Source organism: Acinetobacter sp. YH01006 (assembly GCF_013420445.1).
Classification (GTDB): domain Bacteria; phylum Pseudomonadota; class Gammaproteobacteria; order Pseudomonadales; family Moraxellaceae; genus Acinetobacter; species Acinetobacter pseudolwoffii.
Genome location: NZ_VOYB01000008.1, coordinates 1 through 57671, shown reverse-complemented (window position 1 = coordinate 57671; position 57671 = coordinate 1). Strand labels below are relative to the sequence as shown.

55 protein-coding genes and 3 pseudogenes (1 of these 58 running past the window's edge) are annotated in these 57671 nt (G+C 44.6%); 18 read left to right on the top strand and 40 right to left on the bottom strand.

What is annotated here, in order from left to right:
• The 4 genes in view from FTT73_RS08715 to FTT73_RS08700 are tightly spaced (at most 36 nt apart) and all read left to right on the top strand, a layout consistent with a single transcriptional unit that may run on beyond the window.
• Window positions 1-364, top strand: partial view of an energy transducer TonB gene (locus tag FTT73_RS08715; protein WP_180050581.1) — the 3' portion only. Its footprint begins 338 nt before the window's first position; the window shows 364 of its 702 coding nt (coding positions 339-702); the start codon falls outside the window, past its left edge; its stop codon occupies window positions 362-364.
• A gap of 36 nt (window positions 365-400) precedes the next feature.
• Complete coding sequence (locus tag FTT73_RS08710) at window positions 401-1300, top strand: MotA/TolQ/ExbB proton channel family protein (RefSeq protein ID WP_159516618.1); 900 nt, start codon at window positions 401-403, stop codon at window positions 1298-1300.
• Window positions 1301-1316: 16 nt separating this feature from the next.
• Window positions 1317-1742 carry a biopolymer transporter ExbD gene (locus FTT73_RS08705; RefSeq protein ID WP_159138568.1) on the top strand — a complete coding sequence of 142 codons (426 nt, stop codon included), beginning with the start codon at window positions 1317-1319 and terminating at the stop codon, window positions 1740-1742.
• 21 nt (window positions 1743-1763) lie between these two features.
• Window positions 1764-2180 (top strand): biopolymer transporter ExbD, encoded by a 417-nt coding sequence (locus tag FTT73_RS08700; RefSeq protein ID WP_159516617.1) that lies wholly within the window; start codon window positions 1764-1766, stop codon window positions 2178-2180.
• Between the two features lie 57 nt (window positions 2181-2237).
• Here FTT73_RS08700 and bfr read toward each other — a convergent pair whose 3' ends face one another.
• The gene (gene bfr, locus FTT73_RS08695; RefSeq protein ID WP_005095949.1) at window positions 2238-2702 is read right to left on the bottom strand and encodes a bacterioferritin; all 465 of its coding nucleotides are present in this window, start codon (window positions 2700-2702) and stop codon (window positions 2238-2240) included.
• 341 nt (window positions 2703-3043) lie between these two features.
• On the opposite strand from bfr, the gene FTT73_RS08690 reads away from it, so the two are divergent.
• Window positions 3044-4111, top strand: coding sequence for an aldehyde reductase (locus FTT73_RS08690; RefSeq protein ID WP_180191291.1), 1068 nt, complete (start codon window positions 3044-3046; stop codon window positions 4109-4111).
• Between the two features lie 121 nt (window positions 4112-4232).
• Here FTT73_RS08690 and rlmF read toward each other — a convergent pair whose 3' ends face one another.
• From rlmF to FTT73_RS08660, 6 genes are all read right to left on the bottom strand, one after another.
• A complete protein-coding gene (gene rlmF / locus FTT73_RS08685) occupies window positions 4233-5207 on the bottom strand; it encodes a 23S rRNA (adenine(1618)-N(6))-methyltransferase RlmF (protein WP_180078491.1) in 975 nt (324 codons plus the stop codon).
• Between the two features lie 225 nt (window positions 5208-5432).
• Window positions 5433-7472 (bottom strand): NAD-dependent DNA ligase LigA, encoded by a 2040-nt coding sequence (gene ligA / locus FTT73_RS08680; protein ID WP_180191290.1) that lies wholly within the window; start codon window positions 7470-7472, stop codon window positions 5433-5435.
• Between the two features lie 108 nt (window positions 7473-7580).
• On the bottom strand, window positions 7581-8573 hold the full coding sequence (locus tag FTT73_RS08675; protein WP_180050599.1) for a cell division protein ZipA C-terminal FtsZ-binding domain-containing protein: 993 nt from the start codon (window positions 8571-8573) through the stop codon (window positions 7581-7583).
• Window position 8574: 1 nt separating this feature from the next.
• Window positions 8575-12027 (bottom strand): chromosome segregation protein SMC, encoded by a 3453-nt coding sequence (gene smc / locus FTT73_RS08670; protein ID WP_180191306.1) that lies wholly within the window; start codon window positions 12025-12027, stop codon window positions 8575-8577.
• 11 nt (window positions 12028-12038) lie between these two features.
• The gene (locus FTT73_RS08665) at window positions 12039-12734 is read right to left on the bottom strand and encodes a GntR family transcriptional regulator (RefSeq protein ID WP_005095938.1); all 696 of its coding nucleotides are present in this window, start codon (window positions 12732-12734) and stop codon (window positions 12039-12041) included.
• 199 nt (window positions 12735-12933) lie between these two features.
• Entirely contained in the window at window positions 12934-13737 is an 804-nt protein-coding gene (locus FTT73_RS08660; protein WP_100355525.1) for a sulfite exporter TauE/SafE family protein, read from the bottom strand.
• Window positions 13738-13764: 27 nt separating this feature from the next.
• Between FTT73_RS08660 and FTT73_RS08655 the strand changes: the two genes are divergently transcribed.
• Both FTT73_RS08655 and FTT73_RS08650 read left to right on the top strand, forming a co-directional pair.
• Window positions 13765-14520: a biotin--[acetyl-CoA-carboxylase] ligase gene (locus tag FTT73_RS08655; RefSeq protein WP_100355526.1), complete on the top strand. Its 756-nt coding sequence runs from the start codon at window positions 13765-13767 to the stop codon at window positions 14518-14520.
• Between the two features lie 13 nt (window positions 14521-14533).
• Window positions 14534-15277, top strand: a complete 744-nt coding sequence (locus FTT73_RS08650; protein ID WP_180040317.1) for a type III pantothenate kinase — start codon at window positions 14534-14536, stop codon at window positions 15275-15277.
• Here the strand turns inward: FTT73_RS08650 and FTT73_RS08645 are convergent.
• From FTT73_RS08645 to ffh, 3 genes are all read right to left on the bottom strand, one after another.
• Window positions 15228-15833: an alpha/beta hydrolase gene (locus FTT73_RS08645; RefSeq protein WP_180050605.1), complete on the bottom strand. Its 606-nt coding sequence runs from the start codon at window positions 15831-15833 to the stop codon at window positions 15228-15230. The genes FTT73_RS08650 and FTT73_RS08645 overlap by 50 nt on opposite strands.
• A 137-nt stretch (window positions 15834-15970) precedes the next feature.
• Window positions 15971-16543, bottom strand: a complete 573-nt coding sequence (locus FTT73_RS08640; protein ID WP_005095930.1) for an alpha/beta hydrolase — start codon at window positions 16541-16543, stop codon at window positions 15971-15973.
• 150 nt (window positions 16544-16693) lie between these two features.
• Complete coding sequence (gene ffh / locus FTT73_RS08635; protein WP_004279196.1) at window positions 16694-18100, bottom strand: signal recognition particle protein; 1407 nt, start codon at window positions 18098-18100, stop codon at window positions 16694-16696.
• Between the two features lie 138 nt (window positions 18101-18238).
• Between ffh and FTT73_RS08630 the strand changes: the two genes are divergently transcribed.
• Window positions 18239-19048 (top strand): inner membrane protein YpjD, encoded by an 810-nt coding sequence (locus FTT73_RS08630; RefSeq protein WP_180191289.1) that lies wholly within the window; start codon window positions 18239-18241, stop codon window positions 19046-19048.
• A gap of 60 nt (window positions 19049-19108) precedes the next feature.
• On the opposite strand, the pseudogene FTT73_RS16495 reads toward FTT73_RS08630, so the two are convergent.
• Window positions 19109-19375: pseudogene (locus FTT73_RS16495) on the bottom strand (class I SAM-dependent methyltransferase); the annotation flags it as partial.
• Here FTT73_RS16495 and FTT73_RS08620 point away from each other — a divergent pair.
• Both FTT73_RS08620 and FTT73_RS08615 read left to right on the top strand, forming a co-directional pair.
• Window positions 19364-19755: pseudogene (locus FTT73_RS08620) on the top strand (inner membrane protein YpjD); the annotation flags it as partial. The pseudogenes FTT73_RS16495 and FTT73_RS08620 sit on opposite strands and share 12 nt — an antisense overlap.
• Before the next feature lie 102 nt (window positions 19756-19857).
• Window positions 19858-20334, top strand: coding sequence for a hypothetical protein (locus tag FTT73_RS08615; RefSeq protein ID WP_180076419.1), 477 nt, complete (start codon window positions 19858-19860; stop codon window positions 20332-20334).
• 55 nt (window positions 20335-20389) lie between these two features.
• Here FTT73_RS08615 and FTT73_RS08610 read toward each other — a convergent pair whose 3' ends face one another.
• From FTT73_RS08610 to paaA, 12 genes are all read right to left on the bottom strand, one after another.
• Window positions 20390-20989, bottom strand: coding sequence for a DapH/DapD/GlmU-related protein (locus FTT73_RS08610; protein WP_180076402.1), 600 nt, complete (start codon window positions 20987-20989; stop codon window positions 20390-20392).
• 31 nt (window positions 20990-21020) lie between these two features.
• Complete coding sequence (locus FTT73_RS08605) at window positions 21021-21959, bottom strand: PaaX family transcriptional regulator C-terminal domain-containing protein (protein WP_180191288.1); 939 nt, start codon at window positions 21957-21959, stop codon at window positions 21021-21023.
• A 63-nt stretch (window positions 21960-22022) separates the two neighbouring features.
• Window positions 22023-23315: a phenylacetate--CoA ligase PaaK gene (gene paaK / locus FTT73_RS08600; protein ID WP_004279191.1), complete on the bottom strand. Its 1293-nt coding sequence runs from the start codon at window positions 23313-23315 to the stop codon at window positions 22023-22025.
• A gap of 60 nt (window positions 23316-23375) precedes the next feature.
• A complete protein-coding gene (gene pcaF / locus FTT73_RS08595; RefSeq protein ID WP_180191287.1) occupies window positions 23376-24587 on the bottom strand; it encodes a 3-oxoadipyl-CoA thiolase in 1212 nt (403 codons plus the stop codon).
• Window positions 24588-24598: 11 nt separating this feature from the next.
• A complete protein-coding gene (locus FTT73_RS08590) occupies window positions 24599-26152 on the bottom strand; it encodes a 3-hydroxyacyl-CoA dehydrogenase (RefSeq protein ID WP_180191286.1) in 1554 nt (517 codons plus the stop codon).
• A gap of 3 nt (window positions 26153-26155) precedes the next feature.
• The gene (paaG, locus tag FTT73_RS08585; protein ID WP_005247159.1) at window positions 26156-26947 is read right to left on the bottom strand and encodes a 2-(1,2-epoxy-1,2-dihydrophenyl)acetyl-CoA isomerase PaaG; all 792 of its coding nucleotides are present in this window, start codon (window positions 26945-26947) and stop codon (window positions 26156-26158) included.
• Window positions 26947-27717 (bottom strand): enoyl-CoA hydratase-related protein, encoded by a 771-nt coding sequence (locus tag FTT73_RS08580; RefSeq protein WP_180078472.1) that lies wholly within the window; start codon window positions 27715-27717, stop codon window positions 26947-26949. The genes paaG and FTT73_RS08580 overlap by 1 nt, the downstream gene beginning before the upstream one ends.
• Before the next feature lie 40 nt (window positions 27718-27757).
• Window positions 27758-28816: a 2Fe-2S iron-sulfur cluster-binding protein gene (locus FTT73_RS08575; RefSeq protein ID WP_180078470.1), complete on the bottom strand. Its 1059-nt coding sequence runs from the start codon at window positions 28814-28816 to the stop codon at window positions 27758-27760.
• 64 nt (window positions 28817-28880) lie between these two features.
• On the bottom strand, window positions 28881-29381 hold the full coding sequence (gene paaD / locus FTT73_RS08570) for a 1,2-phenylacetyl-CoA epoxidase subunit PaaD (RefSeq protein WP_180078468.1): 501 nt from the start codon (window positions 29379-29381) through the stop codon (window positions 28881-28883).
• A gap of 28 nt (window positions 29382-29409) precedes the next feature.
• A complete protein-coding gene (gene paaC / locus FTT73_RS08565) occupies window positions 29410-30165 on the bottom strand; it encodes a 1,2-phenylacetyl-CoA epoxidase subunit PaaC (RefSeq protein ID WP_180076395.1) in 756 nt (251 codons plus the stop codon).
• Window positions 30166-30182: 17 nt separating this feature from the next.
• The gene (gene paaB / locus FTT73_RS08560; RefSeq protein WP_004279183.1) at window positions 30183-30473 is read right to left on the bottom strand and encodes a 1,2-phenylacetyl-CoA epoxidase subunit PaaB; all 291 of its coding nucleotides are present in this window, start codon (window positions 30471-30473) and stop codon (window positions 30183-30185) included.
• A gap of 31 nt (window positions 30474-30504) precedes the next feature.
• Entirely contained in the window at window positions 30505-31449 is a 945-nt protein-coding gene (gene paaA / locus FTT73_RS08555) for a 1,2-phenylacetyl-CoA epoxidase subunit PaaA (protein WP_100328957.1), read from the bottom strand.
• Window positions 31450-31711: 262 nt separating this feature from the next.
• Between paaA and paaZ the strand changes: the two genes are divergently transcribed.
• The 3 genes from paaZ to FTT73_RS08540 all read left to right on the top strand — a co-directional run bounded on the left by paaZ (window position 31712) and on the right by FTT73_RS08540 (window position 36579).
• Complete coding sequence (gene paaZ / locus FTT73_RS08550; protein WP_180191285.1) at window positions 31712-33823, top strand: phenylacetic acid degradation bifunctional protein PaaZ; 2112 nt, start codon at window positions 31712-31714, stop codon at window positions 33821-33823.
• A gap of 194 nt (window positions 33824-34017) precedes the next feature.
• Window positions 34018-35457: an MFS transporter gene (locus FTT73_RS08545; RefSeq protein ID WP_005095892.1), complete on the top strand. Its 1440-nt coding sequence runs from the start codon at window positions 34018-34020 to the stop codon at window positions 35455-35457.
• A 186-nt stretch (window positions 35458-35643) separates the two neighbouring features.
• A complete protein-coding gene (locus FTT73_RS08540) occupies window positions 35644-36579 on the top strand; it encodes a tRNA-dihydrouridine synthase (protein ID WP_180078464.1) in 936 nt (311 codons plus the stop codon).
• 52 nt (window positions 36580-36631) lie between these two features.
• Here the strand turns inward: FTT73_RS08540 and FTT73_RS08535 are convergent.
• The 4 genes and pseudogenes from FTT73_RS08535 to rpe all read right to left on the bottom strand — a co-directional run bounded on the left by FTT73_RS08535 (window position 36632) and on the right by rpe (window position 39517).
• Window positions 36632-37293, bottom strand: a pseudogene (locus FTT73_RS08535) (nuclease-related domain-containing protein).
• A 33-nt stretch (window positions 37294-37326) separates the two neighbouring features.
• Complete coding sequence (locus FTT73_RS08530; protein WP_100328961.1) at window positions 37327-37809, bottom strand: methylated-DNA--[protein]-cysteine S-methyltransferase; 483 nt, start codon at window positions 37807-37809, stop codon at window positions 37327-37329.
• A 74-nt stretch (window positions 37810-37883) separates the two neighbouring features.
• Complete coding sequence (gene sugE / locus FTT73_RS08525; RefSeq protein WP_005095886.1) at window positions 37884-38201, bottom strand: quaternary ammonium compound efflux SMR transporter SugE; 318 nt, start codon at window positions 38199-38201, stop codon at window positions 37884-37886.
• Between the two features lie 629 nt (window positions 38202-38830).
• Entirely contained in the window at window positions 38831-39517 is a 687-nt protein-coding gene (gene rpe / locus FTT73_RS08520) for a ribulose-phosphate 3-epimerase (protein WP_005172476.1), read from the bottom strand.
• 171 nt (window positions 39518-39688) lie between these two features.
• Between rpe and FTT73_RS08515 the strand changes: the two genes are divergently transcribed.
• Window positions 39689-39967, top strand: coding sequence for a DUF2218 domain-containing protein (locus FTT73_RS08515; RefSeq protein WP_005095882.1), 279 nt, complete (start codon window positions 39689-39691; stop codon window positions 39965-39967).
• A gap of 398 nt (window positions 39968-40365) precedes the next feature.
• Here FTT73_RS08515 and fghA read toward each other — a convergent pair whose 3' ends face one another.
• The 7 genes from fghA to FTT73_RS08480 form a co-directional block, all read right to left on the bottom strand.
• Window positions 40366-41202 (bottom strand): S-formylglutathione hydrolase, encoded by an 837-nt coding sequence (gene fghA / locus FTT73_RS08510; RefSeq protein WP_180078460.1) that lies wholly within the window; start codon window positions 41200-41202, stop codon window positions 40366-40368.
• A gap of 44 nt (window positions 41203-41246) precedes the next feature.
• Complete coding sequence (locus FTT73_RS08505) at window positions 41247-42629, bottom strand: C13 family peptidase (RefSeq protein WP_074384093.1); 1383 nt, start codon at window positions 42627-42629, stop codon at window positions 41247-41249.
• A 121-nt stretch (window positions 42630-42750) separates the two neighbouring features.
• Entirely contained in the window at window positions 42751-43572 is an 822-nt protein-coding gene (locus tag FTT73_RS08500) for a class I SAM-dependent methyltransferase (RefSeq protein WP_218944664.1), read from the bottom strand.
• Complete coding sequence (locus FTT73_RS08495; protein ID WP_005095875.1) at window positions 43566-44390, bottom strand: undecaprenyl-diphosphate phosphatase; 825 nt, start codon at window positions 44388-44390, stop codon at window positions 43566-43568. Before FTT73_RS08495 ends, FTT73_RS08500 begins: the two co-directional genes overlap by 7 nt.
• Window positions 44391-44406: 16 nt before the next feature.
• On the bottom strand, window positions 44407-45072 hold the full coding sequence (gene tsaB / locus FTT73_RS08490; protein ID WP_180191284.1) for a tRNA (adenosine(37)-N6)-threonylcarbamoyltransferase complex dimerization subunit type 1 TsaB: 666 nt from the start codon (window positions 45070-45072) through the stop codon (window positions 44407-44409).
• A gap of 136 nt (window positions 45073-45208) precedes the next feature.
• Window positions 45209-45736, bottom strand: coding sequence for a gamma carbonic anhydrase family protein (locus FTT73_RS08485; protein ID WP_373683702.1), 528 nt, complete (start codon window positions 45734-45736; stop codon window positions 45209-45211).
• 24 nt (window positions 45737-45760) lie between these two features.
• Window positions 45761-46369, bottom strand: a complete 609-nt coding sequence (locus tag FTT73_RS08480; RefSeq protein WP_005095870.1) for a CoA pyrophosphatase — start codon at window positions 46367-46369, stop codon at window positions 45761-45763.
• A gap of 123 nt (window positions 46370-46492) precedes the next feature.
• Between FTT73_RS08480 and FTT73_RS08475 the strand changes: the two genes are divergently transcribed.
• Window positions 46493-47041 (top strand): NUDIX hydrolase, encoded by a 549-nt coding sequence (locus tag FTT73_RS08475; RefSeq protein WP_180078516.1) that lies wholly within the window; start codon window positions 46493-46495, stop codon window positions 47039-47041.
• A 66-nt stretch (window positions 47042-47107) separates the two neighbouring features.
• Here the strand turns inward: FTT73_RS08475 and FTT73_RS08470 are convergent, their stop codons facing one another.
• The 6 genes from FTT73_RS08470 to FTT73_RS08445 all read right to left on the bottom strand — a co-directional run bounded on the left by FTT73_RS08470 (window position 47108) and on the right by FTT73_RS08445 (window position 55241).
• The gene (locus FTT73_RS08470; RefSeq protein ID WP_180078453.1) at window positions 47108-49039 is read right to left on the bottom strand and encodes a hypothetical protein; all 1932 of its coding nucleotides are present in this window, start codon (window positions 49037-49039) and stop codon (window positions 47108-47110) included.
• 21 nt (window positions 49040-49060) lie between these two features.
• Window positions 49061-50248 (bottom strand): putative pilus assembly protein FilE, encoded by a 1188-nt coding sequence (gene filE, locus FTT73_RS08465; RefSeq protein ID WP_180191283.1) that lies wholly within the window; start codon window positions 50246-50248, stop codon window positions 49061-49063.
• 7 nt (window positions 50249-50255) lie between these two features.
• Window positions 50256-51920 (bottom strand): OmpP1/FadL family transporter, encoded by a 1665-nt coding sequence (locus FTT73_RS08460; protein ID WP_005095864.1) that lies wholly within the window; start codon window positions 51918-51920, stop codon window positions 50256-50258.
• 12 nt (window positions 51921-51932) lie between these two features.
• Window positions 51933-53138: a hypothetical protein gene (locus FTT73_RS08455; RefSeq protein WP_074384085.1), complete on the bottom strand. Its 1206-nt coding sequence runs from the start codon at window positions 53136-53138 to the stop codon at window positions 51933-51935.
• A 34-nt stretch (window positions 53139-53172) separates the two neighbouring features.
• Window positions 53173-54006 (bottom strand): C39 family peptidase, encoded by an 834-nt coding sequence (locus FTT73_RS08450; RefSeq protein WP_005172502.1) that lies wholly within the window; start codon window positions 54004-54006, stop codon window positions 53173-53175.
• 188 nt (window positions 54007-54194) lie between these two features.
• Window positions 54195-55241, bottom strand: coding sequence for a DUF6160 family protein (locus FTT73_RS08445; RefSeq protein ID WP_005172505.1), 1047 nt, complete (start codon window positions 55239-55241; stop codon window positions 54195-54197).
• A 260-nt stretch (window positions 55242-55501) separates the two neighbouring features.
• Here FTT73_RS08445 and FTT73_RS08440 point away from each other — a divergent pair, with 260 nt between their 5' ends.
• From FTT73_RS08440 to FTT73_RS08430, 3 genes are all read left to right on the top strand, one after another.
• Window positions 55502-56833 (top strand): anthranilate synthase component I family protein, encoded by a 1332-nt coding sequence (locus FTT73_RS08440; RefSeq protein WP_005095856.1) that lies wholly within the window; start codon window positions 55502-55504, stop codon window positions 56831-56833.
• A 149-nt stretch (window positions 56834-56982) separates the two neighbouring features.
• The gene (locus FTT73_RS08435) at window positions 56983-57288 is read left to right on the top strand and encodes an IS3 family transposase (protein ID WP_026444437.1); all 306 of its coding nucleotides are present in this window, start codon (window positions 56983-56985) and stop codon (window positions 57286-57288) included.
• Window positions 57285-57671: IS3 family transposase (locus FTT73_RS08430; protein WP_373686439.1), on the top strand; the 387-nt coding region annotated here is incomplete at its 3' end. The genes FTT73_RS08435 and FTT73_RS08430, both read left to right, overlap by 4 nt.

Here is a 57671-nt window from a genome sequence, read left to right as displayed (position 1 = left end):
TGCCGCCAGTCCTTCGCCAAGTCCCGTGGCAGCACCGGCTCCAGTCGTCGCAGCTGCTCCAGCACCAACTCCTCCACCCGCTGGTGTAACTCGCGGTGTGGCACAAGGTGAAGTAGGTTGTAAACGTCCTGACTATCCACGCGATGCACTCATGAATGAAGAACAAGGTGAAGTCCTGATCTCTGTCTATGTAAATACCGACGGTAAGGTCAAAGATGCCAAAGTAAAAAGTTCGAGCGGTAGTCGCTCACTGGATCGTGCAGCATCTAAGGCATTCAGTTTATGTACCTTTAAGCCGGCCATGAAAAATGGTGAGCCGCAAGAATCTTGGTATGACATTCCCTATGAATTTGTCCTTGACTAACAGATACAACAGATAAAGAAAAAAATCAGGAGATCTATGATGAAAAAATCACTAAAACCTTTAAAAAATATGACTGCTGCTGGTGTGATTGCCATAAGCGCCTTATTACCTTTGCAAGCTGTTTTTGCAGAACAGTCCGCTACTCCAAATACGAGTGCAACCACTGAAACAACGGCTACAACACCCGCAACACCTGCAACACCTACTCCGCCACCACTTCCGGCTGAACCCGTAGCCGAAGAGCCTGCGTATAATCCTTATGGTTTAGAAGCCATGTGGAAAGAAGGTGATATCGTTTCTAAAATCACCCTCTTTATTTTGGTTGTCATGTCGATCGGTACCTGGTACATCATGATCAGCAAATGCCTGCAACAAGGCAAAATACGCAAACAGGCCAAACAAGCTGAAAATACCTTCTGGGAATCTTCTTCTCTGGATAATGCGACCGAAAACCTGGACGAAGCCAGCGTCTACCGTTTTATTGCGGAAAAAGGCATCAATTCAACCAAAAATCATGGTGGTAATTTACTTGAGCGTATCGATTTCAATACCTGGGTCACCATTTCGATTTCGCGTGCAATCGACAAAATTCAGAACCATCTGAGTGGCGGTCTGGCCTTCCTTGCGACAGTCGGTTCGACTGCACCCTTTGTTGGCCTGTTTGGTACAGTTTGGGGGATCTACCATGCACTGACTGCCATTGGTGTTTCAGGTCAGGCATCAATCGATAAAGTTGCTGGCCCGGTAGGTGAAGCCCTGATCATGACTGCAATCGGTCTGGCAGTCGCAGTACCGGCAGTACTCGGTTACAACTGGTTGACTCGCCGTAATAAAGCGGTCATGGAAGAAGTGCGTACTTTTGGTTCTGATTTGCACGCAGTATTACTCAGCGGTGAAATCACGACCAATAATTCTGTTAATCGTGACGTAAAGTAAGAGTGAGGCATCAGCCATGGGAATGATGGTCAATTCAAACGACAGCGATGATGAGGTAATTGGAACCATTAATACCACACCTCTGGTTGATATTATGCTGGTTCTGCTCATTATCTTCCTGATTACTGTGCCGGTTGCAATTCATACCGTCCCTGTCGATCTACCTGAAGAAAGAAATGTGCCCTATGAAACCAAGCCAGACAATGTTCAGCTGGCCGTCAATAAAACTGGAGATATTTTCTGGAACGAAATTTATATTGCAGATAAATCCGTTTTACTGAGCCGCTTACAGGCTGAAGCGCAAAAGACACCTCAGCCTGAAGTACATATCCGCGGCGATCAGTTAACCCCTTATGAGGCGATTGATCAGGTGATTAGTACCACCCAACAAGCCGGTATTGGCAAAATTGCTTTTGTCACGACACCTCCCGCTACACCTTAAAAGTGAAGAAGGATTAAGTTTATGGGTATGAATGTGGGTTCGAATCAAGATGATGATGTGATGTTGGATGTCAACATGACGCCACTGATTGATGTCATGCTGGTCTTGCTGATTATGTTTATTATCACGATTCCATTACCAAATAATTCTATTAATATCGATCTGCCCAACGGAACGCCACCTGTGACCGATGAAAAACCGCCTGAGCTGGTGGAATTACGTCTGGATGCACAAGGCAAAATGTTCTGGAATGAACAGCCCGTAGAAAGCCCTCAGGCTCTAGAAATTCTGTTTCAAACAGTGGCCAGAAAAGCAGATCAGGATCAGATTAAAATCAAAGCGGATCGTGCCACCGAGTATAAACATATTGCGATGGTCATGGCTTCTGCACAGCGTCTGGATGTCAAAAAAATTGGAATTATGAGTAATAACAACTAACTATTTACAACATATAAAAAAAACCCAGCATATGCTGGGTTTTTTCTCAATCCGATTTTACATCTGTGATTGAATATAATTTTGCAAGCCAATCAGTTCAATTAAACGCAACTGTTTTTCTAACCAGTAGGTATGGTCTTCTTCAGTATCTGACATTTGCTGGCGCAGCATATCACGGGTGATATAGTCACCTTTTTCTTCGCACAGCTTGATGCCTTGTGCCAGTTTTTCCCGCACATGATATTCAAGTTTCAGATCGGCTTTCAGGCAGCTCACGACATCTTCACCAATCTCAACGTCATCGCGTTGCATGTTCGGTGTACCTTCAAGGAACAATACACGGCGGATAATCGCATCCGCATGCTGGGCTTCTTCCTGCATTTCGTGGTCGATACGTTCAAAGATTTTGGTTAAACCCCAATCTTCATACATCCGAGAGTGAATCAAGTATTGGTCACGAGCAGCCAGTTCGCCACCGATCAACATATTTAAATAATCTACGACTTCTGGATTACCGCGCATTTGAATTACTCCCTACCTTTATGCTGCTATTATGGAGAAAAGCATTCAGATTTGCAAAGCTTAACTATGTTAAATATTTGATTTTTATATAATTAAAATGAGAAGTACTTGCATTTACACTTCGTTCTGAATCAAATCCCATTTATAAAACAATACTTTGCATTTTTACGGCGCTCGGCTCTACAGCTAAATACACCAAAGAATGTTCAGGTTAAAATTTGTAAATATTCATGAAGATCAGTCAGATTAATAGTTTTTGTATAAACATCACCGTATTGGCGTACTTAATGCATAAATTTCGCTTATGATGCAGACAAATTTAAAACAACAATGGTTTAACTATGACACATCTATACACTACAGCGCCTGTTCTGGTTACCGGTGCATCGGGTTATATTGCCAGCTGGGTTATCCAGAAATTACTCACGCAAGGCTATACCGTACATGCCACGGTACGTGACCTGAATAAAAGTAAAAGCTTTGCCCATTTAGAAAAAATTGCCGACAGCACTCCGGGAACTCTCAAGTTATTTCAAGCCAATTTATTAAGCCCGGGTTCTTTTGATCAGGCCATGCAAGGTTGTGAAATTGTCTTTCATATGGCCTCACCTTTTGTGGTCACCAACTATAAAGATGCAGTCAAAGATATTATTGAACCTGCGGTGTTAGGCACTGAAAATGTATTGAATAGTGTCAATCAGACCGCATCCGTAAAACGTGTGATCGTCACATCGAGTATCGCATCTACCTATGGCGATGCCATTGATATTCTACAAACTGAACATAACAGTTTTGATGAATCATGCTGGAATACCACCAGTTCGGCCACGCATCAGCCTTATCCTTATTCCAAAGTCATGGCAGAGCGTAAAGCCTGGGAAATGGCTGAAGCACAAGATCGCTGGGATCTGGTCTGTATCAATCCAGCGCTAGTCTTTGGTCAATCCCTAACACCAACTACTCAGTCGGGCAGTGTCGAAGTCTTGCAGCAATTTGCCAACGGCATGATGCTGCTTGGCGTTCCACCGATGTGGAATGGCGTGGTCGATGTTCAGGATGTCGCTGAAGCGCATATCCGTGCTGCATTTAATCCGCAAGCGCATGGCCGTTATATCATTTGTAGTGAAAGCTTAAGTCTGCTGGAAATGGGCCAAATTCTACGGGCACATTTCGGCAATAAGTTTCCGTTCCCACGCAATCAACTGCCCAAAGCAGCCTTTAAACTGTTCGGGCCTGTAGCAGGTTTTAGCCGCAAATTTGTAGAACTGAATATGGGTTATCCAATTTTCTTTAATGCACAAAAAAGTAAGGATGAACTCGGTCTGGAATATCGTCCGGTGAAAGAGAGTCTGGTCGAGCACTTCCAGCAATTACTAGATGATGGTGTGGTGAAAAAATATATTCCTTAATCGTACTTGCTCAAACCTGATCTGACAGTTACCGATTTTTTTATTGTGTCTGTCAGATTAAATTTGAGCTACTACACCGACTTATACGCCCACAAGCTCACTATTCCTGCCTAAAAACAAGCTAAGCAGAAGTCCAACGCGCATTTTTCCACGCTTGCTGTTGCTTTGCATCTAGAAAAGTCCAAGCCACAAAACGACTCTCTTTTTGCCCCTGCGTCATTTTAATGGTTTTTACCTCCACTGCACCGCACTTACGCAAGGTATTTAACAGCATAGGCAATGTGGTTTTCTTAGAAACCAGTGTACTAAACCAAAGACATTGCTCAGCAAACTGTGTGCTCTCTTGTACCATCTGGCAAACAAAGCGTTCTTCTCCACCGTCACACCACAGCTCGTTCTTTTGTCCGCCAAAGTTTAACACCACTTTAGACCGATCAACCGGTTTACCAAGTTTGCGTATTTTTTGCGTTGCTGTGGCATTTGCTTCATCTTGCGAAGCATGAAATGGTGGGTTACACAGGGTCAAATCAAAACGATCTGAAGGTTTAATCACACCTTTGAAAATATTGCTCGGTGTCTTTTGCAATCGAATCTGAATCCCCTTCCTGAGATTTGGATTTGCCTCCACAATAAATTGAGCACTTTTTACCGATGCAGGATGAATGTCTGAGCCAACAAATTTCCAACCATAACTACGATGACCAATAATCGGATAAATACAGTTCGCGCCCACCCCAATATCTAATACGTGAACGGCGTGTCCTGTTGGAATCTGACCTTTATTGCTATCACTCAACAAGTCCGCTAAATAGTGAATATAGTCGGCTCTACCCGGAATAGGTGGGCAAAGATAATCTTGAGGAATATCCCAATATTGAATACCATAAAAATGCTTGAGCAATGCTTTATTGAGCATTTTCACAGCTTGAGGATCAGAAAAGTTGACTGAAAGATCGTTATATTGATTCGGGCTGACAAAAGGGGCAAGTTCCGGACAACTCTGGATTAACTGAGGAAAATCGTAACGACTACAATGCAGATTTCGTGCATGTAATTCCGATTTTTGTTGCGGAAAAGATTTCTTTGCTTGAGCCATGTGTATGCCAATCATCAACGGGAGAACAGAATCAATAAGGCAGGATCTATACCTGCAAATGAATCGATATTGTACGTGAATTCAACTCACATTGCCGAACCTGTCCTTGTATTTGTCTATCCTCCCCCTCTCATTCACCTATAGTTTTGAACTAGCAATAAAAAAGACACCTGAAGATTCATCATCCTCGGTGTCTTTTTTATTTGAGTCATTGTTTAGAACTGATTAGTCTTCGATTTGCCCATGCTCTTTCATCAAAGCAATAAATTGCGCTTCATTGATCACAGGTACACCGAGTTTTTCTGCTTTATCGAGCTTAGAACCCGCTTTTTCACCCGCAACCACACATTTGGTTTTACTGGACACACTGCCACTGACTCGTGCACCTAAGGCTTGCAATAACTGGGTTGCATCATCTCGTCCCATACTGCTTAAAGTCCCGGTGACCACCCAGCTTTCGCAGTTTAACGGCTGACGGGTCGGTGCAATCGGTGCATCCCAGTGAATACCGGCAGCCAGTAAACGATCCAGAACTTCCAGGTTATGTGGTGCCTGGAAGAAATCCAGAATCCATTCCGCAGTGATATCACCTACATCTGGAGTTTTCTTTAATGCTTCCAGATCTGCCTCACGTAATGCATCCAAGGTCTGGAAATTATTGGCCAGCATGCGCGCTGTAGTTTCACCCACGCCACGAATACCGAGTGCATAAATAAAAGCGGCCAGTGTGGTTTTCTTACTGTTCTCAATAGAATCTATTAAATTCTGAACAGATTTTTCACCCATTTTTTCAATCTGTAGTAGCTGCTCACGATGTTCATGCAGGTGATAAATATCCGAGACATCTTTCAGCAGATTTAGATGCAGCAAAGATTCTGCCCAGCGATCCCCCAGACCCTCAATATCCATGGCTTTACGTGAAACAAAGTGACGAATCGCCTCAATACGCTGCGCTGCACAATACAGCCCACCCGAACAACGCGCCAAGGCTTCGCCTTCCGGCATCACCACCGGTGAATCACAGACTGGGCATTGCTCAGGTAAATGCACTTCAACGGCATCCATCGGGCGGAATTCCGGCCAGACTTTTTCCACTTTAGGAATTACATCGCCACTTCGGTAAACACTGACGGTATCGCCAATCCGTACATCGAGACGGTGAATTTCACCAATATTATGCAAGGTCACATTAGAAACAGTCACGCCGCCGACCGCGACCGGATTCAAACGCGCCACTGGCGTTAATGTACCAGTACGTCCCACCTGCCAGTTAATATTTTCAACCGTGGTCAAGGCTGCAACTGCGGGGAATTTATAAGCGGTGGCCCAACGCGGCTCCCGGCTCAGAAAACCGAGTTGCTGCTGCTGTTTCAGGTCATTGACTTTAATCACCATGCCATCAATTTCTACACTGAGGCTGGCACGTTCCTGAATAATCTGTTCATAGACTTTTTGCACGTCCTGGATACTGTCACAGATAAAGTGACGCTCGCCAACCGCAAAACCGAACTGATGTAACCATTCCAGACTGGCAGACATTGTGCCTTGCCCATGATGCGGTACGCATTGTGCAATTCCATAAGCATAAAAAGCCAGTGGCCGTAATGCGGCAATATTCGGATCCAGCTGACGCAAACTGCCTGCCGCCGCATTACGTGGATTGGCAAAGGTCTTTTCACCTTTGGCTGCATTGGCGGCATTCAGTTTTTCAAAGCCGGATTTCGGCATCAACACTTCGCCGCGTACTTCTAACAAATCGGGAATGATGCCATTCACTGATGATAAAAGTTTCGGCAGATTGCGAATGGTTCGGACATTCTGGGTAATGTCTTCACCGGTTTCCCCATCACCGCGGGTCACACCACGGGTCAAGACACCATGCTCATACCACAGGGAAATGGCCAGTCCGTCAAATTTCAGTTCAACATCATATTCAATTTCTTGATTCGGTAAACGTTCTTCAATACGGCGGGCAAAAGCAAACAGGTCGTCCTGATGAAAGACATTGCCTAATGACAGCATCGGAACAGCATGCGTAACGGTGACAAATTTTGAAAGTGCTTGCCCACCGACTTTATCGGTCGGGCTATCGGACTGGATCAGATCGGGATATTGTTGTTCTAGGGCTTTGAGCTGATGAAAGAACTGATCATATTCACTGTCTTCAATGCTCGGTTGATCCATCACATAATAAGCATGGTTATGCTTGGCAAGCAGTTGAATCAGTTGACGCATTTGCGCAATGACAGTGGCATCTTGGGTCATAATTTCACCATAAAAAAGGGCGGAAAATCCGCCCTGTAGAATATTCAGCTTTTGGCTATTATAAAAATTGCAGTCTCCAGATTCAACTTGGAGATTGAACAAAAGCGCTTAAACTTCTGTCGGTTGACCGGCACGATAATCAATCGCTTGATGGCGCCAGAATTCGCGTAATTGTGGGGTAAATTCCTGCTGGTTCTGATCATAGACCAGACCATCGACTTCACGGGCAATCAGACGTGAAATACTGTCCATGGTATCAAAGGCATTTTGTACATCGCTATGCGGTAAAGCCAGGAAGAAAGCCAGACCTTTGACTTCCTGAGTCGACAATGTTTCCAGATCAAAGCCTTCCATACCCGTATCGGTCATTTGCAGTACCGAAAATAGCAGTTTTGAATCATCTTCACTATAACGGTGGAAACAGGCCAGTTCGCCATAACGCAGACCATATTTGAGTAAGACTTTCAGGGTTTTATCACCTGAAAGTACACGGCCTTGCGGATAGATATGCAGAGAAATAATGGTTTCAGCACTGGATAACGCACTTTCTTCATCCACTATTTTTTGCTCATGCAGATGGGCATCCAGAATACTGCTTTCATCATTAAATTCAGAAATTTCTGCTTTTTCGATGTTGCTGTTCAGACTAAATTCGGTAGCTGTATCTTTATTTTCAGGCTGGTTATTTTCCGGTTCTACTTCGGCCGGCTTTTGCTCCAGTGATGTTTCGGCTGGTTCTGTAGTTGCAGAGCTTGCCACCACTTCAGCTTCGGTCATTGGACTCGGCTCGACCGCTGCAGCTGTCTCAAGCACTGCTGGCTCAGCCAAGGTCGGTTCAGGCTTGCGAAATGCCGAAGGTTTTTCAGGAGCCTTTTCTTCTACGCTCAGGCTCGGCTCTATACGTTGTGCCGGATCTGCGTTCTGCTTTGCCAGTTGCGATCGTACATGCCGAGGAATGACAGGGGTCTGGCTATCCGGATCGATATGCAGGTTAGCATCCAGTGAAGGGACTGCCTCTACAGGTTTTTTGAGCAGCATTCTAATGCCCAACAGCATGATGATAATTGCAATAACAATCCCGATAATGGTGGTGATTTCCATATTATACCTCCGCAGCTAAGCCGTATTCTTTTGCCTGTTCCAAATTTACTGTCACTAATTTTGAGGTTCCCGGTTCAGGCATGGTTACACCTAAAAGATCAGTCGCCATCATCATTGCAAGTTTGTTATGGGTAATATAAATAAATTGCACGTGTTCAGAAAGCTCTTTGACTAAATTACAAAAACGTCCCACATTGGCATCATCTAGTGGTGCATCGACTTCATCCAGTACACAAAAAGGTGCCGGATTTAAGCGAAAAATCGCGAATACCAGTGCCAATGCAGTTAAAGCCTTCTCCCCACCGGAGAGTAATGCCAAGGAGCTATTACGTTTACCCGGTGGTCGGGCCATCAGTTTTACACCCGATTGCCATCCATCTTCAAGACTTAAACTCGCCTCGCCCCCTTCAAATACTTTCGGGAACAGGTTTTGCAGTTCGGCATTGACTTGATCAAAAGTGTGCATAAACAGTTTGCGGGTTTCCTGATCAATACTTTTCATCGCAGCTTGTAGCTGTTCCACAGTATTTTCCAGATCCTGCATCTGGTGGCTCAGTTCCTCATAGCGTTTCGAGACTTCTTCATATTCTTCAGAAGCCGCCAGATTCACTGCACCGAGCTTATCGAACTGCGCCTGAGCTTTTTCCAGTTTCGCCTGATGGGTTTTGACATCAATAGTTAAACCGCTGATGACTTCATGATTCAGTTCTTTTAATTGTTCTGAATAATGCTGCAAATCAGATTTGGCTGCCTGCCAGGCCAGACGTTTGGCTTCCAGTGCTGTACGCAGTTTTTCATCCTGCTGCTGGAAACTGTGACGCTGTTCAGTTAATTGCTGCTGTTTGCTCTGCACCTGATTTAATTCGATCTGCCAGTCGGCCCAGGTTTTTTGCAGCTTTTCAGTGATCTGCGCCTGTTCATTAAACTGGCTCTGTAAAGCAGGCAATTCTAGCTGTACCGGATCGACAAATTTCTTGGCTTGCTCGATTTGTAGATTAATTTGTTGATACTGTTCTATTAAAAATACCTGATCTTTTTCCAGCAATTCAATCTGCTGCTGACTCTGTACGCTTTGACGGCGCAGCAGTTCCAGTTCCTGCTGCGCTTGCTGGCTAAGCTGCTGCGAGTCATCTAACTGAGTGCTCAATGCTTCCAGCTGGAATTGCAGGGTTTTATAATTTGGTAGCGCTTGTTCCAGCTTAATATTCAGAGCATGCAGATCAATTTCCAGATCGTCTTTCTGCATGGCATCTTCTTCTAGCTGCTCATCGAGTTGTTGCAGCTGATGCTGTAATTGCTGCTTATGTAATGCGAAAGCCTGAGCACTACTTTGAACTTTGGCAATATTGACATCGAGTTGTTGCAGTTGCTTTTGTGTGTGCTTGTACTGCTCACTGATCGTTTGAATCTGGGTTTTTAACTCCTTCATCCGAAGATTCAGTTCAGGCAGTTGCTCTTCAGCCTGACTAAGTTGGGTATTCAGTGCTGATAACTGAAGCTCGATTTCCTCCAGACGGATACGATGACTCAATGCGCCCTGAGCGGCTTGGCTCGATTCATCATAATCCAGCGCAATCACCCAATCAGGCCCAACCTGATAGCCATCCAGACTGAGTAGGGTCTGACCTTGCAAAAGCCCAGTTTGAAGTTTCAAGGCTTGCGCTAATGAATCTACAACTGCAACCTGCTGCCACAGTGAATACTGTGGAGATTCAATCCAGTCGGCCAGACACACCGTATTGGCAATCTGAATTTCATCTTGCACAGTATATGGCTTTAACTGACGCGCCCGATCTTCAAGAAAGTTTTCACCCTCTGCCAGAATCTGGGCAGACAGCCATTTTGCCAGAAACTTTTCGATCAGCTTTGCATGGTCTTTGCCTGCATCGTTGAGCTTAAGTACATGCATTAGCTGTAGTGCATCGGCCTTGGCATGTGGATTGGCTTTGGTCAGCAATTGACTGAGGTTGTTCTGTTCTGAATGCAGCACCTGAATTTCAGATTTTAACTGCATCAAGCACTGCTGCTGTTCTGCCTGCTCGGTCTGAACTTGAGCCAATTGATCTTGCAATACAGTGCGTTGCGCTTCACATGTGAATAGCTGCTGTTCGATCTCAGTCTTGTCTTGTTGATATTGCTCTAGCTCATCTTGTTGCGCTTGATGCTGAATCTGTATGCTCTGTTGCTGTACGGTCTGTTTTTGCTGTTCAATCCGCTCAATATTCTTGGCCAGTTGCTCGCTTTGAGCCAACATTTGTAATTTACGCTGCTGCTGCTGTTCGACCTGAGTTTTGATTTGGGCAAATTGTGCCGCGACTGTTGTATGTTGTGATTTGAGATCAGCCAGATTTTGGCTCTGCGCCTGATTCTCTCCATCTTGCTGCTGCAATTGTGTTTGCTGATCTTCAGCTTGCTGCTGCAAGGTATCGAGTTGCAGTTCAATCAATTGCAAACGCTCTTTGGTCTGGGCTTTTTGCTGTTCCAGCTTGACCAGACTGGTGGAATTTTGCTCGAGCAAAGACTGTTTTTGCTGCAAGGTCATTTCCAGTTCGGCCAGTTTTTTCTCGGCCTGTTGCCATTCACTTTGCAAAGGTGTCGATTGCTGAATCAGACGCTGAAACAGTTCACTGGTACTTCCTAAATCATGTTCAACCGTAGTCAGCTCGGAACGTACCAGCTTAAAATTATCTCCGAGAGTATTCATCTCCACGGTATATTCTTCTTGCAAGCGCTGGCTTTGTTCACATTGGAAAGACAGGATTTCGATCTTGATGCTACGAATCTGTGCTTCCAGTTGCTTATATTGAATCGCGCTTTCAGCCTGACGTTTCAGGGTTTTTAACTGAGATTTAAGTTCAGAGGCAATATCTTCCAGACGCGACAGGTTTTGCGTGGTGTGATCCAGATGCAGCATGGTTTCACGGCGCCGTGCCTGATAACGCGAAACCCCGGCAGCTTCTTCAATATAGACCCGCATTTCATCCGGCTTGGCATCGACCAGACGGTTGATCATGCCCTGTTCAATAATCGCGTAAGAACGTGGCCCCAGACCGGTGCCCAGAAAAATATCGGTAATGTCACGACGCCGGCATTTGCTGCCATTCAGGAAATATTCAGACTTGCCATCGCGGTTGACCTGACGGCGGACTGCCAGTTCATTATAGGCATTATAAGCACCGCCCAGTTTGCCATAGGTATTGTCAAAGCGCAGTTCTACACTGGCCATGCCCACCGGTTTACGCTTGGCAGTTCCGGTAAAAATCACGTCCTGCATGCTGCCACCACGCAGCTGGCGCGCACTGGACTCGCCCATGACCCAGCGTATGGCATCAATGACGTTAGATTTACCACACCCGTTCGGTCCCACGACTGCAGTACGGTTATCTTTAAAATGTAAAGTGGTACTGTCGGCAAAAGATTTAAAGCCTGAAAGTTTTAAACTGCTTAAACGCATAATGTCCTGATTTAACGTCGTGAGCGTCTGGCCCACGCGAGTTCAATTTGTTTCATCCGTGTCAGAGATTCCAACACAAGGTTACGTAAGTGTCGACAAAAATCTTCCATAAATAAAGCGGCCTGATGGGTTTTTCGTATCAGAATTGCTTCAGTGACCAGTTTAAATAAGTCGAAAGATTCCTGTAACTCGCGTCTGGAAATATTCAGGGTCAGGAAATAGCTACGCCGCAAGCAAGGTAACAGTTCCTGATAGTAGCGCATCAGATAGGGATTTCCGACCATCTCATGTTGCTGGGCCATGCCCTGAAAGATCAGATCATAAAACTTTTCTGTATGTCCTTGGCGAGTTTCTGCTTCTAATTGTTCTAATAATAGCTGAATGCGCTCGGCTTCATGACTCCGCCAGGTTTCAGCCATACGATGCACCATCTGCCCCAGCAATAAAGAGGTAATATCAAATAAGGCCCGCACCTGCAAGGCTGACATTTCCGAGACAATGGCACCGCGACGCGGATAAATTTCAATCAGCTGGGTGCGTTCCAGCAACAGCAGGGCTTCACGAACTGACCCTCGACTGACATCCAGCTCCGAGGCAATCCTGAGTTCCTGTATACGTTCGCCTTCGACCAATTCGCCGCGAATAATCTGTTCGCTAATGTGTTTGGCAATCTGCTCAGACAAACTGTGTGCTTGTTCTAATGGCATACCGTTCCTGTCTTTATTTTTATGGATACTGGTTCAGCCCATGATTTGGGCTATATTGCTATTAGATAGAATTTTTTCGATGAATACTGTGACATTGTCAGACAATCTTGTGTCTCTACAGCCAACTCAAGTTCATAAAAAAGGAGAATAGTGAACCATTCTCCTTAGGTGATACATCAGTTCAACCTAAAAAATTAAATCAGGCTATAAAACCTTGATAAATAAAATACAGGCCGACGGTGGTCAGTAAAGCCGCAAAACATTTTTTCAGTACCGCAGGTGAAAGTAAATGTGCCACTTTTGCACCGAGTTTGGCGGTAAAAAAACTCATCATACTGATGCCAATAAAGGCATAAATATGGATATAGCCAATCGTATTTGGTACTGTGACCTGGGCCTGTTGACCAAACCAGATAAAGCCTAGTGCGCCTGCCACGGCAATCGGCAATCCACAAGCCGCAGAGGTCGCCACGGCTTTTTGCATCACGATGCCACAGCGATTCAAAAACGGGACTGTCAGACTACCGCCACCAATCCCAAAGATCGCCGATGCCACACCAATCCCACCGCCCGCAGCGAGTTGTACCGGGGTTGAAGGCAATTTTTTATTCGGATCGACCTGAACATTGGCGCCTTTAAACATTCTAAACGCCACCCAGACTGCAAAGAACCCGATCAACAGCTGCAAGCCTTGACCAGATAAATAGTCAGCAATCCCTGCGCCCAGGAAGGAACCAATAATCAAGCCGGGTGCCAGATTACGAAATACCGACCACAACACGGCACCTCTTTGATGATGCGCCATGACAGAACTGATCGAGGTGACAATAATGGTAGCCAGAGAAGTCCCCACCGCCATGTGCATAATCACGCTGGGATCGTACTGGAGCTGGGTAAAAACAATGTACAGAATCGGCACAATAATCAAACCACCACCAACCCCAAACAGGCCAGCTGTAAATCCTGCAATTGCACCAATCAATAAATATATGATTAACTCCATAACGATATTTACCACGTTTAGATTCAAATGGATGTAGAAACTCGTGAACTGCAACAACGATTAAGCGATGCAGGCCAGCTTCCGGAAGTATTGCTCATCAAACCGATTACCACATCGACCAATGACGATGTGCGGGAATTGGCAACCAAGGGGGTACAGCAGGTTCTGGTCTGTAGCCATGTGCAGACCCAAGGCCGTGGACAGCGCCAGCGTCAGTGGATTTCACCTGAAGGGAATATCTATTTAAGCACATTGCTGCATACACAAAAACCCATCGATGGCCGTTTGGCTCTGGAAATTGCGTTAAATATCCTGCAAATGCCCAGTCTACAAGGGCTGGACTTGCAAGTAAAATGGCCGAATGACCTGTATAGCGTCAAAGGCAAATGGGGCGGCATTCTGGTAGAACCAATTTCACCTACGCAAGTGGTGGTCGGGGTCGGGATCAACCTCAGCCCAATGTCTGCTGAGGTTCCCGAGCAGCAAGTGACCTCATTGAATGAGTTGGGCCTGCATCCGGGTTCACGCATTCAGCTGATTGCAGAACTGTATCTGGCGATTCAGCAAGCCGGACAATGGTTTAGTTATGGCAGCCAGAATCTGTCTGGTCGTTTCAATCGACATGCCGCTTTTATCCAAGAGAGGGTTGAATTTACCGATCTGCAAGGGCAATATTCAGGAAAATTTCTGGGTATTCAGGATGATGGCGCTGTTAAAATCGCAACTGAAACAGGTGTCCACATCTTTTACCAAGGTCAATTACGGCTCAAAAATAATCCTTGAACAGGCATAATCCATGAAGAAACTATGGCTAGATATTGGCAATACCCGACTCAAATACTGGATTACCGAACAAGATCAGATCATTGAACATGCAGCGGAATTACATTTACAATCCCCTGCCGATTTGTTACTTGGCCTGATCCAGCACTTTAAAACGCTGGATCTGGATCAGGTCGGATTGTCTTCGGTTCAGGACAAAACCAATAATGAGCGCATTCTTAGTATATTAGATGGTCTGCATATTCCAGTGATTTTTGCTCAGGTGCAGGCCCAATATGCTGGCCTGATTTGTGGCTATGATGAACCCGCACAACTGGGGATTGACCGCTGGCTACAGGTACTTGCTGTCGCGACCCAGCCTCATGAGAATTATTGTGTGATTAGTTGTGGTACAGCGCTGACCATTGACCTGATTCAAGGACAACAACATTTAGGCGGTTTTATTCTGCCAAATTTATATTTGCAACGTGATGCACTAATTCAGAATACCAAAGGCATTAAAATTCCGGATGCCGCATTTTCTGAGCTCAATCCCGGACGCAATACCATCGATGCAGTACATCATGGCATTCTGCTCGGTCTGCTCAGCACCATTGAAAAAGTGCTGCATGATTTTCCGGCACAGCTGGTACTAACCGGTGGAGATGCTCCAGTGTTTGCCCAGCATCTTGAGCCGTATCAGCCGAGGATTGAACCTGATCTTCTGCTTAAAGGTTTGCAGCATTTTGCGGCTCATTTGCCAGACACAGTTTCATGATTTCGAGCAATTGAGGAAATTCGGTAAATCCATCACATTTGTTAAAATGTCCGGCTTTTTTAATCTCAAAAATTTGAGCATTTAAGCTGTGGGCCAAGCGCAAGGAAACCGGTGCAGGTACAAAAGGATCATTACTGGAGATCAGCATGACCGCGCGTTTATAGCTATACGGCAGGTTGTTCAGATCCAGTCGTGTCGCCTGCAGCATTTTATTCAGTTCCGACCAGGCCACCAGCGGTGTATCGAAAGCTGAAACCAGAATGACCCCGCCGATCTTGCGGTGCTGCTGGAGATAATGTTGCTGTAAAAAACTTAAAACACTGAGTCCACTCAGGCCATGGGCAACTAAAAACGTATGCTCATCCAGATGTGGAATATGCAGTTTCAGATTCTGCTGCCATTCTTCTAGATCAGGCTGAAAAGGATTGGCCAGCATAATCCGTTTTGAATCAACACCGACATTTTTGAGTTGGCGACTCAGCCACGGATACCAATGGTCATTTGAGGTGGCCTGATAATCAGGCACGATATAGACTTTGTTGATTATATTTTTCATCGTGTTTTACTTATTATAATTGAGCACAAAGTGCTTTGGCAAAAAATACTATTAAACAGTCTGAAGATGAAATTCAAGTAACTTTTTGCATCCCATCTCAGACTCAATTTGCAAATTGAACGAATCCAACAACCTGCTTAAGATTCAGCTTTAATCAGATAAGGCTCAATCACTTTCCAGAGTTCTGGCAGGTCGGTACAGCCTTCTGAATCGATAAAATGTCCCTGATGCTTGGCACTCACCACAATCGCATCCAGACTGTCTGCCTGTTCCAGGCTAAATTCAGGCTCCACCCGATCATCGCCTTCAGAATAAATCACCACACGTTCTGCCACCTGCTGTTTAAGCAGATCAAAATCGATCTCAGCGGCATCAATAAATGGGTTTACTTCATCTAAACGACCCAAGCGGCCATTAAATCCTGCGATCAATACCAATTGCTGAATCTTTTGCTGTTTTAATTCTCTGGATAAGTAATGCAATACAGCCACAGTTCCCAGGCTATGCCCGATAAAAATACTGTCTTCATCAATCCCCTCAATCTGCTCACGCATTTGCTGGTCCCACACCTCCAGCTTGGGTGTGGTCGATGGGTCAAGTCGCAGTACTTTTAAGCTGACATTTTCCTGTTGGGCTTTTTCCTGAATCCATGGAAACCAGTTTTCTTCAGGGCTTGCAGTATAACCATGAACGATGATCACTTGAGCCATTTTAAATTTCTCTTTGTTTTGTGCTGATATTCCTGAGTCTGCCTGATTGGATTTTTATTTTGGGTAAGTAAATGTTGTTTTGTTTAAACCGGTTTTCTGATTGATACATAATAAAAAAGGCGCATTTCGCGCCTTTTTTAAATCAGAATCTTATTTCTTGTCATTGCCGCCGAACAGTGGGCCCATGCCGCCACCGCCGCCAAACTGTTTCTGCAAACCACCGAGTGATTTCATCATTTTTGCCATACCTGACGGATTGGCAAACTTCTTCATCATCTTGGCCATTTGCGCATGTTGTTTAATCAACTTGTTGACTTCCGCCACTTCCATACCACAACCTGCTGCGATACGTTTTTTACGGCTTGGGTTCATCAAGTCTGGATTACGGCGCTCTTTGATGGTCATCGACTGGATAATCGCTTCCATTTTCTTGACCTGCTTTTCAGGATTGGCCTGGGCCAACGCATCTTGCAGACCGGCATTGCTCATGCCAGGAAGTTTGTCCAGGAAGCCCATCATGCCGCCCATCTTGTTCATCTGCTCAAACTGCATCAGCATATCTTCAAAGTTGAAGCTGCCGCCTTTTTGCAGTTTTTTCGCCATTTTTTCGGCTTTTTCTTTGTCGACCTTACGCTCAAGTTCTTCGACCAAAGAAAGTACATCACCCATACCGAGAATACGCTGTGCGACACGCTCAGGATGGAATGGCTCCAAGGCATCGAGTTTCTCACCCATACCGAGGAACTTGATTGGCTTGCCGGTAATCGCACGTACTGACAGTGCCGCACCACCGCGCGCATCACCATCAGTTTTGGTCAGGATCACACCAGTTAAAGGCAAGGCATCGTTGAACGCTTTGGCGGTGTTTGCCGCATCCTGACCGGTCATGGCATCGACCACGAACAGGGTTTCAGTCGGGTTAATCGCTGCATGCAGCTCTTTGATTTCACCCATCATGTCATCATCGATATGCAAACGGCCTGCCGTATCGACAATCAGCACATCGGCAAACTGGATTTTTGCCTGTTCAATCGCACGGTTTACAATCGTAATTGGTTTCTCGTCTGCGCTGGATTCCAGGAAAATCGCACCGACTTCACCCGCGACAGTCTGTAACTGTTTGATCGCAGCCGGACGATATACGTCGGCAGAGACCATCGCGACTTTTTTCTTTTGACGTTCTTGTAAGAAGCGTGCAAGTTTCGCTGCAGTTGTTGTTTTACCTGCACCCTGCAGGCCTGCCAGCAGGACAACCACAGGTGGTTTTGCAGCGAGGTCGAGGCTTTCATTGGCCTCGCCCATCATTTTGGTCAATTCGTCATGAACGATTTTGACAAAAGCCTGCCCAGGAGATAACTGAGTCATCACTTCCTGGCCTAATGCTTCTTCCTTAACTTTCGCGATGAATTCACGAGTTACAGGTAACGCAACATCGGCCTCAAGAAGCGCCATACGCACTTCACGTAACGTATCTTTAATATTGTCTTCGGTTAGCTGCCCTGAGCCAGTAACATTTCTTAAACTCTGCGTGAGTCGTTCTGTTAAGGTATCAAACATTGCAAAATCCGCTTAAAATAGCCATGAGCAAAAAATTGTTTCTTAAAATAGAAAATTTATGCATAGAATGCTATAGGATACTGTAGTTCGCAGCGAATTTATATAAATGAATATTCATCACCCTTAAAAAGGTTTGACATGGTTAGCCTCCCCTTGGTTTATACGATCTTAGCATTAGTCGCTTATACCGCTTCCTTCTGGTATCTGTTCATTCATTTAATGTCTAAACGTGCTCCTAATCAATGGTTTGTATCGCTAACTGCCCTGCTTGGACTGGGCTTGCATGCGCTGGTCTTGTATGGTGATATGCACACCCCGCTGGGCATCAATTATGATGTCTTTGCCCTGTTTTCCTTTACTTCCGGTCTAATGCTATTACTCAGCATTATTTACAGTACTTATCGTCCAATTATTGCCCTAAATCTGATCGGAATTCCAGTAGCTGCCACAGGTTTGATCCTCGGTTTTGTCTTTACTCAGCCTGCAAAAATCATCGCACAAAACTCTTTGGGTCTGGATATTCATATTATCCTGTCTTTATCTGCTTATGCCGTATTGCTCATGGCGACCATTCAGGCCGTGATCTTGCGACTTCAGGATCGCGAGCTGAAAAAGAAGCAAAAACGCCGGGTTTGGGTCAGTTTGTTGCCTTCTTATCAAGACATGGAATCACTCCTGTTTGATATGCTGATGACCGGTTTTGTTTTACTTACCCTCGCTTTGAGCTTTGGCTTTTTCACCATCGATAATTTCTTCGCCCAACATCTGGCACATAAAACTGCGTTCAGTATTATTTCCTGGCTGGTTTATGGTTCACTATTAATCGGACACTGGAAGTTTGGCTGGCGTGGCCAGAAAGCCGTGCGCTTTACCCTACTCGGTTTTGGTTTGCTGGCACTGGGTTTTATTGGTTCTAAATTCGTGCTGGAAATGATCTTGGGGCGATAATTCTGAGCCTTGAAATATTCAATTCATTGTTCAATGAAAAGGCTTTAGCTTGAGTATTCTTTAAAGGATTATACGCCCCGCACGCACTGATAATGGCCAGCGAATGACTCTAGGCAATTCTGGATCTTCCCATTCTGGCAATAAAGCATCTGCCAGTACATCCAATGGATTATGTCCGAGTGCTTTAGTGGCAGCTTTCACGGCTGACCAGGTACTCATATAACCAATTAACTGATAAAAGTTCCATTCAACCTGTAATACCGGTGGCTGAATCGTAATTTCCTGAAAGGGAAATGGTAGATTTTTATATCCTTCATCTACATGGCGACCATTCAGGCCGTGATCTTGCGACTTCAGGATCGCGAGCTGAAAAAGAAGCAAAACGCCGGGTTTGGGTCAGTTTGTTGCCTTCTTATCAAGACATGGAATCACTCCTGTTTGATATGCTGATGACCGGTTTTGTTTTACTTACCCTCGCTTTGAGCTTTGGCTTTTTCACCATCGATAATTTCTTCGCCCAACATCTGGCACATAAAACTGCGTTCAGTATTATTTCCTGGCTGGTTTATGGTTCACTATTAATCGGACACTGGAAGTTTGGCTGGCGTGGCCAGAAAGCCGTGCGCTTTACCCTACTCGGTTTTGGTTTGCTGGCACTGGGTTTTATTGGTTCTAAATTCGTGCTGGAAATGATTTTGGTACGTTAACATACGCTAACCTAAAGCCCACACTACGTTTGAGTGCCGTCATCAAAATGTCATATTCAAAAATTATGGTTAAAGTGCATTAAAAATACACCAAGGATCATGATGATAAAATTACTTTCAAGTTTAGCACTACTTTGTTTATCAAGCGCAAGTTTCGCAGATTATCACTGTCACGGTAGCATTAAAGATCGCACGATTGATGATAATGTCAGTATCAGCCAAAACTGTCAGATTGATAATGCCACCATTAAAGGCAATGTCATGTTGTATCAGGGTGCTCAAGCAGTAATTTCAAATACTGCGATTGATGGCAATCTGGAATCGAAAGGACGTTTTAGCTCGGTTCTGGCACAACATAATCGGATTGACGGCAATATCCAGCTAGAAGGCGGTCAGACGATTCAGCTCACTGCCAATCAGGTAGAGGGTGATATCCAGCTGAAAAAGAATACCCAAAAAATTACTGTAAATGACAATGTGGTGGACGGTAATCTGCAATGCGAATCCAATCTAATTCAACCGATCGGTGGCAATAACCGGGTCAATGGTGACAAAGAAGGTCAATGTCGCCGTTTATAATTTTTATAAATGAAATAAAAAACTTGGCTGATACAATCATCAGCCAAGTGCTAAATTAATGATTCTTTTTAATTTGATATTCCGCATCAAAGGCCTGATAGTTCAGGCGATCTGCTGAATCTTCAGACAACGGTTCAACTTCCTGCATCGAGGACAAGCAGCGCTCTGTCAGCTGAATATATTCCTGCGTCCCTTTGCTTTTCCAGGAAATTTCTTTGGCATCCAGAGGACGAATGACCCGCGCCGGACTACCGAGCACCAGTGAATTTTCCGGAATTTGAGCTTTGGCTTTAACCGTGCTATTAGCACCGATAATGGTATTTTCACCAATTTCGGCTTCATCCAGAATCACGCTGTTCATGCCGACCAGTACATTTTTGCGAATGATACAACCATGTAAAATCGCGCCATGTCCGATATGGCCATATTCTTCGACTAGCGTGACGCTACCGGGAAAGCCATGAATGGTACAGGAATCCTGAACATTGGCATTTTTCTGGATATGAATCCCGCCAAAGTCGGCTCTTAAAGTAGCAAAAGGCCCGATATATACACCTTCTTCAATCACCACATCCCCGATCAGAACGGCTTGCGGATGCACATAAGCACGAGGGCTGACCACAGGAATCACACCATCAATGGCATAACACGGCATTATTTTATTCCTTTAAAAATGCAGAATTAGATTAACTGACGGCTTCTAGTCGCAAACCGCCAAAACGTTTATAAAATTGTGGATGTACTGGCGGCATCGAACCTTCCGAAGTCCGCGCGATTTCTATAAAGAATTCATCACCTGCTGCAACCACAGTTTGATATAAATTGCTGCTCAGATTACGGGCATTCAGGGAAAGCCAGTTAGATGGCAATAACTCAAAAGGCAGATTCGGATCTTTTAATAAAATCCGGCGGAATTGATGAATCAGCAAAATACGCAACTGAAATGCCTGTAGCGGATCTAGCTCATCTTCCTGTTCCACCAGATGAAAAAATTCCCGAAAATCGGTGATAAATTTTTCATAACGCTGATGTAATTCCTGCACCGGCCAGTTGGTAGCAACCATACGCTTCACAGTTGGATAGGATTCCTGCCAGAGCTGCAAGGTTTCGGCCTTAAACACCACCACCTGATCGGTCATTTTCAGGTTCAGCAGCAGGTTTTGCAGTTTCTGATGATCACAGCCCGGATAGGCCATGACATTGGTAGCAATATTGGCAAAGCCCAGCCATTCCAGCTCTTTTTTCAGAACCAGTTTATTTTCCAATTCCACCGAACTGAGCAGCACCAGATCCCATTTCTGATCCCATTCGGTGTGCTGAAAACTGTAAATTTTTTGATCCGCCATAATAAAACGCTGGCGGCTGCTTTCGGTCACACGGTAATAACTGGTGCGGCCAATTTTTTCCGAGAACAGCCAGCCATTTTGTACCAGACGAAATACAGCAGTTCTTACTGAACGTTCATTAAAGCCGAAGACATCCATGAGCTGGATCAGGCTGGCCAGACTGATAATGCCACCGCGATGAAAAATACAGTCACCGAAGATGGTCATGATTAATGAGGTTCCGCTGAGTGCTTCATTTTGAATAAAGTCATCAATGATTTGTTTTAATTTCGGATTCATTACGCTTAACTTTACCTTGTAGAAACTGGATGATAGACCATTTAGTCATCATCCAGTAGTACTTCATGCAGACTTGCGGATATCAAACACGCGCTGTGCCTTGCCTTCAGAGCGTGGCAGACTCCCTTCAGGTAACACTTCGACACTTACGGTGATTCCGACCATGGTTTTAATCTGGCTTTTCAGCTGAGTTGCCAGCTGGTGCGCCATAATGTCACTGCTATCTTTACGCATTTCGGTACGGATATGCAATGTATCCAGATGTCCCTGTTTGCAAATCTGGATCTGATAGTTCGGAATCAGTTGCTGGATCTGTAAAATCTGCTCTTCAATCTGTGATGGGAAGACATTGACCCCACGAATAATCATCATGTCATCACTACGGCCGACAATCTTGTCCATACGGCGCATGGTGCGTGCCGTGCCTGGCAATAAACGGGTCAGGTCACGGGTACGATAACGGATTACCGGCATGCCTTCTTTAGTAATGGTGGTAAAGACCAGTTCACCCAGTTCGCCATCTGGCAGCACTTCGCCAGTTTCCGGATGGATAATTTCAGGATAGAAATGATCTTCCCAGATGGTTGGGCCATCTTTAGATTCTAGACATTCCATCGCCACGCCCGGTCCCATGACTTCTGACAGACCATAAATATCTAGGGCATCAATGCCCAGACGCTCTTCAATTTCCTTGCGCATTTCATTGGTCCATGGCTCTGCACCAAAGACGCCGGTTTTAATCGAACAGTTTTTGGCTGTGCCAAATTTCTTCTCAAGCGCTTCAATAATGTTCAGGCAGTAAGATGGCGTAACCATCAGTGCTGTCGGTTTAAAGTCATGAATCAGTTGCGCCTGTTTATCGGTTTGTCCGCCAGACATTGGAATCACGGTTGCACCCAAACGCTCAACGCCATAATGCGCGCCTAGACCGCCCGTAAACAGACCATAACCATAAGACACCTGAATGATATCTTTGCTGCTCAAGCCGGCTGCACGCAGGGAACGCGCCACCACGTCTGACCAGACATTAATATCATTTTGGGTATAACCCACTACGGTCGGCTGACCGGTGGTGCCAGAAGATGCGTGCACACGTACAATCTGTTCCTGTGGAACAGCGAACATACCAAACGGATAGTTATCGCGTAAATCCTGTTTGGTGGTAAACGGGAATTTCGCCAGGTCTTCCAGTGAGTTAAAATCGTCTGGATGCACGCCAGCATCATCGAATTTCTTTTTATAAACCGGACTGTTCTGATAAGCATGTTGCAACGTCTTTTTCATACGCTGTAGCTGAACACTGCGTAACTCATCAACCGATACTTTTTCAATTTTTTCCATTGCATTGTTATTCATATTCTTACTCCTGACGCAGTCTTCCTGACCACGGTTTAATTCATTGATTGAATGATGTGTTTAATCCATATTTTCTAAAACCAGTGCAACACCTTGACCAACACCCACACACATGGTGCAGAGTGCATATTTGCCATTACGACGTTTTAATTCTTTCATGGCGGTAATCACCAAACGGGTGCCACTCATACCCAGCGGATGACCCAAAGCGATGGCACCGCCATTCGGGTTAATTCTGGAATCATCGTCTTGCAAGCCGAGTTCACGAATCACGGCCAGCGATTGCGCTGCAAATGCTTCATTCAGCTCAATCACGTCCATCTGCTCCAGACTCAGGCCAGTCTGTTTCAGCACTTTCTGTACCGCTGGAACCGGCCCAATACCCATATATTTAGCTTCGACACCGGCGCTGGCCATCCCGATCACTTTAGCTTTCGGGCGCAAACCATACTGCTCGGCAAACTGCTGATTCCCAAGTAATACGCAAGCCGCCCCGTCATTGACACCCGAAGCATTGCCGGCGGTGACCGAACCGCCTTCTTTACGAAATGGGGTTTTTAAGGCGGCCAGATTGTCCAGTGTCGTCTCTGCGCGCGGGTGCTCGTCCTGGGAAATGGTCAGGATAGTTTTCTTTGGCCCTTTAACCTCTACCGGCAGAATTTCTTCGGCAAAAATACCTTCTTGCTGTGCTACTGCGGTTTTCTGCTGGCTGCGATAGGCAAACAGGTCCTGATCTGCGTGACTGATCTGATACTTTTCAGCAACGTTTTCGGCTGTTTCCGGCATGCTGTCAACGCCAAACTGGGCTTTAAATTTTGGGTTGATAAAACGCCAACCAATAGTCGTGTCATAAATTTCTGGAGTACGGCTAAACGCTGAGGTCGGTTTAGACTGCACAAAAGGCGCACGGCTCATGGATTCTACCCCACCGGCCAAAATAAACTGTGCTTCACCCGATTTGATGGCACGTGCGGCAAGTCCAATCGCATCCAGACCTGAGGCGCATAAACGGTTCACGGTAAGTGCGGGAACAGATTCAGGCAGTCCTGCAAGTAAAGCCGCCATACGCGCAACGTTACGGTTATCTTCACCGGCCTGATTGGCACAGCCCAAGATCACTTCATCCAGTTTTGCCCATGGCAATGCCGGATGCTGCTCTTTCAGATATTGAATCGGTAGCGCTGCCAGATCATCAGCACGGATACTGCTCAGCCCACCGGCATAGCGTCCGATCGGGGTACGAACTCCATCAAAAATATAAACCTGTTCCATGATTATTCCTTTTAGCCAGCCACGCGTAATGGGTGCTGCTGAGTTTGCTGTGCCTGTCCCTGCACCGCTTTCTTTGCTAAATATATACTAGTTCTATAGCGATCTTCACCATAAATACGATACATATTTTCTAAAATTTGTAAAATTGTGTAATACCCAATTTTATCTGCCCATTCGAATGGACCACAAGGATAATTCACTCCATATTTCATAGCAGAATCAATATCTTGCTCTGATGCAATATCATGAAATACGGCTTCACAGGCTTCATTCACCAGCATGGCGATACTACGTATAACATAAAGACCTGGATGATCCTTAGACCAAATAGGTATCACATTCATACCTAGGAGGAATAGCTCTACTACCTGGCGCTGTTCTTCACTACAAGCGGGTGATGCAACTACCGGAATCGCTTGAGCATTGGCCCAATCTGCATGCCAGTCCATCAACACCACAGGCTCATGCGGATAAGCCAGTTCAACCGATTCGCCGAGCGATAATCGCAAGGAAAGATCACCAATCAGGATTTCATTCTGTTCTGCTGCCTGAAAACTCAGTTCTACATGAGAGGCCTGTTTTAAACGTTCAATCAGGGCTAAGGAATGCAGCCATTCACCTTTTACCGTGACTTTGAGCTTATTCAGCGACTTGGCATAACACACTGGCAATTCATATACAGGCGCAGGCTTGGACTGCGTGTAATCATAAAAACCCTGACCGGACTTGCGACCATAACAGCCGGCATCGACCAGTTCTTTTTGAATCAAGGATGGGCGGTAGCGTGGCTCATAGAAAAACTCCTGATAGACACTTTGCGTGACCGAGAAATTTACATCCTGTCCAATCAGGTCGGTGAGTTCACATGGCCCCATGGCAAAACGGCCACATTCGCGCATAATGAAATCAAGCTGTTCCGGTGTGGTGGCATTTTCCTGCAAGGCGCGAAAGGCTTCGGCATAATAAGGTCGTGCGACACGATTGACGATAAAACCGGGCGTCGATTTGGCCCGTACCGGAACCTTGTTCCAGTCCTTCATCAGATCAAATACTGCATCGGCAATCCTTGCTGAAGTTTTCAGTCCGCGGATAATCTCGACCAGCTTCATGACTGGTGCCGGGTTAAAGAAATGCAGCCCAATCACCCGTTCCGGATGCGGAATCGCCGAGGCAATTGCGGTAATGGAAATCGATGAGGTATTGGAAGCAAAAATCGTCTGTTCCGGGCAAATGGCAGCCAGTTGTTGAAACAGGTTTTGCTTCACTTCTTTCTTTTCGACAATGGCTTCAATAATCAAACCCGCATCGGCAAGCTGCTGAATATCTTCTGCCACGATCAGATTGGCGAAGGTACTCTCCAGCAATTGCTGGGTCATTTTGCCATTTTGTACACGCTTGCTGAGCTGTGTCTCTAAAGCAGTTAAGGCACTCTGAACCTTGCTGCGATCGAGATCAAACACATAAGTCGGATGCCCGTGCATGGCGGCCAGTTGCGCAATGCCAATCCCCATGGTTCCAGCACCGACCACAGCAACTTTGACTTGCTCTAAATTGATCTGTTGCATGATTTAGCATCCTTTATATTCAGGGGTACGCTTCTGCATAAAGGCTTGTACACCTTCTTTATAATCGCTTGAACGTCCAGCCAAACGTTGCAGGTCACGTTCCAGAATAAGCTGCTCATCCAGATTATTGTCGGCTGCAGCATGAATGGCTTTTTTGATCAGGGACAGACCATAGGTCGGTTGCTGCGCCAGATGCTCTGCCAGTTTTTTCGCTTCTGCCTGCAATTGCTCATCTTCAACCACCTGCCAGATCATGCCCAGTTGTACTGCGCGCTCAGCCGGAATTTTATCGCCAAGCATGGCAAGGCCCATCGCCTGGGCACGTCCAACCAGACGCGGCAAGAACCAGGTGCCGCCTGAATCTGGCACCAAGCCAAGACGGCAGAAGGCTTGAATAAATGAGGCTGATTTTGCTGCCACCACAATGTCACACGCCAAGGCAATATTGGCGCCTGCCCCTGCTGCCACACCATTCACCGCACAAATCACGGGTTTAGGCATTTCGGTAATCAGCTTGATCAAAGGGTTGTAGTATTTTTCAATCGACAGGCCTAAGTCCGGTGCATCGGCATTCGGATCGACCACACGATCATTCAGATCCTGACCAGCACAGAAACCACGACCTTCTGCTGAAATCACTACGGCACGAATCTGGCTGTCTTTGGCCCAGGCCTTGATGACTTTAGAGACTTCCTGATGCATGGTTTCATTAAAACTGTTGAGCTGTTTTGGACGGTTAAAGGTCAGGTAGCCCACTGCATTTTTTTCTTCGACAATAATTGTTTGATAATCCATTACACACCTCTAAATTCTGGTTTTCTTTTTTCTAAAAATGCATTAATGCCTTCCTGGCGATCTTGGGTCGCAGCCAGCCAGACAAAATGTTGACGCTCGAGCTTCAATCCCTGACTTAAAGTCACTTCATGAATCGACTTTAAAGATTGCTTGATGGCACGAATGGCCAGCGGTGCCTGCTTGGCAATTTTTTCTGCCAGTTCCAGTGCGTATTGCACGGTCAATCCTGTCGGACAAATCTGGCTGCTCATGCCATGTTGCAATGCGGCTTGTGCTGAAATCATTTCACCGGTCATGGCCCAGCGCATCGTTAATTGCTGACCGACCAGACGGGCAAGGCGCTGTGTTCCACCGGCGCCCGGCAACATGCCTAAACCAATTTCAGGCAAGGCAAACTGGGCATTGTCGCCAGTTAAAATCATGTCACCATGTAGAGCCAGTTCAAACCCTGCACCAAAGGCATAACCATTCACCGCCATGATTACAGGCTTGGAAAATTCATCAATTTTTTTCCAAAGCAGTGGCCGCTGATCCTGCTGGATGCTGACCACATCTAACTGCGCCAATTCATTTAAATCAGCACCGGCAGCAAAGCATTGCGTATTTCCGGTAATGACCACGGCTTTCACAGCAGCATCTGTTTCCAGGTTCTGCAAACAGGCTGCAATACCTTGCAAGGTCGCATTATTTAGGGCATTGCGCTTTTCCGGGCGATTCAGCTCAATCAGGACTACGCCGGGTTTTGGTGAGCTGGTTTTAATGTAAGTCATCCTTGAACTCCTGCTGTGCTCAGTGCTGTAAATTCAGCTGTTATTCATCAAAACTGAGTCGGACATTGGCTGTGGTTGGACGTGCCTGACAACTGAGCACATAGCCTTTCTGGATTTCATCTTCTTCCAGACTGTAATTCACCGCCATTTCAACCTGGCCCTCTAACACCTTACATTTACAGGTGGCACAAACACCGCCCTTACAGGCATAAGGCAGATCGGCTCCGGCACGTAGCGCAGCATCTAAAATACTGTCATCCTGTTTGGAGACTTCAACAATCAGCTCGCGACCATCGAGGATGATATTGACGCGTTCTTCGCTGCGGCTTTCAATCTGCTGGGCGGTTGCTTTCGGTGCAGTACCCGTATTGAAGCGTTCAGTGTGAATCTTGCTGCGTTGAATGCCCCAAGTCGGTAATACCGTTTCGACCGCCGCCATCATTTCTTCAGGACCACAGGCAAAACAGTGATCTGTGTCGGCTGAAATCAGATTGGCCTGAAACAGCTGCTGCAATTTATCCGCATTGATACGACCGTTAAAGATTTCGCTGTCATTCAGTTCACGTGAAAAAATATTTACCAGTTGCAGACGTTCCTTAAAACGGTCTTTCAAGTCCATGATCTGTTCAGAAAACATGGTCTGTTTCCAAGAACGGTTGCCATATACCAAGGTAAATGTGGCTTCTGCTTGACGGTTTAGCACCGATTTTACAATCGATAAAATTGGCGTAATGCCACTGCCTGCTGCAAACCCTAGATAATTCTGGCCACCGGCCTTGGCTGCTTTCTGAAAGAACACCCCTTGCGGTGGCATGACTTCCAGTACATCGCCCGCTTTGAGATGCGCATTGGCCCAGGTTGAAAACTGACCCTGATCAATTTTTTTAATCGCAATACTCATATCTTCCTGGGTATCACTGCAGATCGAGTAGCAACGACGCAGCTCGCCGTCATCGGTTAAATGACGAATGGTGAGGTGCTGACCCGGCTGATATTGAAAAGCATCAAACTGTTCAGGTGCGAGATCAAATGCAATGCAAATCGCCTGCTCGGTTTGAGGCTGAATCGATTTAATGGTTAATGGTATAAATTGGCTCATTTGAAAATCCCTCTTTCGTTTTGGCTATTTCTTTTTTGTGTTCACGCAGACGCTAGACCAGACATTAAATACATTTGAAATAGTCAAAAGTTTCTAAGCAGTCTCGACATTGATATAAGGCTTTACAGGCGGTCGAACCGAATTCACTTAATAATTTACTGTTATAACTTAAGCACTGTGGACAGGTGATGCCATCGGTCAATGCCACATGCGTACCACAGCTATGTGACTGGCCTTGCGGCGGTGCAATACCATATTGCTGTAATTTTTGTTTACCCGATTCACTCATCCAGTCCGTGGTCCAAGCTTCAGACAAATCAACAACAACTTTGACCGGGGTCAAACCGTTCGCCTCAAAAGCCTGGGTAATTTCTGCTTTTAATAAATCCGTGGCCGGACAGCCGCTATAGGTCGGCGTGAGTCGCACCACAATTTCATCCTGCTGATTCAGCTCGACGCCACGAATCATACCTAGATCAATCACGGACAATACCGGAATCTCTGGATCAGAAACCTGCTGTAAAACGTCCCAACATTGATCTTCTACGTGTCGAATCAGATTCATGCGACTCACTCCCTGTGATTGTGCCGAATTACCAGTTCATGTTTGGATAAGAGCGCTGCATATATTGCAGTTCAGCCAAAATAAAACCGAGATGTTCTGTATGTAAACCCTGTTTAGCCCCACTACGATAAGCGCCCAGCTCTGGCAGGCTTAATTCAAATCGGGCTAATTCGGCTGTAATTGTTTCTAGCCACTGGACTTTTAAATTTTCAATATCTGGAAGGACACCACTATTGACCAGCTGTTTTTCATCTGCCGTCAATACAAAAAGTTCCTCAGTAAAACGCCATAACTGGTTTAAACCTTGCTGGGTTTTTTCATGCGCTTCAGCTGTACCTAGACTTAGGCGTTCCATCCAGGTGGTGGAAAAACGCTGGTGATATTTCACTTCTTTGAGTGACTTCACTGCAAAAGCCGCCAGCTCAGCATGCTGACTTTGACTTAAGGCACTAAACAATAAAGCATGATAGTGATCCATCAACCACTGGCGTACCAAGGTCTGGGCAAAGTCACCATTTGGCTGTTCGCATAGCAGCAAATTACGATAGTCACGTTCGGTGCGGAAATAAGCCAGCTTGTCTTCATCACGGCCCAAGCCTTCCACTTCACCGGCCAGACTGAGTGCGGTACGTGCCTGACCCAATAAATCCAGTCCGATATTGGCTAAGGCAATATCTAGCTCCAGTTCAGGGGCATGGCCACACCATTCTGCCAAACGATGCGACAACACCAGTTGACTGTCGCCCACATGTAAAAGAAATTCTGCCAATACTTGATTTGTCATAATCTTCACCTTTCCCTTTACATGTGCTCGATGCCAGCTGGAATGTTATAAAAGGTTGGATGGCGATAGACCTTGTCCAAAGCTGGTTCAAAAAATTCTGCTTTTTCATCTGGCTGGGAAGAGGTAATCAATTCAGATTTCACCACCCAGATACTGATACCTTCATTGCGGCGGGTATATACATCGCGGGCATTTTGTAGTGCGACTTCCTCATCTGGCGCACGCAGGCTGCCAACATGACGGTGACTCAGACCCTGTTTACTACGCACAAACACTTCATAAAGTGACCAGTTGTTTTTGTTATTCATGAGCAAATTTCCCTATATTGATCAAACTGTTTTAAGCAACTTTTTGTGCTGCTGACTGTTGCTGCTGTTTTTGCGCATAGACTGCTGCTGAATCACGTACCCACTTACCGCCTTCCCAAGCTTTGCGGCGTGCTTCAATACGCTCATGGTTACACGGTCCCTTGCCTGCAAGAATCGCAAAGAACTCATCCCAATTGATTTCACCAAATTCATAATGTCCGGTTGCTTCATTGAATTTAAGGTCTGGATCGGGAACGGTTAAACCCAGCTGCAAGACTTGCGATACAGTGTTATCGACAAATTTCTGACGTAAATCATCGTTGCTGAATAATTTAATTTTCCACTGCATGCTTTGTGCACTATTCGGTGAATTATCATCACTTGGACCAAACATCATCAGTGCCGGCCACCAGAAACGGTTCACCGCATCCTGTGCCATCTGCTTTTGTTCCGGCGTACCATTGGCCAATTCCATCATGGCTTCAAAGCCCTGACGCTGATGAAAACTCTCTTCCTTACAAACGCGCACCATGGCACGGGCATAAGGACCGTAAGACGTACGGCACAGCGCAACCTGATTGACAATAGCCGCACCATCCACCAGCCAGCCAATCGCTGCAACATCGGCCCAGCTCAGGGTTGGATAGTTAAAAATTGAAGAATATTTCATGCGACCGGCAATCAGCTTATCCATCATGTCGTCACGATCCGCACCCAAGGTTTCTGCAGCACTGTACAGATACAAAGCATGACCGGCTTCGTCCTGAACTTTTGCCATCAGCACAGCTTTACGCTTCAAGGTCGGTGCACGGGTAATCCAGTTGCCTTCCGGCAACATGCCCACCACTTCAGAGTGTGCATGCTGACCAATCTGACGAATCAAGGTCTTACGATAAGCATCCGGCATCCAGTCCTTCGGCTCGATGGAAATATCCTTTTCAATCTTTTGATCGAAGATTTGTTGTTGATTATTCATTGTTCCCTCACTTATCCCAAGTGTTGATACATTCAAATTAAAACGATACAAAATTAAAATCAATATCTATTTATTGGTATCATTTAATTTTTATTGCTTATTTTTAATAAATAATTGTTTTATATAGTTTAATATTTTTTATTTTATTCCTAATCATTTTTAAACACAGATTTATGATTGACATTTTCACTTTTTCAACACAAATTATGAAACATCAAAATTAAAATACATCTCAAAACGTATCGTAAATGGAGTTTTTACCATGTTAGAGTTAGACAGCAACTCAAGCACAATGGATTATCAAGATACTGAATCAACTCATAATCCTATTGCTATCAAAAGCTTAGCTTCACTGGTGTACGGCCAGGAATACACAGCGCAAGCCGATTTACGTACGGTTTATCATGCCATTAGCGGTGAAGCGGTTTATCAGGTCGGCAGTCAGGGCATCGATACCCAAGCTGTAGTCAAGTATGCCAAACAAAAAGGCGCGACTATCGCCACATGGACCTTCCATCAACGTGCCAATGCACTGAAGCAAGTGGCACAGTATTTGATGGAGCGCAAAGAAGACTTTTATGAACTTGCCAAGGCGACCGGCTGTACCCGTAAAGATGCCTGGATTGATATTGAAGGCGGGATTGGCACCTTATATGCCTATTCGAGTTTGGTGCGTCGTGAACTGAGTGATGAAACAGCATGGGTCGAAGATGCCTGGATTCCTCTTTCTAAGCAAGGTAGCTTTGGCGCGAAACATATTCTGACGCCTAAAGCCGGTGTTGCCGTGCATATCAATGCCTTTAACTTTCCAATCTGGGGCATGCTGGAGAAAATCGCCCCTACGCTACTGGCAGGCGTACCCTGTATTGTCAAACCGGCGACCGAAGGTGCCGAGCTGACCCATGCCGTGGTCAAAGCCATTCATGAAAGCGGTTTCTTGCCAGAAGGTTCATTGCAGCTCATTTGCGGACAGGTTTATGATTTGTTTGATTATTTAAATCCTCAGGATACGGTCACCTTTACCGGTTCTGCATCAACCGGGCAAAAACTGCGTTCGCATCCACACTTAAATGCCTACTCGATTCCATTCACTATGGAAGCAGATTCGGTCAATAGTGCGATTTTGACGGCGCAAGCCAATGATGAAACGATTGATTTATTTGTTCGTGAAGTTTTCCGTGAAATGACCACTAAAGCCGGACAAAAATGCACCGCCATTCGTCGTGCCTTTGTTCCAGCCGAGCTGCTGGATACAGTACAAGACCGTCTGATTGAAAAACTGAAAAAAGTGGTTGTCGGTGATCCGGCTCAGGAAGGCGTGACAATGGGTGCTTTGGCCAGCGTCAAACAGAAACATGATGTCGCGGCAAAAGTTGAACAGCTCAGCCAGGATGCAGAAATTGTGTTCGGTAGTCACTTGCGTCAGGACTTTAAGATTCAAGTACAAAATACTGAGAAGTCCGCATGTTATCCACCAACAGTCTTGGTCTGCAAAGCACCGGCTCAGGCAGAAAATATTCATAAAATTGAAGCCTTTGGACCTGTAGTCACTTTAATGCCATATACTGACCTGGCTCAGCTGGCTGACCTGGTGGCACGTGGCGAAGGTAGTCTGGTAGCATCCATCGTACGCAATACCGATGAAAATATTGAACAACTGCTCAGCAAAATTGCGCCATGGCATGGTCGTGTCCATATTCTGGATGCAGAAAGTGCCAAAGAAAGTACCGGACATGGTTCTCCATTACCTTTGCTGGTGCATGGTGGACCGGGACGTGCTGGTGGCGGTGAGGAGCTCGGTGGCTTACGTGCAGTGAAACATTATATGCAACGGACTGCGATTCAAGGTTCCCCGAATGCCATGACCCAAGTCGGTCATAGCTGGACGGCTGGTGCTCAGGTCTTTGAAGACCGTGTGCATCCATTCAAAAAATCATTTGATGAATTGCGTATCGGTGAGCGTTTACTGACTGCACGACGTAGCGTGACCGAAGCCGATCTGGTGAATTTCGGCTGCCTGAGCGGTGATCACTTTTATGCGCATATGGACAAAATTGCTGCGGCAGAATCACTGTTTGGTGAGCGCGTGGCCCATGGTTACTTTGTGGTATCTGCCGCGGCCGGTTTATTCGTCGAGGCTGCTCCAGGCCCGGTCATTGCCAACTATGGCATGGACAACTTGCGCTTTGTAGAGCCGGTGAAAATTGGCGATACCATTCAGGTAGAACTGACCTGTAAGCAGAAAACTCCAAAAGCACTGCGCGATCCGGCACAGAAACCACATGGTGTGGTGGTCTGGGATATTAAAGTCAAAAATCAGCGCAATGAACTGGTCGCAACCTATGATATTTTGACCCTGGTTGAGCGCGGCTAAACATTTAAACTCAAAAAAGGAATCATTATGATTCCTTTTTTTTTGATTCAAATATTATTTGTATCTATTCTTAAAAAACAGATTGACGTCAATCCAATTAAACTTTAGATTGATCAAATACGATACAAAATAAAAATAATATATAAATTAAAAGTATCAAATAAATATCTCAAACGATCAGCACAGGATGTTGCATGATGAATGATAAATCGCTAGACATAGACATGGTTGAAAGGACGATTCAACCGCCCAATCAAAGTTTTGAGCCTACACCGACAGAAACGGCCGTGCCGCTGTCTGAACAGATTGAACCACCACCGGAAAGCAGCACCTATCAATGGTATGTGGTGGTCATTTGTATGGTGGCTTACATTCTGTCATTTGTAGACCGTCAAATTTTATCCTTAATGATTGAACCGATTAAAGCCGATTTAATGCTAAGCGATACCCAGTTCAGCCTGTTACAGGGTCTAGCCTTCTCCTTGTTTTATGCCATTATGGGTCTGCCCATTGCCGCGCTGGCGGATCGAAAGTCCCGGATTAAAATTATTGCGACCGGGATTGCATTCTGGAGCCTCGCTACAGCGGCCTGTGGTCTCAGTAAAAACTTTATTCAAATGTTTATTGCACGTTTGAGTGTGGGTGCCGGTGAAGCTGCGCTTTCCCCTGCCTTTTATTCAATCGTTGCCGATTTATTTCCCAAAGATAAATTAGGCCGTGCACTCGGGGTATATGCGATTGGTGCCTTTATTGGTTCGGGTTTAGCTTTCCTGATTGGCGGCTATGTGATTGGCCTGCTAAAAGATGTCAGCTTCGTGGCTTTACCGCTCATTGGTGAAGTAAAAACCTGGCAACTTACCTTTATGATTGTGGGTCTACCAGGCGTATTGCTGGCCCTGCTGATGGTTTTGACGGTGCGTGAGCCTGCACGTAAGGGCATGAAAGTCGGTCAGGATGGTCAGGTCATTAAAGCCTCTTTCAAAAATTCGATCGGTTTTATCAAGACACATAAAAAGACCTTTTTCTGTCATTTTATCGGCTTTTCTTTTTACACCATGATGCTGTATTCGCTGCTGGGCTGGGCACCTGCCTATTACATGCGTAATTTCGGTCTGGATGCGAGTCAAACCGGTTATATCCTTGGGACGATTATTTTAGTGGCAAATACCTCTGGTGCCCTGTTCTGTGGCTGGCTGATCGACTTCTTTTCAAAGCGTGGCTATAGCGATGCTGCAATTCGTACCGGTGCCATTGGCTGTGCGGCGCTGATTATTCCGAGTGTGCTGTTTACTCAGGTCGATAATATGCAGCTTTCATTTGCGCTGATTTTTGTGGCGATGTTCTTCTCCACTTTCCCGATTCCTGCATCCGCTGCTGCTACGCAAATGCTGACACCAAACCAGTTACGAGCCCAGGTCTCTGCCAAGTTTCTGCTAATTTCAAATCTGATTGCCTTAGGCATCGGAACCACCGCAGTGGCGTTGATCACGGATAAATATTTTCAGAACACGATGATGGTTGGTAATTCTATTTCGATCGTCAATGCCATTGCCGGAGTGATTGGCTTCTTCTTGTTGTATAAGGGCTGTCAGTATTATCGTGAGAGTATGAAAGTCGAAAAACTGGCTGACTAAAATAGCTGGATATGAATCAGCCATCTTAAGCTTCACTGTGAAAGGCCTTTAATCCACATTAAAGGCTTTTTTATATCCATTCCACAAGCTCAATTTTCAAGTTCTCAAATTTCAATTCTCCCTCCAACCTAGACAGGCTGGCTAAAAAAACGTATAACACCGTTTTAAATTTACAGGTGTGCACCGTTGAAACTTGTGCTTGCTCCCATGGAAGGCTTAACCGATCCGATTATGCGTGATGTGCTGACATCCGTAGGTAGCTTTGACTGGTGCGTGACCGAGTTTATCCGTGTCACCGACTCTATCCTGCCCGATCATGTTTATCACAGTTACTGCCCGGAACTGTTAAATGATGGCAAGACGGCGGCGGGTACGCCGGTACATGTGCAGTTTCTGGGAAATAATCCGGAAATGCTGGCAGCAAATGCAGCCAAAGTTGCCGCAATGGGCGCACCGGCGATTGACCTGAATTTTGGTTGTCCTGCGAAAACCGTGAACCGTCATCGCGGCGGTTCCGTTTTACTGGATGAACCCGAAGTGGTACATGAGTTAGTCAAAGCCGTGCGGGATGCAGTACCGGCGCATATTCCGGTGTCTGCGAAAATGCGTCTGGGTTATATGGACCGCAACTTTATGCTGGACAATGCCCATGCTATTGAAGATGCGGGAGCGTCTTGGGTCACCGTTCATGCGCGCACCAAAGCCGATGGCTATACTCCACCCGCTTTTTGGGACCAGCTACAACCGATTCGTGAAGCACTGAAAATTAATGTGATTGCCAATGGTGAAATCTGGAACAATGCCGATGCCAAACAGTGCCGTCTGGAATCCGGTTGCGAAGACCTGATGATTGGCCGTGGTGCCGTGACCACACCCGACCTGACCCAATGTATCCGCCAAAATTCAGATGCACCTTTGATGAACTGGAATGAATTGCTGGAACTGCAAATTCGCTTTATCAATGGCCCCGCCAAAACTGAGATCGGGATGGTCGGTCGTTACAAGCAATGGCTCGGCATGATGTCGAAACATTATCCTGAAGCCAAATCCTTATGGGATGAAGTAAAGCGGATTAAAGTTCTGACTGAAATGACCGAAAAACTGAAAGCCTCAACTATGTAAATGCAAAAGCCTTTGAATGATTCAAAGGCTTTTTTTGATTCTATAAATCATTTTAAGGCTGCTTATGCTGTTTTAAGCTTTCTACATGTTCCCGATTGTTTTTCCAGAATTTTTCTAAAAGCTGTTTTTCTAAACGCAGTTGTATCCGTTTTAATTTCGTTTCAGAAATCATCTGTTGATCAAAACTTTTCACATAATCGGTCCAAGCTGCGCCCCGAAATACCTCATTCGGCATTGGTGTTTTAAATACCGCATCCGGCATAAATACAATCACAGAATGCAAAAGATTTAGCTCCACAATATCAGCCAGTAATTGTTCCAGAACTTTGATGTGTTTATAGTTTTGATGAATCGGATTTTGAAATGTATAACTGTTTTTATAAATTTTCTGGGTCCATTGTTTCTGACGCGCGCTTGCAAAAATCCAGCCCTTATAGTTTTTGGTTTCAATCACAAAGATGCCATAAGGACTTAATAGCAGATGATCGATTTGTGTGGTGGCACCTGCTCCATCTGGAAGGGTCAAATCATTCAGTAGAATGTAATTCAGGGTCTTTTAAATACCGTTTGACATGGGTACTGACCGTGAACTCACCTAACTTTTCTTAAAAATGGCTTAAATAATTTAAAAACAATCACGCCAAAGAACAGCAGAAAAATCCACCATACACTGAACCAGAGCGGACTTAATATCTGTAATATAGAATGTTCCATATTCTAATTTTCATTTATTTTAAGACTTCGATCTTAATGCGTTCGCTCAATATTTAACAGAATTTCTTTTTTATCCAAACCACCGGCGAAGCCCACCAGCTTGCCACTGCTGCCAATCACCCGATGACAGGGTGCAATAATCGAAATCGGGTTTTTTCCGTTGGCTGCACCCACGGCACGCACTGCTTTAACATTACCCACCTGCTCGGCAATATCGCGATAGCTTCGGGTCTGGCCATAAGGAATATTCAGCAGAGCCTGCCAGACTTTTTTCTGAAAATCGGTTCCGGCAAAGTCCAAAGGCAAGTCAAAAACATTGCGCTGACCAGCAAAATACTCCTGAAGCTGGCGTCTGGTTTCAATCAATAGCGGATGCTGCAGATCTTCCACCAAGGTCGCCAGTTTCACCCGATTCGGCTGTTCACAATCCCAAAGCACAGCTACTAGTGCGGTGTCATTCGCGACCAGTCGTAACTGACCGACTGGAGAATCCATATAGAGATAACTTAAGTTCATGCTTACACCCTGTCCCGGATCAGCGGAGTTTATTTTCTATTTTAACTCAGTTCACCGAGACAGGCTGAAACAAATTATGAAGAAGATACTTTCATCAGCACCAGACCGGAAATAATCAATACTGCAGCCAGCATACGCATGGCCGATGTCGGCTCACCCAGAACTAAAATCCCGATCAGAAATGAACCCACAGCCCCGATTCCGGTCCAGATCACGTAAGCTGTGCCTAATGGCAAAGTACGCATGGCATAGGCCAGTAAGGCAAAGCTGAGAATCATAAAGAAAATGGTGATGATACTTGGCGTTAATCGGGTAAATCCTTCGGACAATTTCATGGAATATGCCCAAACGATTTCAAAAACACCTGCGAATATAAGTGCAATCCAGGCCATGCAGCCCTCCTCTTTTATCTAAGAATCAGGCCGTCCTGACGATTTTTCCTGTGCATTTCAGCATGAAATAGACAAGGGAGGTCGTTCCTCCTACCTATAAAAAATTTTATAAAACCAGATTACGCACACCTGATTATTTTTACAAAACATGACTCTTAGAGATGCAACTTAACCTGATCTTACTCAAATCTTCAAGACATTTGTCGCTGCTGTTATTATGGTAGATATTCAAAATGATCATTCAGAAATAGCCCCTATGATCAGGCAAATTCAGCAACAACAATTTCACAAAAATAAGTGCAGCATATCAAGTTATACACATCCATTAAATTTAAATAACGAGCAAAGAGATTACACAATGAAATACAATTTTAAGACCTATTGATCACTTTTTATTTAACATGATTATGAACCTGTGATGAATAAACGACCCCTAAACAAGAGGGGTTGTAAGGTATAAAAAGAACCAGATTTGAGCTCTTTTTATACAAATTTCGTCTAAGGCATAATCAATCTGGCTACAAATGATTACATTTTACACAACATATCCATATGGTTACCCACATGGATATCTACACACTTATCCATAAAGTTATCCACATATTTATGTGCATACTACTTTTTAGCGATTAGAGTTGAACCTGACCGACTTTGGCTAATTCTGCACGCATTTCATCAATTACAGCTTTATAATCCGGCTTGCCAAAAATAGCAGATCCAGCGACAAACATATCCGCCCCCGCTTCGGCAATTGCACGAATATTGCTTGGGGTAACACCGCCATCGACTTCCAGCTGAATATCACGCCCTGAAGCATCGATCAGTTTACGGGCCTGACGCAGTTTATCCAAAGTCATCGGAATGAATTTCTGTCCACCAAAACCCGGGTTTACACTCATCAACAGAATTTGATCTACTTTATCTAATACATAATCCAGATAATGCAGCGGTGTGGCCGGGTTAAAGACTAAACCGGCTTTTGCACCACCCGATTTGATCAACTGTAAAGAACGGTCAATATGGTCAGATGCTTCCGGGTGGAAGGTAATGATATCGGCACCTGCTTCAAGGAAATCCCCGATCATACGATCTACCGGTTTCACCATCAAATGCACATCAATCGGGGCTTTGATCCCATAGTTTTTCAATGCCTTACAAACGCCTGCACCAAAAGTCAGATTCGGTACATAATGATTATCCATCACATCAAAATGAACAACATCTGCCCCTGCTGCCAAGACGTTCTCGACTTCTTCACCTAATCGGGCGAAATCGGCAGATAAAATTGAAGGTGCAATTAAATATGGCTTGGACATGGGAGAACCTGGCTAGCTAAAATTGGATTTTTCTCATTATAACAAATCCAGTCCGGCTACTGTGACCTTGATGTTGCAAGAATAAAACGCTGTGTAACGCTTTAAGGCTTATGAATGCCTTTCAATTTGGTTTAAAGTCCTGACAAGGATAAAAAGTTTAGAGGAGTAAGAATGCAAAGTACCGCCCAGATCCAGACTCAACAGGCGCAGCGCCTTGCCAAACGCCTGGCCAATCACTGGAAGCATAAGTTTACCATCGAAGAAACAGACCAGCAGTTCCTGATTCATTTTCCGAGTGCAGAGCTGATGTTAATTCCTCAGACTGAGCACTTGCTGGTGACCATCCAAAGTAGCGATGAATCTACCGATTTCGATAAACTGGAAAATGTGGTTCTGGATCATCTGATCCGCATGGGACAGGAAGATTTAACAGCCGACTGGCAAAGATAAGCGATAAAAAGCCCTGTTATTCAGTAATGCCAGTCAGTTAAGGAATTGACTGGCATTTTCTTTTTCAAATTCATGATTATATCTGATAGATAGAAAAGTCATCCGCAACTGTTTGAGGCAGGACTACATTTAAAAATGATTGTTTCTGCGACAAGCTTACTAGTTGATGGTGGCTGACGAGTTTTGCGGTGAGGAGTGTTGCTCCGCAAGATGCCTTCCTTGCGAAGCTTCGCTTCTCATTTGGGCGAAACCAAAGTAACAAATAATTTACAAGAATTTGATTTATAAAATTAATACTCCGCTGTGAGTGACTAAAAAATTAAAGAGTCTATTTCTAAACTCCTTAACTGATCAACATTACTGTTATTCAGGGCTTTTTTGTGCCAGCAGTTTTGAGTTTAAGGCTGAAGCTGTACCGCATGAAACTGTAGATGGTCATCCATAAAACTTTGAATAAAGTAATAGCCATGATCATAACCCTGATGTTCACGCAAGGTCAGCGACTGGTTCACGGCATCACAGGCCTGCTGGAACAGCGCCGGATTCAGCTGGCTATAGAACTGGTCTGAAAAACCCTGATCAATCAGGATGTCAGCGAATAAGACACCTTTCTCTTTAACCAGTGCAGTCGCATCATGCTTGAGCCATTCTTCACGGTTTTCACCCAGATAATTCGAGAAAGCTTTGTCTCCCCAAGGACATTGGCTTGGTGCACAGATCGGTGCAAAAGCCGAAACTGAACTAAATTTTTCTGGATATTTAAAAGCCAGAGTCAATGCACCATGTCCGCCCATACTGTGACCGAATATGCCGATCTTGCCCGGCTGAATCACAAACTCTTCAATGACCAGCGCATAGAGTTCATCGACGATGAAGCTTTCCATCTGATAATGTTCAGCCCACGGCGCTTCGGTGGCATTGATATAAAAACCTGCTCCCTGACCGATATCCCAGTGATCGCCTTCTGCCACAGCTTCACCGCGTGGCGATGTATCCGGTGTGATTAAAATCAGGCCCAATTGTGCTGCCAGACGCTGTGCATGTGCCTTAATCGCAAAGGTTTCCTCGGTACAGGTTAGCCCTCCCAGATAAAACAATGCCGGACAGCTATGACCTTCTAGGGCTTGAGGCGGCAGATAAATACCAAATTTGGTCGATGTTTTCAGTGCTTTCGAATCAAAGCGATAAATCCGCTGTTCACCTTCAAAGCTTCTATTGTTCTGTACGAGTTCCATGGCATATTCCTTATGATTGCAGCATATCTGCTGATGACATTGATCTAAGGTGATTGTGTCATTGTACTGGTTTGCGGAAATAAACGTTGTTCCAGCTGTGGCAACATCAATTGCATATTCTTGCCAATCACCCATTGCGGCTCTGAAGGCTCGAAGCCTTGCGCTGATTCCCATTTTGCTACGGTATCTCTGGCCTGTTCGAACGCGGCTTGCAGACTGCTATTTTCACGCATCGCTTCATCAAAGAATGCACGGCCAAAATAGGTATAATCCGCTTCATTGGAGCAGCCAAAAGACTGACGGTCGGCTGCCGAAGCCGTAATCACCAGGGTATTGTCATTCTGCAGGGCCGAAGCAAAGCTGCCGGAAAAACAGGCCGAGATCACAATCACACGCCAGCGAATGCCTGCTGCATCCAGCGTTTCACGTAACCATTTTGGATCGACCTGTGCCAAATCCAGCGGCGCATTTTCCATTTCAAACACATTTGGCAGACCATGAGAGGTCATATATAAAAATAACACATCACTTTCACGGTTCATCTGCTGGCCCATACGGCGCAATGCCAGTTCCATACTGGTTTTGGAGGCAATCGGCATGGTGGTACGTGTCGCCGGATGATTGACCAAAGCAATAGAACGGCCATAAGTGCCAAAACGGGTATCAAACTGCTCTTTAATCCGCTCGATTTCAGAATGAAATACATCCTGATAACTTGCGCCAGCCACGCCCATAAAATACCAGTGCGATTGGGCAAATTCACCGTATTCGATATTTTCCAGGGCTTTATTCAGCAAAATTGGCTGCGCATAAAATGCATCTTCGGCAAAGCTCGGTGGAATTTCTTCGACTTTCCAGATCGGTTGATCTTTGACTGAAATTTGCCAGACCACCAGCGTAAACAGGGTCGCCAGCATAATCAGCGCACGTTCCCACCACGGCCATTTTAATTCACGTGAAATTACCCAGACCACAGCCAGACTTTGCCAGACAAATAACATGACAAACAGGGTCGGAATATAGTCATAGAGGATATAAGGCAGATAGTCCAGATCGCCCAGATATTGAATCAGGCACTGGAACAGCATGATATGGGTATCTAAAACCAACCATAACAATGCCGGCACCAGCATCAAACGCAGGTTATTGATCCGTTGCGACAGAAAGATACCCACAATCAGCGCAATAAAAGGCCAAAGTGCATAACTAATCAGACCTTGAGAGTTAAAATCTCCCATACGGCCTGAACTGAGCCAGCTAAATAGGCTGTTGGCACAACCACCCAGAATCCCCCAGAACACCAATTGCATGATCGATGGACGAACCAGTTGCAATGAACGCCGAGATCCCAGAAATAACCACATCCCGGCAATTTGGTTGCTCTTAAAATCGTGCCAAAAATTAATGGAGGGTTTAAAGTCGATCATAGAATTTCAAGGAGATCAGTGGCTCGCTAAGGTGCTGAATAAGTTTATGCTTGATAACGGTTTTATCAATGCCAATTGTTAAATATACAACAAATCCTTGCTTAATATTGAAACAATTATCTTATTCAGCCACAAGTTCATGCTGAAAATATGCATCAAAACGGCAGGCATCACCCTGCCATTGATGATGAGGTTGTTTTTCTGCCAAAAACACCGCCAGACGTGGACGTTTGACCACCACACGTTTGGCAATTTTTTGCGCCAATTCCAACAGGTTATCACCCAGATCCATTTCGCCATCTTCAGGCAAAAGCATATGCAAGAGCTGCATCTGTTTTTTGACTTGCGCCTGTTTCTTGACCGCCTGCTGGTTCTGATCCCGCTGCGGGAACATCGGATCCAGATAGACCACATCTACAGTTCGATGCTGCTCGGCTTGCTGCTTCAGATAATCGGCTGAATCAGAAAAGACCAGTTGAATCCGTGATACGACTTGACTCAGGAATGCATCAGATTGTGCACGGGTATGGGTATCTTCAAGTAAAGTAAATAATATGGGATGTCGTTCGACCAGCGTGACTTGGGCACCTAAATGCGCCATCAATAAACTGTCATGTCCCAGACCCGCGGTGGCATCGATCAAGCTCGGTTTCTCGGCTAAATGACAGGCACGTGCAATCATTTCAGATTTTAAAGACGCACGTTTTAAACGTCCGGTCTCGGCTTGCCAGTCCGGTTGCATTTTCATGCCATGGGCACAAAGCCAAAGTCCATTCTCATCTACACATAAGGCCAGTTCAGGATTCAGACGAAAGAAACGTGCATTGAGTTTTTCAACCGTTTCAATTTCGACCTGCACCCCACGAGAAGAAAGCACAGCCCCGAAGTGCTGTGCTTTCTGTTGATCGTCAGATTCGGCATATAAGCGAATCGCGCTTACCATAATTTCCAACCTGTATAGGCAAATAATAAAATCAGCAGACCCGAAGCAATACGATACCAGGCAAAGATCATAAAGTCGCGTTTAGCGACATAAGCCACCAGCGCGCGGATGAGTAACAGTGCCGAAATAAAAGAAACCAGAAGCCCGACCCCGATCACGGCCCAGTCTTCAGTAGTATTTAGCACATCATAACTTTGATAAAGATCCAGCAGGCCGGCACCAATAATGACCGGAATACCCAGAAAGAATGAAAATTCAGTCGCGGCCTTACGTGATACACCTAAAAACATCGCACCGATAATGGTCGCACCTGAACGAGAGGTTCCCGGAATCAAGGACAAGACCTGAATCAGACCAATCCAGATGGCATCTTTAATACTGAGATCTTCAACTTCATGTGCACGAACTTGAGGCGGATGTTTTTCAATCCAGATAATGATCAGGCCACCCACAATCAAACCAATGGCAATGGCAATATCATTAAACAGAAACTGTTTGACCGTTTGCCCCAAGGTCAGTCCAATCAATATAATTGGAATCGAGGCCAAAATCAGGCCGATCCCTAAGCGACGACCCTGTGGCTCACCGCTGACAATTCCGGTTGCTGCTCCCCAAAGACGGGCCCAATATTCATAAATTACCGCTGCAATGGCACCCATTTGAATGGCAATGACGAATACATCACTCTTTTCCTTGGTCCAGAAATTCATTAATTCTGATGCCAAAATTAAATGGCCAGTACTGGAAATCGGCAAAAATTCGGTAATACCTTCGATAATACCCATGATTGCCGCTTTGAGTAGCAGTAAAAGATCCATGCTTTATCCTAATTAATTATGCTTTGCCTTGTTCAGGAATTTTTTTCCACGCGTTATCACGTAAATAGACCGGCAGCGCCAATTCTGCACTAACCCAGTTTTCTGTGTGTGCTGCTGCACGTGCGATGCTGGCAATATCCTGTGCGGTCGCATGCACATTTTTATACATTGAAGTTTCAGTTTGTACCAGCTCAGCACCAGAGCCCACCGGCGTAAACCGCACAGCCTGACTGCCTTCGGCATAACTTAATAATTGTTCTTCATCGACCGGCTGCATGATCCCCTCTGCATCCAGTTGATAGCTCGCGATATAAACTTCGCTCATGCGCGCATCTAATACGGCAGAAACTTCGCTTAAACCATGTACACGGTAAGCTGCCTGCGCCAAGGCCTGTAAAGTCGACACCGGAATCACCGGCACATCATTTGACCAGGCCAGCGCCTGCGTGACTGCGGCATTAATCCGCACGCCGCTAAAAGAACCCGGACCACGACTAAAAGCAATCGCGGTTAAATCACCAATCGCCAGCCCAAGATCTTGCAGACCTTGTTCAATCATTGGGAGAATCGTTTGCGTTTGTGCCTTGGCGCGCGCATCAAGCTGAAAAAATAGTTCTTGAGTATCATCGATCACAGAGATGGAACACTGCTCATTGGCAGTCTCCAATGCCAGCACTTTCATGCACAACCTTAATTCAGAGAATATAAAAAACGCGGATATAATACTCCACTCATATCCGCTACGCGAGATTTTCCCGAAACAGATACAAAAATGCCTAGAAAATTCTAGGCTTATCATGATTTTCTAGAACATCGTATTAAAGCTGAACTTGTTCCAGATCCTGAAATTTCTGAAAATGCCCGGCATAGTGCAGGGCACTCATTTTCAGCTTTTGAATACTGTCTTGATCCAGCGTTTTTACCACTTTGCCCGGTGAACCCATCACCACCGAATTATCCGGAATGATCTTGCCTTCAGGAATCAGGGCATTGGCACCAATAATACAATTCTTGCCAATCACCGCATGATTCAGAATCACCGCCTGAATCCCGATCAGGCTGTTATCACCAATGGTACAGCCATGTAACATGGCCTGATGTCCGATGGTGACATAATTTCCAATTTGCATCTCAATACCGGCATCGGTATGCAGCACGGCATTTTCCTGCACATTGCTGAAATCACCCAGTTTGATTTTACTGTTATCTGCCCGTACCACGGCACCAAACCAGATGCTGACCTGCTGCCCGAGTTCGACTTGTCCAATTACTGTTGCCGTTGGTGCGACCCAGCCATCCCATGGCTGCTGTGTAGCAGTCGGTGTGTGTCCCTGAAATTTATACAACATTGATAAAATCCTGTTCAATGGTTAAAAAAATTTGGAGCGTTTAAAACTTGGTGAATTGAGCAGGAATGGCCAGTCTTTTTTATAATCCAATCCATACTGGAACAAAGAAATCAGCATACGTGCCGTCAATCCCCAGACCACTTCATTTTCTACCCGCATACTTGGAAAATATAAAGATTGCTGGGCAAAGCGGACTTCATAAGGTGTGGGCGTGGCTTCAAGCAAATGTTGCAATGAGGCAAAGAAAATCCGGTCGATTTCCGTTGGTTGCGGAATCAGCTGCACTTGCGGCGGAATCAGCCCCACAATCGGCTTAACCAGCATGCCATTACGGGCTTTCTGCATGGGCAAGTCCCCCATCAGCTGCACATCAAAGGGATTTAATGCCGTTTCCTCATAGGCTTCTCTTAAAGCCACGACAATATTGCTGGTATCTTGTGGATCGCGCTTGCCACCCGGAAACGAAACCTCTCCGGCATGATTATTCAAATAGGCCGAACGGCGGGTCAGCAATACTTTGGGATCAGCTTCATCGGTGATCGCAATCAACACGGCAGCATGCGCAGATCGAATACGCCTGGAAAAGCGTAATCGTTGCTGCAGCTTTTGTGTCAACTCACGCGCGTCCATTCTTTCAGCCTTAACCATGATCATAATTTCATCATAGCTGATTTTTGATTCAGCGGGATAGAAATGATGCCAAATTTTGATTTTTCAGTTATCCTGAGCTTACTTTTATCATTGATGATGAATATGAACTTCTGTGTGAATTGTGGACATAAAACGACCGAAAAAATTCCTTTGGGCGACCAACAAATCCGCAGCGTGTGTAATTCATGTGGCTCTATTCATTATATTAATCCAAAAGTCATTTGTGGCGCGCTGGTACTCTGGGACAATAAAGTCCTACTTTGCCGCCGTGCCATTGAACCGCGTTACGGTTTATGGACTCTGCCTGCCGGCTATATGGAACTGTTTGAAACCATGGAGCAAGGTGCTGCACGGGAAACCCGTGAAGAAGCTGAAGCCGAAGTCGAGATTGAGCAGTTGTACTGTATGTATAACATTCCGCGTATTGGCCAGATTTATGTGCTGTTCAAAGCCAATCTGATTGATGGAAAATTTGGTGCTGGTGAGGAAACCATCGAAGCACGTTTATTCGATGAAGCAGATATTCCGTGGACCGAGCTGGCTTTCCCAAGTGTAAAACATACACTAAGACATTATTTTGCAGACCGTAAAAATAATATTTTCCCGATGCATTTAGAAACCTTAGGTTCGCGTCTGGATCATACCGGTTAAATCCAATAGATTGAGCGCGCATAAAAAAATCCCATACGCAGATGGGATTTTTTTATTTATGGGACATTACGCTTTAGCTTTGACGCGATAACAATCTGCAAGTTTAAACTCAACAGACCCACCGCTTCGTTTGGCCAGACCAATATCGTCAGGCGTTTCATCCTCATTATTATTGTTATAAATTTTCTGGAAACTGGCATAGGTATTGGCCCATTGCACGCCGTCTCCGACCGAATTCAGGAAGGTGACCCGCCCGTTCTGACCGGCAGCAGTATCCAGTACATTGGACAAATTCAGCAGAGCACCGCCAATCACAATCGAATCATTTGCATTTGGTGAAGACTGGATGCGTGAGTCGACCCCAACCAATGCACCATTCAAATCCCCTAATTTTACATTGGCCAAAATCAGACGCATCGAAACCGATTTATCACGAACAAATGCACGGCCTAAAGTTCCAAGCCGGTATTGCTGTACGCCATTCAATAATAAATTGTTATCAAGCACATCGCCCTCACAGCCTGTTGCTGGGTCGGTCGCAAGATTATTCTCAGATTGCATATTGGTTCGCACATCACCATTACTATCAATCACAATCCCCAAAGTGACTGGACTGACCGTTGTGTCACTAAACTTAAACTCCAGATTGGCATACATCGGGAAGATATACTTCTCCCCACTGGCTACATTCTGCTCTGTTTTAAATACCGCACGATCCAGATAGCTGATTGGGAAAATTTTATATAAATCAATACTTCCATTATATTGATCACCATCCGCATCCAGACGCCATGCCCCTAAACTGGCTTGATCAGATGCATCCAGCTGTGTTTTTCCAGTGACCATCTTATAGAAAGCTTCTTTACCCGCAATCACATAATCATTCAGCAAACTGCCCCGATACAGTTCAAGTGGCGTAGCGTTATTTGCGACATTTAAACGATAAGGTGCAGTAATCGTTTTGCTGGTAGGATGAATCCATGAACTTTGCGGATCGGCCGTCATTTGTGCAGGTTTCACATTACGAATGAGTTCAGCATTAATTCCACCCAGTGAAGATAGATTTTTTGCGGGCAGTTTTAACTGGCTATCACGCCATTGCAGGCCACTGCCAAAGGTATAACCCTGACGGTCTGTGATTAGCATAAAATGACCAAATAGATGTTTGGTAGTCTGATCTTTAATATCACAAGGTGTTTTATTGCATCCCACCAGTCCATCTGAACCCGACTGGATGCTACCAATCACACCAGAGGTTGAAAATAGTGAAAATTCCGGCTGATAAACCGCGGCATTGGCAATGGTTACCAGTTTTTTCACTGTAGCAAAAGCAGCTTCATCAGAAATCTGGTCAACATCGATAAAATCCTTAATTTTTGTGGCGAAGCTAGCATCCGTCAGACTGATATTTCCACTCACTTTAGCCAAGTCTTTACGCATTTCTTCGGTAATATACAAGGGCTGCACATCCGTTGGATTCACAATACGGCCTTCTTGTATCGCCAGAGCTTGCAGAATTTTCACCAGACGCATGGCAACCTGAACTGTAGGATCATTCTGATCCAAGTTATTTACCTGACGTCCAGTAATTCCTTTTGCAATATCGACCACACTTAAACGTGGGAGCTGAGTCTGGGTACTAAAGGTGGCATAATCGCTCAGCTTAAGTTTGCCGAGAGTAATTTTGCTTGAACTAAAACTCTGAATATAAAATTCAACCTCATCCGTCTTTTGACAGGTTCCGGATGCCACGCCAGCATTACTATCAAATAGAGTAATGAAGGTATTTTCTTTATCGCCACTACAATTAAAATTCAAGCCATCCAGCGGATATTCAAGCCCCCATTCCACACAATTATCTGTCCCTGCTGTACAGGTTCCATTGGTCGTGGCTTCATTATTTTTTTCTGGAATCACATTGGCACTCTCCCCACCACATCCTGCGAGTGCAGCCAAAAGTGTAGTTAAAGCAAATGGATATAATATTTTATTTTTCATCTTGTTATACTCGAATAGTCCTTATCGAATGGCGACTAATTTTAGTTGTCCATAATTAGTGAGCATCTTGTCTTCAACATCGATTGCTGAGGCTAAAGGCGTCAATAACACATACTCACTTTGCGCAGGGATCTGAATAATGCCTTCAATACGCTCATGTTGAATAATATTTGCTTGTCCTTCCTGGTTTTTAAAACCACCCGCTCCTTCCAGAACACAGCCTCTATTGTCTAAAAAGACCACAAAAGGCCAATAATAAGTAGGATTTTTTTGGCGTGAAGCATAAGAGTTAATCTGAATATTCTTGATATCAGACTGTAATTGCACGACTTCAAAATCAAACTCATCTGCTTTCAAAGGCGCACGAGGCCATAAATTGACTTCTTTTTTAAGGCTGATCTGTTTGGCTTTTTTGATTTTTTTGTCATTAAAGCACTGTTTCCCCAAACTCTCTCTAGTTTCAGCTTGTGAAATACGGTAATAACTTTGTGCCAGTACCACTGGACCTGTATCCAGTGTAGGCGTTTTAAATAAGGATTTTAATACTGATTGACCAAGCCCTTTTTCACGCTCAATGGTCTGGATTCGGGTAGAGCCGATATTTTTATCTACCACGCCCTCGGGCATACTGTAGAAACGTTTCCTGCCTTCTAGATTAAATTCTTTATTCTCAAGATATTCACTGTCTACATAGTCCACGCCTTCAATCTGACTGAATCCGGTTTTCTGTAGCATCGGGCTTGAAGCGGGTGTCATGGCCTTAGGCATTTGAGTCAATTGGGTTTCAGATCTTATTAATGGCTTAGATTCTGTCAGTTCTTTCACAATCTGCGGTTGTACTGGTTGTACTGGTTGTACTGGTTGTACTGGTTGTACTGGTTGTACTGGTTGTACTGGTTGTACTGGTTGTACTGGTTGTACAACCAGATTATGGTCTGACTTAAGTTCTGCTGGTCTATTTTCTAGGACTGATACTGTTTCTAAGTTTTGCTTTACAGGAGGTGACTGAACCACTGCAACTGCTATTTTTTTCGATGCTAGAGATTTTTCTTCTGTTTTTTTCTGTGGGTTATGATTACGTGGCACGACTAATGGTCGCCCATCTGGACCAATAATGGTAATAAATTCTCTGGCGCTTGTATAAAAAGATAAGGGTACCAGACTTAATGCCAGTACCACTTTCAATCCAATTTTCTCTGTCTTGATCATTTCTTCCTTACCAACGAGTGCGATAGTTCAAACCTAAAATGGTAATCTTGGTATCTGTTTTCACGTTTAAACCTGCATATGGGTTTAATAACAGGTTATTCACGCCGGTCTGGTTGGCTAAACTACTGGTATTTGCTGGAATTTGATCTTTACTGCGCAAGAAACCAATCGAGAGATCCAAATCAGTATCTGCATCAAAACGATAACCCACACCTAATCCAAATAGCTGTGCACCATTAATAGGAACCATCGTATTGCGCTTATTTTTTGGAATAGCGCTGGTTCGTGGCTCATAACCTGCGCGAAGTTTTAAACGGTCGGTGGCGGAATACTCCATCCCGATTCCGAAATTCCACGGCGATTCGAATCCCATCGGCAAAGCCAACGTGGAATCAGTGACATTAGCAGACAAGATTTTGGCAATTTTTAAGGCTGAAATGGTACGGTCAAATTCGAATTTAAACTCATCCCAAACCTTGTAGTCTGTCCAGCCAATATCAAAATTTACCTGCAAATCTGGCATGACTTTATATTTGATACCTGCCTGAAAATGCGCCGGATATTCAAAATCCATCGACACCAAACCAGACTCACTGGATGGAATATAATTAGGAAACCCAAGAATTGCTGCCAGAATCTGACCCGTCGGTGAAGTCATTAAACCCTTGATCATTTCCTGTGGTGCTTTGGCATTATCAATATGATATTTACCTTTTAAGCGCATTTTTGCCGCACTTTGGTAGACCATACCAAAACTGAAATCTTCGCGTGGCTCCCACAATATCCCGAGGTTATAGCTTGGACTTAAATTCTGCTCAAGCTCCAGTTGCATCTGACCAAACTTGCCAAATGGGTTCATTCCCTCATCCGCATTACAGATCCCCAGCAACAGAATATCGGTAATAATGTCGGAGTTTTCTTTAAATGGTGTACAGACAACTTCATCGATCATACGCAACATCCCGATCAGCTCATTCGGGAAACGTAAATCTGTTTTCATCCCAATGGCTTGATAGGACATTCCAACAGAAGCACCAATGGACAGTTGGTCATTGACCTCATAACCAATCGATGGAGACAGGTAAGTAATCCGCTCCAAAGCAACTTGCTGGCCCATAAAGTTTGCCGGATTACCATCTTCATGACCGAAACCAGCGACTAAAGGCGCATATACCGCTGTTGCATAGGTCGCTTTAGATCCAGGCGGGTTATAAGCAATCCCCATGGTGGGCGCAGCCAAAGGGAGACCTTCGCCTAAATCCACCATCTTTTTCAGAAAAGGGACATACAGGCTGACATATTCCACATCACCACTGACCGGCCCTTTAAAATCAGTACATAAATCAGATGAAACTTCCGGTCCATCATTACAGACGATAGGGTCATCAGAATAGCCAAATACGTTATATCCAGCCGGCACTGTAAACTCCCGCTGGATATCAAAATTCGCCACAATAATCTGCTGTTCGGTTTGCAAACCATCAATTTTAGTTAGAGCAGCCGGGTTAAAGTGAATGGCATTGACTCCCGGGGGATCCGCCGTAACTGCATTCCCCATGGACAATGCACGTAAATCAACCGAAAGGTTGGTTCCCAATTGTGCAAAGGTATAACTTGAACAGCCCGCAAGAATAATTCCTGTTAATAACGGGCTAAGTCGAATGTTTTTCATACGACACCCCTATTAACTGATTTTTTTACCAAAACCTAAAATATCAAGCGGGAATGACAACCCCAACGAAACATCAGGCGCATCTTCGGTCAGCCCTAAGCCGACGGTACCATTCACAATCGTTTCTGGAGAGACTCGCACCCCTAATGAAATTGCCAAGGTGGAACTGGTCTGATCCGCGGCAGAGTAGCTTTCTCCTGTGTTATAGCTAAACTCAGCTCCCGTATTAAAGCTTTGCTGATAGGACATGGTCATCGAAACGTCATAGTTAAATGAGTATGCGAAACCGAATGCAAAACCCCCACTAATCCCCGGTTCAAACTCTTCAATAATGCGATAACCGCGACGCTGGTTCAGGCCTGATTCTTTAAAACCATAGTTTGCAGAAACGGAGGCAAACAGCACGACCGGATCGATGTATTTACGTGTACTGGCACCCACTCCTGCTGAGTAATAGCCCTTCCCTGCTGCCAGATCTGTCGCTGCATTGATTTCATAAGGACTGTCGCCCGTTTTTGTTGATAAATTACCAAATAAAATTAAAGGTAAACGGCCAGCTTTTAATGGAAATGGTTCCCAGCGTGCCCCAACACTAATATCACCTAGTCCGGCAGTCGAAGTGTCTTTTAACAAGTCGGTCTTGGCCACTAAAGGCAAGGATGCAGTTAAGGTCAGGTTATCTTTCACCCCATATTGGAATGTGAAAGTATTGGTCAAACTATGCGTGGCATTCTCTTGTACACGAAGTTGATATAGTTGACCCTGAGCCATTTCAATATCAAGTTGAGTGTCACGATAGTAGGTATAATCGATATCGTAATATGATGAAATATCACCTTTTTTAATGAGTGAGTACTGACGTTCATTTGAAGTAAATACTTCTTCCAGATTAGCTGCCTGGGTAGCATCACCTTCCTGTTTCTGTAAAGCTTGGGATGCATCTGCTACTTGTTTAGTCTGAGCCTCTACCGGTGCGGCAGTTTCACTCACTGCTTCTTCAGCTGTTTCATATCCACCGAGTTCCGGCTCTTGTGCAGCCTGTGTTTCCACTTGCTCAGTCTGGGCCTGTACAGGTACAGCAGTTTCAACAATAACTTCCTCATCAACCGTTTCGTATTCACCCAGTGTCGGCTCTTCTGCAGCAAATGCAACGCCCATTACCATTTGAATGCTCAGTGCCAAGAACGTCTTGTTCATCCATTTACTGTTCATATCCATTTCACCATTTTAATTTTTATTACTATTTTTCGTTTTATTTATTCTTGTAATACAATCTCAGGAAATTATATTGATATTCTCCAAATTTTTCTGATTCTATATTACGATTACGGTCCATACGGATCGTCGAGGCTTTATCGGCAATTTTATCCATATAGAACTGTGGATACTGCATGTCGACCAAGGCATAACGATTAATCGTGGCATCTTCCACATGGCGCATGTCGGCTTCTTTCAATGCCAGAAAGTTTTTACGATATTGTTCAGGGACATTAATCAGGAATAATGTATTATTTTCCCAAACATCCTGAAAACGCCGCTCGTCAAAACTGATATTACCGAGTGCTGGATCTGCGACATACACCCGGCCATTTCTATAGCCTTTATAAACTACGAAATGTTTGAATCCGGCATAAGAAATTGGAACAATAGCAGGCTGATCTTGATTAACTAAATCTTTGAACTCTCCTCGATAGCCTCCGCTTTCTAGCCCTAAAGCCGAGACAAAGCGCTTCATATCAAGTAAAGAGAAACTGCGGCGTTCAATAATTTTATCGGTTTCGCCGAATTTCATCAGTCCATTCATGACTTGCTGTTCATCTAGCTGTGTACCGATATAACCATTGAGTAGGGTGGTAAGGGCGGCTGAACCACAACTATAGTCATAGGCTTGACGTACAATGCCCTGAAATTGATCCAGAAGTGCAGGCTTTACTTGTACAGCTTCACGGTGCATACGCACAAAAGAGTCATTTCTTGAATCAAGAACTTCAGTATAGTGCACAGCGCCATTTGGCTGTTTTTTGATATCCAGAGCTTCTTTGGCAGCGTAATACATCAATGCCGAGCCCAACGCGATCTCTAACATAATTATTAACTTTTCTTATAATGGGCATGATACGCCTATTTTTCTTTTTATAGAGCATTCACTCTACTTCCTTGTAACTAGAAAGATACCTTCTTTTTCAAAAAAATACAGCATTTTTTTTATTTTTTGGATAAATGATTCAGTCATAAAAAAAGCGCGTGTAAACACGCGCTTTTATAAAGTAAATGTTAGTGGCCAGAAATGGTAATGATTGCACCTTTTGTATAAGTAAGCGGAGCTGGAGAGTAGAAAGTTTGCAAACCTTGAACTTCCATATCGCCAATTGATGACGTTGCGTTACGATTACCTAAATGAATACCTTGAATGTATTGATCTTTAGCACCCGTATCATTACTTACAATACGAATATGTGCTGCTTTACCCACAGTATTAGATGTGCCTACATAAGCATCATTAAATACTGAAATGTTTTGGCTAATCGTTAAATCATTAGACTTCGAATCTGCAATTTTAATACTTTCAATGAAGATCTCACCAGATTCACGTGTAGTTACTGGAGTTGTACCTGAAAGTCCCACAGTTACACCTTTAGTTGAATTATCCAGAATACCTAGATTTTTAATTTCTAGGCCACCAACCATTTTAGTATTCAGTTTGATCATCGCACCTTGAGGTGCGGCACCTAATTGGATATTTGCATCCATCACACCTGTTTTAACTTCTAAACCACTGAGGATATCATTTATAACCGCACCTCCACCTCGACGAATTGTATCTACATTATCACCTACACCTTTTACGCCAGATGCAGTTACACCAATTCGACCGATCTTGATATCAAGACCTGATACTTGTGCTGCAATATTAATGAAAGGATTAGCCCCCCCTGCACCAGCATCTGAATCAATCACCAAGTCAGCAAGATTACGAGATTGAAGTAAGTAAGCACCACCATCATCATAGTTAGCACCAATTACTACACCATGAGTTGCAGTAGTCGGATTAGCAAGAGCAGCGGCATCAGGAGCTACATCAGTCGTACCGCGAATAACGATTGCACCTGCCGTACCTGTCCCACCTTTATCAACAGCTAAACCGTCATTATCATGAATAAATAACTTTTCAATAGCGATTTTTGAAATACCGATCCCGATAGTAATGCCGCTTTGACCCGTTGTTTCGCTTAGAGATGCTTCATCCATTGCCTGCATCGCCATCGCATTGGCACTAAATGCAACTGAAGTCGCCAGAACTAATTTTGTGAATTTTTTCATTGTTTACTCTCCCAAGAGTAGTATTTTTTTTGGTTGTGAATCACTCAATGTTCACGCTGTATTTTTTATTTTCTGACAACGCAAAACATCTTTCCTTGAGTAATTTGCTTGCAGAACTAAGTTATCTCCGAGCAATCATTTGATCAACTGTTGTTGGTCGCAATCCAATGCTTACCGATAAACGGTATTTGATGATTTAAAAATATTTTCCTGTCTTCTTGATATAAAATAGCGAGTCATATTGAACTCTGCTTAACTGAATGACCGAAGCTCTCTATCATCGCCCCTTAAAATTTAAATCACCTCTGGTTGCAGATGTATTATCCGCATTAAAGACATTGGGGCATCTGGTGTATTTAAATAATAATGGTCAGCCTTTTATTGCCTGCTGTGCTCAAGAATATTTTATTGTGCAGCAATCACATATTCAGTCGTTTCAAAGAGTGGAAATTGAACAATATCAACCCAGATCATCTGAGTTTAGTTTGGAAATTGATGCATTAAGAAATCCTCACAAGAATGGATTTCATGGAGGTTATGTCGGTTTTATTGGCTATGATTATGCGGCTCAGCAATATATTCAGTATCCGGACCGCTCTCAACCTGGTTTATTTATCGGTCAATTTTCTTCCTATATTAAACTAAGCTCTGAGGGATGGATGTTCTATAGTGATGATCCACAGGCAGAGCAGATCTTCGATTATATTCAGAACTTACTTAATCAAAATAAAATTCGTCCGACGTTTCAGTTAATAAGCCCTTGTACTTCACGCTGGACCAAAACGGTCTACAGCAAGGCATTTCAGAAAATTCAGGATTATATTATTGCAGGTGACTGCTATCAGATTAATCTGACACAAGAATTTAATGGTCGCGCACAAGGTTCCCTCTTAGCAACCGCCCAAGCCTTCTGGACATTAACCGAAGCGCCTTATGCGGGTTATTTGCGTATTGGTGATTTTGAATTATTAAGCTGCTCACCCGAGTTGTTCATTGATTTTGAAACGAAGCGAAAAATTATTACCAAACCGATTAAAGGCACAATGCCCCGTTTTACTGATCCAGTGCTCGATGAACAATCCAGACAGACCCTAAAAGCCTCAGAAAAAGATCAGGCAGAAAATGTCATGATTGTGGATTTATTACGTAATGATTTAAGTGTTTATGCCGAAACAGGCTCGGTCAAAACACCGAAATTATTTAGTATTGAAAGCTTCAATCAAGTTCATCATATGGTCAGTGAAGTTGAAGCGACTTTAAAAGCAGATATCAATCCTTTTGAAGTACTCATGTCTGCTCTTCCAGGTGGCTCGATTACAGGCGCACCCAAAATTCGGGCCATGCAGATTATTGAAGAACTTGAGGGTGCACCACGTGGTGCTTACTGTGGTTCTATGGGCTATTTCAATTTCGATGGCACTGGCTCCTGGAATATTCTGATTCGCTCGATTCAAAAGTATCAGGAAGATATTTCTTTATGGGCCGGTGGTGGTATTACCATTTCTTCAGATTGTGATGCGGAATATCAAGAATGCTTTGATAAGGTTTCAGCGATGCTTGATCTGTTAAATACCTGGTATCAGCCTGAATAAATAAAAAGTGAATTTTAAGATTCGCTTTTTACTACAAATCTCCCCCTTGCGCAGCAATGCTTCTCACCTTTAATAAAGGTGAGAATGTAGTGGTTTAATGAAGTTGGACACCAACTTAGGTGATAATGTATTCACCAAAGAGGTGCTCAATGAGAACAAGACGAACATTCACTCCAGAATTCAAACTAGAAGCAGCAAGCCTTGTACTTAATCAAGGCTATTCAATTACACAAGCTTGTCGTGCTTTAGATATTGGACAAACAGCATTAAAACGTTGGGTTGATCAACTCCAATTTGAACGAACAGGCCAATCTCCAACAACGCCTGCTTTAACGGCTGAACAAAGAGAAATACAACAACTTAAGACTCGTATTCATCAACTTGAGCAGGAGAAGATGATTCTAAAAAAGGCTACAGCTCTCTTAATGTCAGACGAATTCAAACATATGCGTTGATTGATCAATTAAGAAAGCTAAGCCCTGTTAAAGTACTCTGTCGTGCATTTGGTATACTTCGTTCAAGCTACTATCATTATCGTGCAACACGTAAAAGCCGAAGTTCAGATCGTACTAAGCTTAATGCCATGATCCATAGCCTATTTAAGCAAAGTCGTTGTTCCCTCGGTAGTCGTGGTATGCGGTACATGCTGTTGAATCAAGGGATTAAGATTGGGCGCTATTTGGTACGTAAGCTGATGCGTGAATCAGGTCTTATTTCCAAACAGCGAAAGAAGCATCGATATCAAAACACTGTGGATGAAACTATTCTTGTACCAAATACTTTGAATAGACAATTTAAACCTGCTTACCCCAACCATGTTTGGAGCAGTGATATCACA

Excerpts from the sequence above, each read along its gene's own strand:
- FTT73_RS08710 (WP_159516618.1), top strand. The coding sequence starts at position 401 with ATGATGAAAAAATCACTAAAACCTTTAAAAAATATGACTGCTGCTGGT.
- FTT73_RS08705 (WP_159138568.1), top strand. The coding sequence starts at position 1,317 with ATGGGAATGATGGTCAATTCAAACGACAGCGATGATGAGGTAATTGGA.
- FTT73_RS08700 (WP_159516617.1), top strand. The coding sequence starts at position 1,764 with ATGGGTATGAATGTGGGTTCGAATCAAGATGATGATGTGATGTTGGAT.
- bfr (WP_005095949.1), bottom strand. The coding sequence starts at position 2,702 with ATGCGCGGTAATCCAGAAGTCGTAGATTATTTAAATATGTTGATCGGT.
- FTT73_RS08690 (WP_180191291.1), top strand. The coding sequence starts at position 3,044 with ATGACACATCTATACACTACAGCGCCTGTTCTGGTTACCGGTGCATCG.
- rlmF (WP_180078491.1), bottom strand. The coding sequence starts at position 5,207 with ATGGCTCAAGCAAAGAAATCTTTTCCGCAACAAAAATCGGAATTACAT.
- ligA (WP_180191290.1), bottom strand. The coding sequence starts at position 7,472 with ATGACCCAAGATGCCACTGTCATTGCGCAAATGCGTCAACTGATTCAA.
- FTT73_RS08675 (WP_180050599.1), bottom strand. The coding sequence starts at position 8,573 with ATGGAAATCACCACCATTATCGGGATTGTTATTGCAATTATCATCATG.
- smc (WP_180191306.1), bottom strand. The coding sequence starts at position 12,027 with ATGCGTTTAAGCAGTTTAAAACTTTCAGGCTTTAAATCTTTTGCCGAC.
- FTT73_RS08665 (WP_005095938.1), bottom strand. The coding sequence starts at position 12,734 with ATGCCATTAGAACAAGCACACAGTTTGTCTGAGCAGATTGCCAAACAC.
- FTT73_RS08660 (WP_100355525.1), bottom strand. The coding sequence starts at position 13,737 with ATGGAGTTAATCATATATTTATTGATTGGTGCAATTGCAGGATTTACA.
- FTT73_RS08655 (WP_100355526.1), top strand. The coding sequence starts at position 13,765 with ATGGATGTAGAAACTCGTGAACTGCAACAACGATTAAGCGATGCAGGC.
- FTT73_RS08650 (WP_180040317.1), top strand. The coding sequence starts at position 14,534 with ATGAAGAAACTATGGCTAGATATTGGCAATACCCGACTCAAATACTGG.
- FTT73_RS08645 (WP_180050605.1), bottom strand. The coding sequence starts at position 15,833 with ATGAAAAATATAATCAACAAAGTCTATATCGTGCCTGATTATCAGGCC.
- FTT73_RS08640 (WP_005095930.1), bottom strand. The coding sequence starts at position 16,543 with ATGGCTCAAGTGATCATCGTTCATGGTTATACTGCAAGCCCTGAAGAA.
- ffh (WP_004279196.1), bottom strand. The coding sequence starts at position 18,100 with ATGTTTGATACCTTAACAGAACGACTCACGCAGAGTTTAAGAAATGTT.
- FTT73_RS08630 (WP_180191289.1), top strand. The coding sequence starts at position 18,239 with ATGGTTAGCCTCCCCTTGGTTTATACGATCTTAGCATTAGTCGCTTAT.
- FTT73_RS08615 (WP_180076419.1), top strand. The coding sequence starts at position 19,858 with ATGATAAAATTACTTTCAAGTTTAGCACTACTTTGTTTATCAAGCGCA.
- FTT73_RS08610 (WP_180076402.1), bottom strand. The coding sequence starts at position 20,989 with ATGCCGTGTTATGCCATTGATGGTGTGATTCCTGTGGTCAGCCCTCGT.
- FTT73_RS08605 (WP_180191288.1), bottom strand. The coding sequence starts at position 21,959 with ATGAATCCGAAATTAAAACAAATCATTGATGACTTTATTCAAAATGAA.
- paaK (WP_004279191.1), bottom strand. The coding sequence starts at position 23,315 with ATGAATAACAATGCAATGGAAAAAATTGAAAAAGTATCGGTTGATGAG.
- pcaF (WP_180191287.1), bottom strand. The coding sequence starts at position 24,587 with ATGGAACAGGTTTATATTTTTGATGGAGTTCGTACCCCGATCGGACGC.
- FTT73_RS08590 (WP_180191286.1), bottom strand. The coding sequence starts at position 26,152 with ATGCAACAGATCAATTTAGAGCAAGTCAAAGTTGCTGTGGTCGGTGCT.
- paaG (WP_005247159.1), bottom strand. The coding sequence starts at position 26,947 with ATGGATTATCAAACAATTATTGTCGAAGAAAAAAATGCAGTGGGCTAC.
- FTT73_RS08580 (WP_180078472.1), bottom strand. The coding sequence starts at position 27,717 with ATGACTTACATTAAAACCAGCTCACCAAAACCCGGCGTAGTCCTGATT.
- FTT73_RS08575 (WP_180078470.1), bottom strand. The coding sequence starts at position 28,816 with ATGAGCCAATTTATACCATTAACCATTAAATCGATTCAGCCTCAAACC.
- paaD (WP_180078468.1), bottom strand. The coding sequence starts at position 29,381 with ATGAATCTGATTCGACACGTAGAAGATCAATGTTGGGACGTTTTACAG.
- paaC (WP_180076395.1), bottom strand. The coding sequence starts at position 30,165 with ATGACAAATCAAGTATTGGCAGAATTTCTTTTACATGTGGGCGACAGT.
- paaB (WP_004279183.1), bottom strand. The coding sequence starts at position 30,473 with ATGAATAACAAAAACAACTGGTCACTTTATGAAGTGTTTGTGCGTAGT.
- paaA (WP_100328957.1), bottom strand. The coding sequence starts at position 31,449 with ATGAATAATCAACAACAAATCTTCGATCAAAAGATTGAAAAGGATATT.
- paaZ (WP_180191285.1), top strand. The coding sequence starts at position 31,712 with ATGTTAGAGTTAGACAGCAACTCAAGCACAATGGATTATCAAGATACT.
- FTT73_RS08545 (WP_005095892.1), top strand. The coding sequence starts at position 34,018 with ATGATGAATGATAAATCGCTAGACATAGACATGGTTGAAAGGACGATT.
- FTT73_RS08530 (WP_100328961.1), bottom strand. The coding sequence starts at position 37,809 with ATGAACTTAAGTTATCTCTATATGGATTCTCCAGTCGGTCAGTTACGA.
- sugE (WP_005095886.1), bottom strand. The coding sequence starts at position 38,201 with ATGGCCTGGATTGCACTTATATTCGCAGGTGTTTTTGAAATCGTTTGG.
- rpe (WP_005172476.1), bottom strand. The coding sequence starts at position 39,517 with ATGTCCAAGCCATATTTAATTGCACCTTCAATTTTATCTGCCGATTTC.
- FTT73_RS08515 (WP_005095882.1), top strand. The coding sequence starts at position 39,689 with ATGCAAAGTACCGCCCAGATCCAGACTCAACAGGCGCAGCGCCTTGCC.
- fghA (WP_180078460.1), bottom strand. The coding sequence starts at position 41,202 with ATGGAACTCGTACAGAACAATAGAAGCTTTGAAGGTGAACAGCGGATT.
- FTT73_RS08505 (WP_074384093.1), bottom strand. The coding sequence starts at position 42,629 with ATGATCGACTTTAAACCCTCCATTAATTTTTGGCACGATTTTAAGAGC.
- FTT73_RS08500 (WP_218944664.1), bottom strand. The coding sequence starts at position 43,572 with ATGGTAAGCGCGATTCGCTTATATGCCGAATCTGACGATCAACAGAAA.
- FTT73_RS08495 (WP_005095875.1), bottom strand. The coding sequence starts at position 44,390 with ATGGATCTTTTACTGCTACTCAAAGCGGCAATCATGGGTATTATCGAA.
- tsaB (WP_180191284.1), bottom strand. The coding sequence starts at position 45,072 with ATGAAAGTGCTGGCATTGGAGACTGCCAATGAGCAGTGTTCCATCTCT.
- FTT73_RS08480 (WP_005095870.1), bottom strand. The coding sequence starts at position 46,369 with ATGGACGCGCGTGAGTTGACACAAAAGCTGCAGCAACGATTACGCTTT.
- FTT73_RS08475 (WP_180078516.1), top strand. The coding sequence starts at position 46,493 with ATGAACTTCTGTGTGAATTGTGGACATAAAACGACCGAAAAAATTCCT.
- FTT73_RS08470 (WP_180078453.1), bottom strand. The coding sequence starts at position 49,039 with ATGAAAAATAAAATATTATATCCATTTGCTTTAACTACACTTTTGGCT.
- filE (WP_180191283.1), bottom strand. The coding sequence starts at position 50,248 with ATGATCAAGACAGAGAAAATTGGATTGAAAGTGGTACTGGCATTAAGT.
- FTT73_RS08460 (WP_005095864.1), bottom strand. The coding sequence starts at position 51,920 with ATGAAAAACATTCGACTTAGCCCGTTATTAACAGGAATTATTCTTGCG.
- FTT73_RS08455 (WP_074384085.1), bottom strand. The coding sequence starts at position 53,138 with ATGGATATGAACAGTAAATGGATGAACAAGACGTTCTTGGCACTGAGC.
- FTT73_RS08450 (WP_005172502.1), bottom strand. The coding sequence starts at position 54,006 with ATGTTAGAGATCGCGTTGGGCTCGGCATTGATGTATTACGCTGCCAAA.
- FTT73_RS08445 (WP_005172505.1), bottom strand. The coding sequence starts at position 55,241 with ATGAAAAAATTCACAAAATTAGTTCTGGCGACTTCAGTTGCATTTAGT.
- FTT73_RS08440 (WP_005095856.1), top strand. The coding sequence starts at position 55,502 with ATGACCGAAGCTCTCTATCATCGCCCCTTAAAATTTAAATCACCTCTG.
- FTT73_RS08435 (WP_026444437.1), top strand. The coding sequence starts at position 56,983 with ATGAGAACAAGACGAACATTCACTCCAGAATTCAAACTAGAAGCAGCA.